The following is a 57,671-nucleotide window of genomic DNA, read 5'->3' as shown; positions in this document are numbered from 1 at the left end:
CGCCCCAGAAGTCCTGAATGTGCTCGACGTGCTTCTTGTCCTGCTCGAGCTTGCGGAGCATCGCGTCGTAGAACTTGTGCGCGTCGGCGCCCAGCGGCTTGTCGCCTTCCAGGACGATCATCGCCTGGCTGTCGGTATCGAATTCCTGAAACTTCTGGCCGATGCGCTTGATCGCCTTCAGCGCCGGCGCATCGGGGGAGTTCAGCGCCACGTTGTGGGTCTTGCCCACGTCTTCCAGCTGCGGCACCGCGATGTTGGTGATCGCGGCGAGCGCGATCCAGAACAGCAGGATCGGCAGCGCGAGCCGCCGGATGATGTGCGGCACACGGGGCCGCGTCTCTTGGTGGTTGCTCATCCCGACTTGTCCAGGCAGAAGGTGTAGGCGTCGACTTGGTTCACTGTGCGTTCGTCCTTGACCTCACCGTTGACGGTGATCCGGCAGCCGAGGGTGTTCCCGGTGCCCTGCGCGACCACGTTGCCGATCACCGCGGGCTCGGTCGAGGTGATGGTGTACGACCAGGGGAGTGGCGCGTTCTTGACTTGCTGGGGTTGCGCGTTGACGTCCAGGTAGTTGATGGTCGCCACGGCGCCCGGCGCGCCGAAGACCTCGAGGACCACCTTCTTGGGGTTGAACGGGACGATCTCGTTGGCCAGGCCGCTGTTGGCCGAGACGTTGGAGTGGGAGCCGAAGATTCCGTGCAGGCGGTAGATGGCGAACCCCGTGAGCGCGACGACGAGCACCGCGACCAGCGGAATCCATCCCCGTCTGACGAGGGCCATGATCGAAATCCCCTTCACCCGTTGGACTTTCGATGCGCGGGCGCAACGGTCACGCGGCTCCTGCGGGCGTGGCCGTCGGATATGACCCTACGGTACTGATCAGTACTGCACAAGAGACGTGACCGTACACTTTGTATCAATTTTCCTGATATTCCCCGGATCGGGTGAGTCCGGGAAGGATGAAGCCGTCGACCAGGGCTTGCACCGTGCGGCGGTCGGGCGCCCGCCCGGGCAGGATCGAGCGGTATATCAGGTATCCGGGCAGCAGGTCCCACAGCTCGTCGTTGATCGCGCTCTCGGGGATCTCGCCGCGATCCACCGCCTGCCGCAGCACGTGCTGGAGCATGGCCTTGCGCTGATCGAGGAACTGGTGCTGCAACGCGTCGCCGAGGGCGGGGTGGCGCGACGCCTCGACGAGCACCGCGCGGATGGTGCTGGCGAGCTGGTGGCCCTGCTGACAGATCTTCTCCCCGATCTGCAGCAGATCGCCGCGCAACGTGCCGGTTTCCGGTGGCACCGCGATCTGGCAGATGCCCTCGATGAAGGCGGCCAGCACCAATTCGGCTTTCGAGGGCCAGCGCCGGTACACCGTGGCCTTGCTGGCCCGGGCCTCGCTGGCCACGGCGTCCACCGTCAACCCGTCGTAGCCGTGCTCGGCCAGCAGCCGCAACGTCACCGCCAGCAGTTCGGCCTCTCGCGGCGACCACGGCGACGACACCACGTACGGGTCTGCAATCTGGGTCATAGCGCCACCTTAAATCCGCCGCGGCCAAACGGCGGAGTTGAGAGACACACGACGCGACACGCCGGGGATGCGTCGGTGGTCGGTCATACACTGGCGTCCCTATGAACGGTTCATCTTCGCGGTCCTTCGTGCACCTGCATAACCACACCGAGTACTCGATGCTGGACGGTGCCGCGAAGATCGCGCCGATGCTCGCCGAGGTCGAGCGGCTGCAGATGCCCGCGGTCGGGATGACCGACCACGGCAACATGTTTGGGGCCAGCGAGTTCTACAACGAGGCGACCAAGGCCGGGGTCAAGCCCATCATCGGCGTCGAGGCGTACATCGCGCCGGGCTCGCGCTTCGACACCCGCCGCGTCACCTGGGGCGACCCCAGCCAGAAGGCCGACGACGTCTCCGGCAGCGGCTCCTACACGCACCTGACGATGCTGGCCGAGAACGCCGCCGGCCTGCGCAACCTGTTCAAGCTGTCCTCGCTGGCCTCCTTCGAGGGTCAGTTGAGCAAATGGTCGCGGATGGACGCCGAGCTCATCGCCGAACACGCCGAGGGCATCATCATCACCACCGGCTGCCCGTCCGGGGAGGTGCAGACCCGGCTGCGCCTGGGACACGACCGCGAGGCGCTGGAGTCGGCGGCCCGCTGGCGCGAGATCGTCGGGCCGGACAACTACTTCCTCGAGCTGATGGACCACGGGCTGACCATCGAGCGGCGGGTCCGCGAGGGCCTGCTCGAGATCGGCCGCGCGCTCAACATCCGCCCGCTGGCCACCAACGACTGCCACTACGTCACCCGCGACGCCGCGCACAACCACGAGGCGCTGCTGTGCGTGCAGACCGGCAAGACGCTTTCGGATCCCAACCGGTTCAAGTTCGACGGCGACGGCTACTACCTCAAGTCGGCCGCCGAGATGCGCCAGATCTGGGACGACGAGGTGCCCGGCGCCTGCGACTCGACGCTGTTGATCGCCGAGCGGGTGCAGTCCTACGCGGAGGTGTGGACGCCGCGCGACCGGATGCCGGTCTTCCCGGTGCCCGACGGGCACGACCAGGCGTCCTGGCTGCGCCACGAGGTGGACGCCGGGCTGGCCCGGCGGTTTCCCGCGGGCCCGCCGGAGGGCTATCAGCAGCGGGCGGCCTACGAGATCGGGGTCATCTGCGACAAGGGCTTCCCGTCGTACTTCCTGATCGTCGCCGACCTGATCAACTACGCGCGCTCGGTGGGCATCCGGGTCGGGCCCGGCCGCGGCTCGGCCGCCGGATCCCTGGTGGCCTACGCGCTGGGCATCACCGACATCGACCCGATCCCGCACGGGCTGCTGTTCGAGCGGTTCCTCAACCCCGAGCGCACGTCGATGCCCGACATCGACATCGACTTCGACGACCGCCGGCGCGGCGAGATGGTGCGCTACGCCGCCGACAAGTGGGGCTCCGACCGGGTGGCCCAGGTCATCACGTTCGGCACCATCAAAACCAAAGCGGCGCTGAAGGATTCGGCGCGGATCCATTACGGCCAGCCCGGCTTCGCCATCGCCGACCGGATCACCAAGGCGCTGCCGCCGGCGATCATGGCCAAGGACATCCCGCTGTCGGGCATCACCGACCCGAACCACGAGCGGTACAAGGAGGCCGCGGAGGTCCGCGGGCTGATCGAAACCGACCCCGACGTCCGCACCATCTACCAGACCGCGCGCGGCCTGGAGGGCCTGATCCGCAACGCGGGCGTGCACGCCTGCGCGGTGATCATGAGCAGCGAGCCGCTGACGGAGGCGATCCCGCTGTGGAAGCGGCCGCAGGACGGCGCCATCATCACCGGCTGGGACTACCCGTCCTGCGAGGCCATCGGCCTGTTGAAGATGGACTTCCTGGGGCTGCGCAACCTGACGATCATCGGCGACGCGATCGAGAACATCAAGGCCAACAGGGGAATTGACCTCGACCTGGAGTCGGTGCCGCTGGACGACAAGGCCACCTACGAGCTGCTGGGCCGCGGCGACACGCTCGGGGTGTTCCAGCTCGACGGCGGGCCCATGCGCGACCTGCTGCGCCGCATGCAGCCGACCGGGTTCGAGGACATCGTCGCGGTGCTCGCGCTGTACCGGCCCGGCCCGATGGGCATGAACGCCCACAACGACTACGCCGACCGCAAGAACGGGCGCCAGGCGATCAAACCCATTCACCCCGAGCTCGAGGAACCGCTGCGCGAGATCCTCGCCGAGACCTACGGCCTGATCGTGTATCAGGAGCAGATCATGCGCATCGCGCAGAAGGTGGCCAGCTACTCGCTGGCCCGAGCGGACATTTTGCGCAAGGCGATGGGCAAGAAGAAGCGCGAGGTGCTGGAGAAGGAGTTCGAGGGTTTCTCCGACGGCATGAAGGCCAACGGCTTCTCCGCGGGTGCCATCAAGGCGTTGTGGGACACCATCCTTCCGTTCGCGGACTACGCGTTCAACAAGTCGCACGCCGCCGGCTACGGCCTGGTCTCCTATTGGACCGCCTACCTCAAGGCCAACTACGCCAGCGAGTACATGGCCGGCCTGCTGACCTCGGTCGGCGACGACAAGGACAAGGCGGCCGTCTACCTCGCCGACTGCCGCAAGCTGGGCATCACGGTGCTGCCGCCGGACGTCAACGAGTCCGGGCTGAACTTCGCGTCGGTGGGCGCCGACATCCGCTACGGGCTGGGTGCGGTGCGCAACGTCGGCGCCAACGTGGTGAGCTCGCTGATCAGTACCCGCGGCGAGAAGGGCAAGTTCACCGACTTCTCGGACTACCTCAACAAGATCGACGTCTCGGCCTGCAACAAGAAGGTCACCGAGTCGCTGATCAAGGCCGGCGCGTTCGATTCGCTGGGCCACGCCCGCAAGGGCCTGTTCCTGGTCCACACCGACGCCGTCGACTCCGTGCTGGGCACCAAGAAGGCCGAGGCGATGGGGCAGTTCGACCTATTCGGCGGCTCTGATGGGGAAGCGGCCGGCGACTCGGTCTTCACCATCAAGGTGCCCGACGACGAGTGGGAGGACAAGCACAAGCTGGCCCTCGAGCGAGAGATGCTGGGGCTGTACGTGTCCGGCCATCCGCTCAACCGGGTCGCGCACCTGCTGGCCGCGCAGGTCGACACCGCGATCCCGGCGATCCTCGACGGCGACGTCCCCAACGACACCCAGGTGCGCGTCGGCGGCATCCTGGCCTCGGTGAACCGGCGGGTCAACAAGAACGGAATGCCTTGGGCCTCGGCGCAATTGGAGGACCTCACCGGTGGCATCGAGGTGATGTTCTTCCCGCACGCGTACTCGACCTTCGGCGCCGAGATCGTCGACGACGCCGTGGTGCTGATCAACGCCAAGGTCGCGATCCGCGACGACCGGATCGCGCTGATCGCCAACGAGCTTGTGGTGCCGGACTTTTCCAACGCCCAGCCGGACCGTCCGCTGGCGGTCAGCATGCCGACGCGCCAGTGCACCCTCGACAAGGTCAGCGCGCTCAAGCAGGTGCTGGCGCGTCACCCCGGCACGTCGCAGGTGCACCTGCGGCTGATCAGCGGGGACCGGATCACCACGCTGGAGCTGGACGCCTCGCTACGGGTGACGCCGTCGCCGGCGCTGATGGGCGACCTCAAGGAGCTGCTGGGTCCGGGCTGCCTGGGTCTTTAGCGGACTTAATCGTCCGGCAACGAAAACGCGGTGCGCAGCGACGCGATGGCGGCGGGTGCACCGTCGAATTTGATGCGCCGCAGTGCTGCCCTGCGTTTGGCTTCGGTGGAGCCGAGGCGCGCGGTGGCGAGATCGGCGGCGCTCGCGGTAACCGTCACGTCGGGTTCGCCTCGAGCGGCCGTCAGATGGCCACGATCGACCGCGAATTCGAACCGCCGCCCGTCGATCTCGACGCGATAAGCCGCAGTCAGCCCCGCGGCCTTGAGCGGGTCGAAGGGGACCACGATCAACGCGAGGAATCCGGTCAGCGGCGGGACGGGGCCGCCTTCCATGGAGTCGAGCTGATCAAGGCCGAACCAGGCGAGGCTCTGCAGGATCGGTAGCACCCGCTGCCAGCCGGTGTCGCTGAGCGTGTAAACGGTGCGAGCAATCGGCGGCGGCAGCTCGGCGCGATCCACCAGCCCGGCTTTTTCCAGTTCCTTGAGTCGCTCGGCAAGCAGGTTGGTCGCGATGCCGGGCAGTTCGGCGCGCAGATCGCTGTAGCGGCGCGGTCCGGCAAGCAGCTCGCGCAGGATCAGCAACGTCCACCGCTCGCCGAGCACGTCGAGTCCCTTGGCGATGGGGCAGTTCTGGTTGTAGCTCTTGCGGGCGGACATAAAGGCCAGTCTACCTGCGGAAAACTGGTTTCTCAACATGATGGTTGAAAAAGTTATCTATACGATTTAAAGTCATGTCTTATCGACCTTGTTGAGGAAACGAAATCCAAATCTGGGAGGGAACCCGTGACGCCATCCGTTGCCAGCCCCGTCGGCGCCCACACCGTCACTCACCAAGTCAATCGCCTGGTGATCGACGCCGATGGCGGCTTCGACGATCTGTGCCGACGCTACGAGACACTCGTCCCCGATATCGGGTCAGAGGAGCTGCGGGCCCTACTGGAAAAGGGCGACCTGGACGAAGTGGTGCGCTACACCGCGGAGCACACACCGCACACGTTTGCCCGGTTTTGGTCCCTGGATCCGACACCGATGATGCGTCTGCTGGGGCACCAGACCCGCGTGATGACCTACATGATGGGCAACAACGTGGTCGTAGAGACGATGTATCGCCACAATCCCGCGGTCATGCTCTATGCCCCGCTGCGCACGGCGATCTACGAGGATTCAGCCGGCACAACCCATTTCAGCATCGACCAACCCTCGACACGGTTCGCCAGCTTTGGCGACCCCCGCATCACCGAGGTGGGCCGCCTGCTCGACGCCAAGCTCGCCGAGCTGCTGTCGCTGCTCGAGCTGCCGGTGCCCGCCGAACTCGAGCAAGGCCAGCACCATGGATGAAGCAACCGAGCGACTCGTCGATTACGACGGCGGTCAACTGTATGTGCGCGACCATCCGGGCCGCACTCCGGCGATCGTGGCAATGCACGGATTTCCCGACGACTCCCGCATCTACGACCGGCTCATCGGCCCACTCGAGCCGCAGCGGGTGGTGACATTCGACTGGATCGGCTACGGGCGATCAAGCCGGCGCGATCCGGGAGGATCGAGCGCCGTCAGCCGTCAGCACGAGCTCCTGGCCGTCTGCGACGCCCTGGAACTCGAGCAGGTGGTACTGGTCGGACATGACGCATCGGGACCGGAAGCCATCGAGTTCGCCGTGGCCCACCCGGAACGCGTCGCCCGGCTGGTGTTGCTCAACACCTACTACGGGCGACAGCAGAACCTTCGGTTACCCGAAATGATCGCTCTGCTGGCCGATCCCGCGTTGACACCCTTGACCAACGCTCTCTTCGACGATCCCAACCAACGGTTGTGGCTGCTCGCCTATACGGGCCGCCGCTTCGGCCTCGATGGGAGCCTTCCCCCCGACGGCATCGGCGTCAGGTCCATCGTGCCGCAATTTTTCGGCGACGACGGCCAACCAGATGCGCTCGCCGAGATCCGGTCATGGACCGGCGGTCTTCCCGCGGCACTGGACCGGCAGGACGCCGTGATCGCATCCGCGCGGCTGCGGGCCGTTCAAGTGCCGGTGTCGGTAATATTCGGCCGCGACGATCCGAATCTGACTCCTGATGTGGCGCAACACATTTGCGCTCAGTTCACGAACTGCGAATTGCAGCTGATCGATCGCGCATCCCACTGGCCGCAATGGGACCGGCCCGACGCGGTCGCCGATCTCATCAAGCGATCCATTGCCACCCCCGTAACACCGTCCCCCAATCGTTAAGGAGATGCAGATGAGCAGCGAACTTCTCGACGGCGTGCTGGACGCCCACGGCGGGCTGGCGAACTGGGGCCACGTCAACGCCGTCACCGCCGAGATCGCGGTCGGCGGGCCGTTTTGGGCCCTGCGAGGCTGGCCGGACTTCGCGCCCGCGCTGACGATCTCGATGGACGCCCACCGCGAACACATCACGACGACACCTTTTCCCGGGCCTGATCACTGTGCGGTGTTCGACGTGGATCCCGAACGGTTGGCCATTCGAACTACCAGCGGCAAAGTCGTTGAAGTGCGCACCGATCCGCGGTCGAGCTTCCCCCCGTTTGACCTGCAGACCACCAAGTGGGATGCGATCCAGACCGCGTACTTCACCAGCGCCGCAAACTGGAACTACTTCACGCAGCCGTTCAGCTTCACTTATCCCGGCGTGCAGGTCAGCGAAATCCAGCCGTGGCGGGAAGGCGACGAAACCTGGTGGCGCCTCGCAGTGCACTTTCCGCCGAACAACGCCAACCACAACTCCGATCAGGTCTTTTACTACGACCAGCACTTCATGCTGCGCCGGATGGACTACGCCGCCGATGCGACCGGTAATGCTCCCGTCGCGCACTACACCGACGACCACAAGACGTTCGACGGGTTCGTCTTCCCGACCCGCCGCCGCATCTACCGGCGCGGCGACGACGGCACCGCCGAGCAAAGCCTCGCGATCATCACCGTGGATGTTTCCCTCGTCCGCGTCCAGTAATTGACTGTGGCGGTTGGACTGTCGGGTCTTGGTGTGCAACTGACAACGGTTGCGGTCGATCATTTCAACTAGGGCAATTCGTGCCGCGAAGCCCTATTGTTAGCGAATCGGGTGGGTGTACTCGAGAATTAGGGGCCCGAATGGCGGCGGCAGCGTCCACGTGTGCCACCTGCGAAATCGAACTTCGCGAGGGGGCCCGTTTCTGCGACAGCTGCGGTTCGCCGATAACGCCGCAGCAATCCGCGGAGTACAAGCAGGTGACGGTGTTATTCGCCGATGTGGTGGGTTCGATGGACATCGCGGAGGCCGTCGGTGCCGAGCGCTTGCGCGAGATCATGGCGGACCTGTTCGACCGCTGCGCCGCGATAGTTGACCGTTACGCCGGGACCGTGGACAAATTCACCGGCGACGGCATCATGGCCGTTTTCGGGGCACCGATCGCGCTCGAGGATCACGCATTGTGCGCATGCCTGGCAGCCCTGGACATTCAGGAAGCGATGCAAGAGCTGGCCGTGCAGGTGGAGAGCCGGGACGGTATCCACCTTCAACTGCGAGCGGGGCTGAACTCGGGCGAGGTTATTGCCGGCGATGTCGGCTCGAGCCCATGGAATTACACCGCCGTCGGTCGTCAGGTCGGCATGGCGGAGCGGATGGAATCGGTGGCGCCGCCCGGCGGAGTCATGCTCAGCGAGTCGACCGCGCGCCTCGTCGACGACGTCGCCGTGCTTGGCACCCCCGAAAATGTTCTCCTTAAGGGTGTCGAGAACCCCGTGCTCGCGTGGCCGTTGCTGTCCATGCGCACGGGGCGCTTTCATTACAGCCGGCGGGTGTCGAAGCTGGTTGGGCGCACATGGGAGCTCGCCACCTTGACGGCGTTGCTTGATCGGGCGGCGGCGGGTCGTGGCTGTGTGGTAGGAGTGGTCGGTCCCGTCGGGATCGGCAAGAGCCGCGTTGTCGACGAGATTGTGGCCGTAGCGATACCGCGTTTGATGCGGGTTTTCTCGACGTACTGCGAATCCCACACCGGCGAAGTCCCCTTCTTGGTGGTGGAGCGGCTGCTGCGGGCGGCATTCGGGGTGGAAGACATGAGTGACCACCAGGCCAGGGCGCTTCTGCGCGAAAGAGTGCCCGCCGCCGATCACGTCGATCAGGTGCTGCTCGAGGACACACTGGGAATCCGCGACCCCGACGACGAACTGCCCGATATCGCCCCCGACGCCCGGCGGCGGCGTCTGACGGCGCTGGTCTGCGATGCGGCCCTCGCCAGCACCGCTCCCACCGTCTATGTCATCGAAGACGCTCACTGGATCGATCCGACCAGCGAATCACTGTTGGCCGACTTCATCAGCGTCGTCCCCCGGACCCATTCGTTGGTGCTGATCACCTATCGTCCCGAGTACACCGGCGCGCTGAGTCAGCTGGCCGGGGCACAGAAAATCTCCCTTGCGCCGCTTAGCTTTTCGGATACCAAAGCGTTGGTCGTCCAGCTGCTGGGTACCGACCCGTCGGTTGCCGTGCTGGCCGAGCGGATCACCGAGCGCGCGGCGGGCAACCCGTTTTTCGTCGAGGAAATCGTGCGCGACCTGACCGATCGCAATGTGCTCCAAGGCGGTCCCGGCGCGTACCTGAACGCAAGCGGATCAACCGATGTCGCTGTCCCGGCCACGCTTCAGGCGGCCATCGCCGCGCGCATCGACCGGCTGGACGGCGCGACCAAAGCGACATTGAACGCGGCGGCGGTGATCGGTGTCCGCTTCCGCGCCGACCTGCTGGCTGCGCTGGCGGATTGCTCGACGCTGGATCACCTGGTGCACGCCCAGCTGGTCGAACAGGTGACTTTTACGCCGGTCGCGGAGTACGCATTCCGCCAGCCCCTGATCCAGACGGTGGCCTATCGATCACAGCTCAAGGCTGGTCGCGCAGCGCTGCATACGCGGCTGGCGGCCGCGCTTGCGGAGCGCGATCCCGGATCGGCGGACGAGAACGCGGCGCTGATCGCTGAACATCTGGAGGCGGCCGGTGACCTGACGGCAGCGTTCGGGTGGCACATGCGGGCCGGGACGTGGTTGACGGGCCGCGACATTCGCGCCGCGCGGACGAGCTGGCAACGCGCGTGCCATGTTGCGGACCGGCTGCCGGGCGACGAGCCGGGGCGCGCCGCAATGCAAATCGCCCCGCGCGCCCTGCTTTGCCTGAGCGCCTGGCGGTTCGGCGGCCGTGTGGACGACACCATCTTCGACGAACTGCACGTGCTGGCGACCGCCGCCGATGACAAAGCCTCGCTCGCCATGGGCATGGCCGGGCAGATTATGGCACTCAACACCTACGGCCGCTACCGCCAAGCTGCGGCAATGGTGGCGGAATTTGTGAATCTTCTTGATTCGCTGGGTGATCCGGTTCTCTCCGTCACCCTGCGGCCGGGCGCCCTCACCGCGAAGTTCGGGGCCGGCGAGCTCGCCGAGGTGGTTCGTTTGGCCGACAGGATCATCGACGAAGCGCGCGCGGATCCGCGGAACGCCGAAACTATTTTCGGGTCGTCCTCGAGAATCGCCACAGTGATGCGCGCTGCTGCCCGGATGTGCTGGGGCGCACCGCATTGGCGGCAGGATGTCGACCACGCGGTCGCTATGGGTGATGAGCTGGAACCCGGTACGCGTTCGATAATGCTCCTGCACATCTACGGCATCGGGGTAGCAAACGGGCTCCTGGTTCCCGACGCGGCGATTTTGAGCGAATCGGAACAAGCCCTTCGCGCTGCCGAGGAGCGGGGAGACCAATTCGCGTTGGCGTGGGCCAGGTTTCTGCGCGGCCTCATCCTGGTGCAACTCGAGGGCGCGCACCGCACCCAAGGTTTCGATCTGCTTGCCCAATCCCAGGTGGCCGGCTCACACGATCGGCTCAACCAGGCGGCTCTGCAGCAGCTCAATGTCGAGCGCGCCAGGGAGCTAGCACGTGCCGGTGAACTCGACAATGCGATAGCGCAGCTGCGGGAGGTTGTGGAGGCGCACTCCGTAACCGACCCGACGACGTTCCGCGCGGCCGCCACTACGGCTTTCGTGGAAACGCTGCTGCAACGTGGCCGGCCAGAGGATCTGGATGAGGCTGCCGGAGCGGTCGAGCGGCTGGCCGCCGTGCCGACCGAACCCGGTTTTGTGTTGTTCGACGTTGCGCTGCTGCGGTTGCGGGCGTTGCTGGCGCGGGCTCGCGGTGAACACGCCGCGTATCACGACTTCGCCGAGCGCTATCGGGCGATGTCAACATCGTTTGGCTTCGAAGGACACATGGCGGCGGCTCGGGTTCTGCTGGAGCGCGCCGGGAGTTAGGCGGGCAACGCCAGCGCCGCCTGGTGGTCGTGGGTCGGGATGATCGTCACCGCGTGCCGCGCCAGGTGCAGTCGGTGCAGCGTGCGGAACGTCTGGTCGCGGTCGACGTCCACCAAAGCCCCTGGGTAGCTGGCCTTTTGGCGGACCTTCTCGATCTGCAGCCGGTGCCAGGCGGCGTCGCCGGCGAGCAGGATCCAGCCGCGGGCGGTGTGGGCGAGCACTCCCACGCTGCCGGGGGTGTGCCCGGCCAGGTCCACCAGGAGGACGGAGTTGTCGCCGAAGAGGTCGTGCCTTGCGGTGAAGGTCAGCACCGGCGGACCGTCCAGGTCGTATTGCGTGAGGGGCCGGTCGCGCAGGGAATCGCGCACACCGCCCACGGGTGCCACCATCCCGGCACCGATCCACTCGTTTTCCTTGCGGTGCAGGAGCACTGGGAGCTCGGGCAGGTCCAGCAGCCCCGACACGTGATCCCAGTGCGCGTGGGTGGGTAACGCGAAATCCAACCGCGGCGTTTCCGGCAGCCGCGCCAATGCCGCGACGGTGGGGATGGTGTCCGCGGGTGGTCGGACCACGCCACGCAGCACCGCGGGCAGTTGGGCGATCGCCCGTCGTTCGACGTCGGTGCAGACGGCGGGGTCGACGATGAACGTGGCTTCCGGGTGCGTGACGATGAACGACGTCAGCGAGTTCTCCACGCGCGCAGGGCGAAACGTGCCCTCGGCGATGGCGGCGGTCGGCACCGCGCGGGCAGCTGCGGCAGCCGGGTAACCGAGACGGTGACGCGGGGATCGGGCAGTCCGCCGTCGGTGATGCTGCGGATGAGCTGCCGGTCGAGCCGTCTGGGCCACACCAGGCCTCGAACGAGTCCGGCTGCGGCGCCGCAGCATTCGAGGACGGTGGGGGAGCGGACGGGGTCGGGCCGTCCGGTCTGCGTGGCGGTCATGGCAGGTCCACCCGCACGATGGCGCTGTCGGTCCAGACGCGACGGTCGCGGGCACGCCGCAGCTTTTCGCGCACGCATAGGTCCTGGTGGACGTTGGTCACGCCCGGAACTTTGATCAGCGGGACGATGTTCCACTGCCAGCCGTAGCGCCGGTGCAGCAGGCGGTTGGCCCGCTCGGCCTCGGCGCCGGACAGGATCGTCGCGCGGCCGGCCAGCCAGGACGTCGCCTGCCCGCCCGGGCGCACCCGCCCCCGATAGTCGCAGGCGGCGAGTTCGACGTCGCGGCGCGCCGCCAGCCGCCTGGTCTTGGGCCCCACCTTGGTTCGGAACACCAGCGCGTCCCCGTCCAGCCCGAACCAGATCGGGGTGTCCACGGGGGCGCCGTCGCGGCGGAAGGACCGGAGCAGGGCGTAGCGGGCGCTTCTCAGCTCGTCAAGCCTGGGATTGTGCATGCTCCCAGTCAACGACTTAGAGTTAGCTCTAAGTCAAGCATCGATTTTCCCGGGAGGCGACATGGCCCCAAGCCTGACGATCGGGGAGGTGGCACGCCGGGCGGGGGTGGCCGCCACCACGCTGCGCTACTACGAGCAGATCGGGCTGGTGTCGGCGCCGGCGCGGCTGGGCGGACAGCGCCGCTACGACGATTCGGTGCTCGCCCGGCTCGAGGTGATCCGCCTGTGCAAGTCCGCCGGGTTCGCGCTGGAGGAGATCCAGCTGCTGTTCGCCGACGACGCGCCGGGACGCCCCGCCAGCCGGGCCCTGGCCGAGGCAAAGCTGGCCGAGATCGACGCGCAGCTCGAGTCGCTGGCCCGGGCGCGGGCCGTCATCGAGTGGGGGATGCGCTGCACGTGTCCGTCGATCGACGCCTGCACCTGTGGGATTCACAGCGCGCCGGCGGTGCCGCATGCGATCTAGGGCCTGAGGAGCAGCCATGACCCAACCGCAGCCGATCGCCGTGCAGAACTTCTCCCACATCTGCATCGGCGTCTCCGACATCAAGGCCTCCGTGGCGTTCTACACCGCGGTGCTGGGCATGGACGTCGTGTTCGACGTCGAGTTGGCCGGGGCCGGACTGGACTCGGTGACCGGCGGGGCCGCGCAACAGGGTCGCATGGTCGGCGGGCTGATCGCCGCCACCATGGTCGAGCTGCTGTCGTTGGGCGCTGTGCCGGCGTCCCCGAGCGGCCCGCACCTGGGCTACACCAACATGTCGTTCCGGGTCGACGACCTCGACGCCACCTACGAAACCGTCCGGCGCCACCACCCCGACGTGCGGGCCGAGGCGCCCGTCGACATCGGCGGTGTGCGGATGTTCTTCATCTACGATCCCGACGGCACCCCCATCGAACTGCTCGAATTGCCCGGCGGCGCGACGACCACGGTGCAGCTCTGGCGCCCCGATGCCGGGTGATGTGTTCCGCGCCACAACCCGCGGACGTACGCTCACGAGGGCTGTGCTGATCCGGCGCGAAGGAGAACCGAATGACGACAACCGAACGTCCGGCCACGTTGTGCGAGGCGTTCCAGCGCACCGCGTCGATCGAACCGGACGCCGTCGCGCTGCGGACCCCCGGCGGCACCCAGACGCTGACCTGGCGCGAGCTCGCGGAGCAGGTGCGCAATGTCGCCGCCGGCCTGGCGGGTCTCCGGGTGGGACGGGGCGACACGGTGTCGCTGATGATGGCCAACCGGATCGAGTTCTACCCGTTGGAGATCGGCGCCCAACACGTTGGCGCCGTGTCGTTTTCGGTCTACAACACGCTGCCCGCCGAGCAGCTGACCTACCTGTTCGACAACGCCGGCACCAAGGTCGCGATCTGCGAGGAGCAGTACGTCGACCGCATTCGCGCCAGCGGCGCGACCGTCGAGCACATCGTCTGCATCGACGGCTCGCCGCCGGGCACCATCTCCGTCGACGAGCTGTATGCCGCCGCGCCCGACGACTTCGACTTCGAATCCACCTGGCGGGCGGTGCGACCCGACGACGTCGTCACGCTCATCTACACGTCCGGGACCACCGGAAACCCCAAGGGCGTGGAGATGACCCACGCCAACCTGCTGTTCGAGGCGTTCGCCCTCGACTCGGTTCTGCCGGCCCAGTTCGGTGACCGGGTCACGTCGTTCCTCCCGACCGCACACATCGCCGACCGGGTGCAGGGGCTGTACAGCCTGGAGGTGTTCGGCTCCCAGGTCACGGCGATCCCCGACGCGCGCGCCATCGCCGCCGCACTGCCCGACGTGCGGCCCACGGTGTGGGGCGCGGTGCCCCGGGTGTGGGAAAAGCTCAAGGCCGCAATCGAATTCGCCGTGACCCACGAGACGGACGAAGTCAAGCGGCAGGCGTTGCAGTGGGGGATGTCGGTGGCCGCCCGACGTGCTGCGGCCCTGGTGGCCGGCGAGGAGATGTCGGACGAACTGGCCGCCGAATGGGCCAAGGCCGACGAACTGGTGTTGTCCAAGCTGCGGGAGCGGCTCGGCTTCGGCGAACTGCGCTGGGCGGTATCCGGGGCGGCGCCGATTCCCATCGAGACGCTGGCCTTCTTCCTCAGCATCGGCATCCCGATCGCCGAGGTCTGGGGCATGTCGGAGCTGAGTTGCGTGGCGACCGTGAGCAATCCGAGCGACGCCCGACTCGGCACCGTTGGCAAGTTGCTGCCCGGTCTGGAGGGCAAGATCGCCGACGACGGCGAGTTGCTGATCCGCGGTCCGCTGGTGATGAAGGGCTACCGCAAGGAACCCGCCAAGACCGCCGAGGCGATCGACGAGGACGGCTGGCTGCACACCGGTGACATCTTCGAGGCCGACGCCGAGGGGTATCTGCGGGTGGTGGACCGCAAGAAGGAGCTGATCATCAACGCGGCCGGAAAGAACATGTCGCCGGCCAACATTGAGAACACCGTCCTGGCCGCCTGCCCGATGGTCGGCGTGATGATCACCATCGGTGACGGACGGCCGTACAACGCCGCCCTGATGGTGTTCGACGCCGACTCGGTCGGACCCTACGCGGCCCAGTGCGGCCTTTCGGACGCCTCGCCGGCCGCGCTGGCGAACCATCCGGACGTCATCGCCCAGATCGCAGCGGGTGTGGCCGAGGGCAACGCCAAACTGTCTCGGGTGGAACAGATCAAGCGCTTCCGGGTATTGCCTACCCTGTGGGAGCCGGGCGGGGACGAGATCACGCTCACGATGAAGCTCAAGCGCAAGCCGATCATGGCGAAGTACGCGGCGGAGATCGAGGAACTGTATTCTTCCGACCTTCATCCCGACGTCCACGAGCCCTCCGAACCCGTGACGGCGCAGCCGGCGTGAGCGGGGAGCCGGTCGTGTCGGCGCGCGAAATGGGGCGCATGGGGGTGCGAAAGCTGCTGCAGCGCACCGGAATTGTCGACGGGTCGACGTCGACGACGCCGTTACCGAGCGACCCCGACGAGGTGGTGGAGCTGTTGGCGGCGCCCTGGTTCGACGAGCGGCTGGCCAAGCTGGCGGAGGAGCTCGGGCGCGACCGCGACGACGTGCGCGCCGAGGCCGCCGGCTACCTGCGCGAGATGGCGCCGTCGCTGGACGAGCGGGCGGTCAGGGCCTGGCGCAGCTTCAGTTGCTGGCTGATGCGGGCCTACGACATCCTCGTCGACGAGGATCAGATCGCCCAGCTGCGCAAGCTGGACCGCAAAGCGACGCTGGCGTTTGCCTTTTCGCATCGCTCCTACCTGGACGGCCTGTTGCTGCCCGAGTCGATCCAGGCCAACCGCCTCTCGCCCGCGCTCACCTTCGGCGGGGCGAACCTGAACTTCTTTCCGATGGGCGCCTGGGCAAAGCGCACGGGCACGATCTTCATCCGGCGGCAGACCAAGGACATTCCGGTGTACCGGTTCGCGTTACGCGCCTACGCCGCCCAGCTGGTGCAAAACCACGTCAACCTCACCTGGTCGATCGAAGGGGGCCGGACCCGGACCGGCAAGCTGCGCCCGCCCGTGTACGGCATCCTGCGCTATATCAGCGACGCCGTCGACGAAATCGACGGCCCCGAAGTCTATTTGGTGCCGACCTCCATCGTCTACGACCAGCTGCACGAGGTGGAGGCGATGACCACCGAGGCCTACGGCGCGGCGAAACGGCCGGAGGACTTCCGCTTTCTGGTCCGGCTGGCGCGACAGCAGGGCGAGCGGCTCGGGCGCGCCTACCTTGACTTCGGCGAACCGCTGCCGTTGCGCAAGCGGCTGGAAGAGTTGCGCGCCTTGGATACCTCGGCGTCGGGCGCCGGGACCGAAATCGAGCGCATCGCACTGGATGTCGAGCACCGGATCAACCGCGCGACGCCGGTCACCCCCACCGCGGTGGTCAGCCTCGCGCTGCTGGGGGCGGACCGGTCGTTGTCCATCAGCGAGGTGCTGGCCACCGTGCGTCCACTGGCCAGCTACATCGGGGCGCGGAACTGGACGGTGGCCGGCGCCGCCGACCTGACGAACCGCTCGACGATCCGCTGGACGCTGCACCAACTCGTCGCCTCCGGCGTGGTCAGCGTCTACGACGCCGGCACCGAACCCGTCTGGGGCATCGGGGCCGACCAGCACCTGGTCGCGGCGTTCTACCGCAACACCGCCATCCACATCCTGGTCGACCGCGCGATCGCCGAGACGGCGCTGCTCGCGGCCGTCGAAGACGCCGAGAATTCGGTGGACCGCCTGGTGTTGCCGACGACCGTGCGCGACGAGGCGCTGAGCCTGCGCGAGTTGCTCAAGTTCGAGTTCTTGTTCTCGGCCCGCGCACAGTTCGAAAAGGAACTCGCCGACGAGGTGCGCCTGATCGGGCGGGTCGAAAACACCAGCAAGGCCGCGCGCGCCGCGGACGTGCGCGGGTTGCTGGAGAAGGCCGACCTGCTGCTGGCGCACCTGGTGCTGCGCCCGTTCCTGGACGCTTACCACATCGTCGCCGACCGGCTGGCCGCCTACGACGACGAATCATTCGACGAGGACACGTTTCTCACCGAATGCCTCGAGGTGGGCAAGCAGTGGGAGCTGCAGCGCAGGATGGCCAGCGCCGAATCGAGGTCGATGGAGCTGTTCAAGACCGCGCTGCGATTGGCGCGGCATCGCGAGCTGGTGGACGGGTTCGAGGACCCCCGGATCGCCCAGCGGCGACGCGAGTTCGCCGACGAGATCGCCACCGCTGTGCGGCGCGTCAACGCGATCGCTGAGCTGGCCGGGTCGCGGTAGCCGGGATCGGGGCTTCGGCGGACGCTCCCGCCCAGGCGATGTACCCGTCGGGGCGCACCAGCACCGCCGGGCCGTCGTCTGCTCGCTCGGCCTGGATCGTTCCCGGCGCCTCGACCGGCGCCGCGCCGCGTTCGCGCACCAGCACGAATCCGCCGGTGCGCTGCAGCTCGGCCAACCGTCCCTCGACCAGCGGTATCTGGGTGGCGCGGGTGCCGACCGGCCCGCGCCGGCCGTAACGCAGCGTGGTGCCTGCGAAGCTGCCGGCCACCAGGTCGCGTACCGCGGGAATACGAAGCAGTTTGGGGGCCAACAGGTTACGCAGCCAGCGGGCGGGTCGCGGGTGCAGCGTCACCGCGCGGGCTATCAACCCGGACTGGATCAGCACGCGTCTGCCGATCGGGTGGCGCTCGTCATGGTAGGAGTCCAGCAGGCCATCGTCGGCGCCGCCCAGCACTGCGTCGAGCTTCCACGCCAAGTTCGCGGCGTCCTGGATCCCGGTGTTCATGCCCTGACCACCCATGGGGGAGTGAACGTGCGCGGCGTCGCCGGCCAAGAACACCCGGCCGTGCCGGTATTGCTCGACTTGCCTTTCGTCGCAATGGAATCGGGACTTCCAGCCGATGTCGATCACACCGAAATCGGTGTGCATGGCCCGGGTGAGGACGTCGACGATCTCGCCGTCGTCGACGGGCTCGGTGTCGGGCACCTGGTGGTCGCGGTCCCACACCATGGCGCGATACCACGAGCCGCCCGCGTCGAGGCGGTCGTAGGGCGCCAGGAACCCCAGGACGTTCCCGGTGGCTCCCACCGTCAAGCCGCCGCCGGAGGGTCCGCCGGCCAGCTTGACGTCGGCCAGCACGATCGACGTCAGCACCGTCTTGCCCGGAAAGTCTGCGCCCACCAACCTTCGAACGGTGCTGTGCGCGCCGTCGGCGCCGATCACGTACCGCGACCGCCAGGTCTGCCGATGCGCGGGATCGTCGTCGCCCTTGGGACGGGCGGTCACGGTGACGCCATCGGCGTCCTGGTCCAGCGCGATCACCTCGACGCCGCGGCGCAGGTCGGCCCCCTCGGCCAGCGCGTATCGGCGCAATGCCGCATCGACGTTGCCCTGCGGGGTGACCAACACGAACGGGTACGGCGAGTCGAGATGCGTCAGGTCGATGCGGGCGCCGGCGAACAGCCGCACGCCCGGCGCGCGGTGTCCGCGCGCCAGCACCTCGTCGGCCAGCCCGCGGTTGTCGAGCACTTCCAGCGTCCGGGCCATGGTGGCGAACGCGCGGCTGGAGGGGTTTTCGCTTGGCCAGCGCTCCAGCAGGGCGACCGACCGCCCGGCGCGGGCCAGGTCACCGGCGGCGGTCAGGCCCGTTGGGCCCGCGCCAACCACCAGGACGTCGACGTGGTGCGCGGTGTTCATCGCACCGCTGCTTCCGGCTCGGGGTACCAGCGGCGGATGTCGCCGGGCGTCGACACCGCCGCGCGGTTGAAGACGAAGCGGCAGCCGGGCTGCGTCGCGTGCGCGGTGTTGACGATCGACTCGAACAGCAGGGTGTTGCTCGCGACCAGGCGGATCCCGGCCCCGATCAGCACCGCGTCGTAGCGCTTGGCTTCCAGCCATCGGCGGGCTTTTTCGGCGCCCGCCGTGCCGAAGTCGATCAGGCAGTTGTCGACCTGGTAGCCGGCCGCGCGCAACGCCGCGACGTTGTCGTTGTTGGCGGCCCGCAGTGTGTCCCTGGACAGCCCCGGGAATTGGGCGAAATCCGGCGCCGAGCAATCGATCACGTCGGGATCGAGCCCGATCTGGATGACGGTCACGGTCATGGCGGGCTCCCAAGAATCGATTTCAACAGTTGTTGAACTCAACGTAGGCCCGCGTGCTGGCGGTGTCAACAGTTGTTGAATACAATTTCGCCATGCCGGCGAAGACCCGAGACGGGCAGGCCACCCGGGCGACGATCCTGAGCGCGGCGCGGGCGCAGTTCGCCGCCCGCGGCTTCGAGCGGACCACGATCCGCTCGATCGCGTCGGAGGCCAGCGTCGATCCCGCGCTCGTCATGCACTACTTCGGCAGCAAGGCGGAGCTGTTCGCCGAGGTCTCGCGGCTCGAGGTCACCTTTCCCGACCTCTCCGGTGTCGAACCCGAGCGGCTGGCGGACGTGCTGGTGCCGCTGCTGGTCAAGGTGTGGGACCCGGCCGGGTCCTTCCTGCCGCTGCTGCGCGCGGCCGCGACCAATCGGGCCGCCGCCGACGCGCTGCTGGAAGTGTTCGCCGAGCAGGTGGCCCCGGCGCTGGCCACCGTCACGCCCGACCGCGCCGCCGAACGGGCCGCGATGGTGGGCTCGCAGGTGTTGGGCATCGCGATGGCCCGCTACGTCGTCGGGGTCCCGGCGCTGGCCGGGATGGACGACGCGACGCTGACCGCATGGCTGCGACCGGTGCTCGCGCGCTATCTGACGGGTGCCGCGCCGTAGAGTCGGTGGCATGCCACTATCAGGTGAATACGCGCCCAGCCCCTTCGATTGGTCCCGCGAACAAGCCGACAAATACGCCGAATCCGGCGGGACCGAAGGCACCGAGCTCAAGGGCAAGCCCGTCATCCTGCTGACCACGGTCGGGGCCAAGACCGGCAAGATCCGCAAGACCCCGCTGATGCGCGTCGAGCACGACGGCGAGTACGCCGTCGTCGCCTCGCTCGGCGGCGCCCCGAAGCACCCCGTCTGGTACTACAACGTCAAGAAGAACCCGCGCGTCGAGCTGCAGGACGGGCCCGTCACCCGCGATTACGACGCGCGCGAGGTGTTCGGCGACGAGAAGGCCGTCTGGTGGGAGCGCGCCGTGCAGGCGTGGCCCGACTACGCCGAGTACCAGAAGAAGACCGACCGCCAGATCCCGGTCTTCGTGCTGAGCCCGGTGAGCTAATTCCCAGTTGGATGGCATGGGACCATTGATCGGTGTCCGCTGAACTGAGCCAGACCCCGCGTGAGTCGCCGCTGTGCGCGGCCGACATCGATGCCGCGGCCCAGCGGATCGCCCCCGTGGTCACGCCCACCCCGTTGCAGCTGAGCGATCGGCTGTCGGCGGTCACCGGCGCGCAGGTCTTCCTCAAGCGCGAAGACCTGCAGGTGGTGCGCTCCTACAAGCTGCGCGGCGCGTACAACCTGCTGGTGCAGCTCTCCGAGGAGGAGCTGGCCGCCGGTGTCGTGTGCTCGTCGGCGGGCAACCACGCGCAGGGCTTCGCATACGCGTGCCGCGCCCTCGGCGTGCACGGCCGCGTCTACGTGCCGGCCAAGACGCCCAAACAGAAACGTGACCGGATCCGCTACCACGGCGGGGACTTCATCGAACTGATCGTGGGCGGGTCGACCTACGACCTGGCCGCCGAGGCGGCGCTCGACGACGTCCAACGCACCGGCGCCACGCTGGTGCCGCCCTACGACGACCCGCGGACCATGGCCGGGCAGGGCACCATCGCCCTGGAGCTCCTCGACCAACTCGAGGCGGAGCCCGACCTGGTCGTCGTGCCGGTGGGCGGCGGCGGCTGCATCTCCGGCATCACCACCTACCTGGCCGAACGGACGACGAACACCGCGGTGCTCGGCGTCGAGCCCGCCGGCGCCGCGGCCATCGTGGCCGCGCTGGCCGCCGGCGAGCCGGTGACGCTGGACCACGTCGACCAGTTCGTCGACGGTGCCGCGGTGAAGCGGGCCGGGACGCTGACCTACGCCGCGCTGGCCGCTGCCGGCGACATGGTGTCGATCACCACGGTCGACGAGGGGGCGGTGTGCACCGCGATGCTGGACCTGTATCAGAACGAGGGCATCATCGCCGAACCGGCGGGCGCGCTGGCGGTCGCGGGCCTGCTGGAGGCGAACGTCGAGCCGGGATCCACCGTTGTGTGCCTCATCTCGGGCGGCAACAACGACGTGTCGCGCTACGGCGAGGTGCTGGAGCGCTCGCTGGTGCACCTCGGCCTCAAGCACTACTTCCTGGTGGACTTCCCGCAGGAGCCGGGCGCGCTGCGCCGGTTCCTCGACGAGGTGCTCGGGCCCAATGACGACATCACCCTGTTCGAGTACGTCAAGCGCAACAACCGGGAAACCGGTGAGGCGCTGGTCGGGATCGAGCTGGGATCGGCCGCGGGCCTGGACGGGCTGATGGCGCGGATGCGGGCGACGGAAATCCACGTCGAGGCCCTCGAGCCCGGTTCGCCGGCCTACCGCTACCTCCTGTAGCCGGGGAACATGGGTCAACCCGGATTCGGTGTCGTCAGCGCCGGCACCGTGGTGTTCCTGGTCCTGCTGGCCGCGGCGGCGATCTGGGTCGGTCGGTCTGGGCTTGCGTTGCGTCGGCTCTGGTCGCGGGTGTCCGGCGCCGCGGTGTTCGCCCGCACGCTGACCTGGACACGCGACGGGATCCGCGCGCGGGGATGGCCGTTGGCGCGCCGGTTGCCCGCCGACGAGGTCGCCGGCGTCGCGCTGCTCCTGGGCTTCGTCGTGGTGGCGGCCGTGGCGGTGGGGTTCACCGAGGTGCTCGACGATGTGCTCGAGGGCGACGGCATCGTCGGGATCGACCGACCGGCGGCAGGGTGGCTCGCGACCCACCGCGATCTGTGGCTCACCACGGCGCTGCGCGTGGTCACCGCCGGAGGCGATCCGCCTTTCCTTGCCGCACTTGCCCTACCGGTTTCCGTTGTCGCCGGGTGGCGCTGCAGGTCGTGGCGGCCCGTGGTGCTCGCTTTGGTGGGAGGCGGTGGGATGGCGCTGATGCTCTTCACCGCCAAGGCGTCGGTGGGCCGGCAACGACCATCCCAGCCGTTCGCCGCGGTCGCCGCGGACGGCTATTCCTTCCCCTCCGGCCACGCCACCGGCACCGCCGCGATCATGGTCATCTCCGCCTGGATGATCACCCGCTGGCTGATCACCGGGTGGACGGGGCGGGTGATCGTCTGGGCGGTGGCGATCGGCTCGGCGCTGGTGATCGGGTACTCGCGCGTGTACCTGGGCGTGCATTACGTCAGCGACGTGCTGGCCGGCTGGCTGCTGGGCCTCGCCTGGGCCGGCATCGTCATGCTGGTCGGGTCGTGGTGGACCGACCCCCGGCGCGCCGCGTCGTCAGGTTAGGTAGGCCGGCACGGCGGTGCCGGGCGCCAGGTCGTCGGCCGGTACCGGGGTTCCGGCCGTCATGCTCAGCGGCACCACGCCGGCCCAGTGCGGCAACGCGCTGTCCTCGGGGTCGTCGACCGGGCCGCCGGCGCGCACCTTGGCCGAGACCTCGGCCAGATCCAGCGCGAGCACCCCGGTCGCGGCGAGCTCGCGCGGGTTGGGATTGCGGCAGTCGTCCGCGCGGCCGGGCCGGATGTGGTCGAGCAGGGCGCGCAGGGCGCGCAGCTTCTCGGCCGGGTCGTCGACCACCCGTGCGGAGCCCAGCACCACCACCGAGCGGAAGTTCACCGAATGGTGCATGGCGGAGCGGGCCAGCACCAGGCCGTCGACGAGCGTGGCGGTGACGCAGACGGGCAGGCCCGCGGATGCTTCGGCCGCCCTGGCGGCCAGCAGCGGGCCGCCGCCGGTGGAACCGTGCAGGTAGAGGGTCTCGCCGAGGCGGGTATGCGTCGTCGGCAACACCACCGGCCCGCCGGCGCCCTCGTAGCCCAGGTGACAGATCAGGGCCTCGTCGAGGATCGCGTGGACGGTGGGCCGGTCGTAGCGCGCGCGCTCGCGGTAGCGGGTGGGCGTGGTTCTTGCGGTTTGGCGATATGCGGTGTCCAACGGATTGCCTTCAATATTGTTCTAGTACATAATTACTATCGTGCCAGTACAATATACGGGGACGGGGGCGGAATCCATAGCCGCCAACGTCGAGGAGGCCATCTCCCACGGCGCGCTGACGCCCGGGGACGCGCTGCCGCCCATCCGCGACCTGGCGGGCCGGCTCGGCGTGAACGCCAACACCGTGGCCGCGGCCTACCGCCTGCTGCGCGATCGCGGGGCCATCGAGACCGCGGGGCGGCGCGGCACCCGGGTACGGCACCGCCCCGCGACGACGCCCCGCTCCCTGCTCGGGCTCGACGTCCCCGCCGGCGTGCGCGACCTGTCGACCGGGAACCCCGACCCAGCACTGCTGCCGATCGCCTCGGCGCGACTGCCGCACCCCAGGCCCCTGGTCTACGGCGAGCCGGCGATGTCGCCCGAGTTGGTCGAGTTCAGCCGTTCCGTGCTGTCGGACGACGGCGTCCCGGCCGAGCACCTGGCGGTGACCAGCGGCGCGCTGGACGGCATCGAGCGGGCACTCGCCGCGCACCTGCGACCGGGCGACCGGGTGGCCGTCGAGGATCCGGGCTGGGCCAACCTGCTGGATCTGCTTGCCGCCCTGGGCTTTTCGGCCGAGCCGGTCCGGGTCGACGACGACGGGCCGCTGGTCGCCGACCTCGCCCGGGCGCTCGGTCGCGGCGTGCGGGCCGCGGTCGTCACCACCCGCGCGCACAACCCGACCGGCGCGGCGCTCTCGGCGGATCGCGCCGACGCGCTGCGCGGACTGCTGGCCGCCCACGCCGACGAGGTGCTGCTCGTCGAGGACGATCACTGCGCCGGCATCGCCGGGGCGCCGCTGCACCCGCTGGCTGGCTCGACCGGCCACTGGGCCTTCGTGCGGTCGGCGTCCAAGGCCTACGGCCCCGACCTGCGGGTCGCCGTGCTCGCCGGGGACCGCCGCACCGTCGAGCGCGTGCACGGCCGGCTGCGCCTCGGCCCGGGGTGGGTGAGCCACCTGTTGCAGGATCTCGCCGTCGGCCTGTGGTCCGACGACACGGCGGCGCGCCTGGTCGGCCGGGCCGAGAAGCAATACAGCGCCAACCGGACGCAATTGCTGAGCGAGCTCGCAGCGCGCGGGGTCGCCGCCCGCGGGCGCTCCGGGCTCAACGTGTGGGTGCCGGTGCCCGACGAGACCGTCGCGATCACCCGGCTGCTCGGCGCGGGCTGGGCCGCGGCGCCGGGCGCGCGGTTCCGGATTCGCACCTCACCCGGAATGCGGGTTACCGTCGCGGATTTGGGCGCGCGCGAGGTCGAGCCGCTGGCCGACGCGATCGCCGAGGCGGTGCTGGCTACCGGCCGTCCCAGCGTGTAGGGATGCCCGCGGCCCGGGCGACCTCGCCGTAGGCGGCCGCGAGGGCGGGTAGCGACGCGTGGGCGTTGCGCCCGCTCGGATTGGGGAGCACCCACAGCTGGGTGCCGGGGTAGGGCGACGCCTGAATGCCCGGCCTCGCCAGGCGGTCGCCGAAGGCGTCGCGGTAGGCGGTAACCCCCAGGACCGCGACAACGCGGGGGGAGTACTGGCGGACGGTGTTGTCCAGCCTGCTCCGGCCGTCGATGAGTTCGGCGACGGTGAGCTCGTCCGCGCCCGCGGTTGCCCGCTCGACAAAGCTCGTGATGCCGATTCCGAGGTCCAACAAATACTCCCGGTCGGCGGGGGTAAACCCGGCCGAGGCGTCGATCAGATGATCGGTGACGCCGGCGCGGAACAGCGCCGGCCAGAACCGATTGCCCCGGGGAGCGAAATGGGCTTGCACGGCAACGCTTCTCAGGCCCGGGTTGATCCCGACGAACAGCAGCCGGACCCGGTCGGATATCAAGTCCGGCAGCGTTTCGCCGGCGAACCGCTTCAGCTGGTCGCGGGTGAACCGAGCCGTGTCGTGCGGGGCGTCATCCACAACGCAGTATTGCAGGCCCCCGCGCCGACGGGTCACAGTGCCGTGCGCACCGACGGCTCAGACCGCGAGCAACCGCTCGAAGAATTCGCGGTAGTGCATCAGCGCCACCCGCAAGTCTTCGGTGGAAGCTTCCTCGCCGCGAGCCCACTGTTCTTCGAGCCGCGAGCGGGCATGCGCGAAGCCACTGGTGAGCTGGTCGACCAGATCCGAGACCAGCACGTCGGCCTTCTGCACGCAGTCCCTGGGATCGTCGACGAACGCCGCCTGCACGCCCGCCCACCGCGCCCGCAGGTCCGCGAGTTCGTCATCGGCGAAGAGGTTTTCCTCCGTCGGGGACTCACGCTGCGCCTCGGATGTGTGGGCAACCCCCGCGTCGGTTTCGCGGTTGTGTCCCGCTTCGGCGTCGGTATTCGGGGACTCGCCCGATGTCCCCGACGGCGTGCCGGTCAGCGGTGGTGGTGGTTGCGTCGATGCCGTCGACGGGTCGCTAGACACCGGCGACGTCGTGGGCTCGTCCGCCGATGGTGTTGAGTCGGTCGGGGGCTCGTCGAACGTCGGAGTGGTCTCGGTTGGGTGCTCGTGCGTGGTCATGCGCTTCTCTCCCTTGATGTGTGGTTGTCTGCTGTCTCCTCGAGCAACTTCTCAAACAGCGCCCGGTAGTGGACGAAGGCCTCCCGCTGCTGCTCGGTGCTCACATCACCGCGCTGCTGCGCCAGGTGAATGCCATGCGCGGCGCGGTAATCGTCGACGATTTGCGGGTGATCAACCGAGATGTCGGCCGCTCGCTGATCGAAATCATCGACCGGGTAACCCCGTTCGCACATGACCTCCGTTACCAGACGATCGGCGACGCCGACCGCCGTCGCCGGATCGTCGACGAACGTGGTCTGGACCTGCTGCCAGCGGATGTTGAAATCCGATCGGGCCGCCGGCTTCAGGGAACGATGTTGAGTTTCTCTCGCTTGCGTTCCCGGGCGACCAGTTCCTTCTCGGCGGCCGCCTTGCCCCCGGCCTGCGACACCAGGCGCTCGTATTCTGAGCCATAGTGCTCCCTGAGTCGCCGCGATTTCCGGCGTCTGGCCCCCGCGGTTGCCGCGACAATGACCACGGCGACCACGACGACGACGGAGGCACCGATCAAAATCCATTGCCAGATGGGCATTTCGCGCTCCTCTCGTACTCATGTCGAATAACCCGGGCGCCGCCGGGGCAAACGCGATTCCGCGGCGACCCTGCCGGTCGGTGTCGCTAGAACCCTCGGTGTCGCTAGAAGTAATGCCGGCGGCCGGCGATGGCGTGTCCGGTATGACCGACGATCGCCAGGATGGCGCCGATGACCAGCAGGATGATTCCGATGGTCCACAGGATGGAAATCTTGAGCAGGAATCCCGCGACGAGCAGGACGATGCCGAGAATGATCATGACGAAACCTCTCTCCATGAAGGCTGTTTCCCCCGACGCTGCGTCCAGTCGACCACCCCTAAGGGCGGTAGCAATACACCCCTAGGTAGGTAATGTTCGGGGCGTGCCCATCACGGTTGCGCTCGTCGACGACTACGACGTCGTCGTCAAGGGCGTGGCCAACATGCTCGACCCCTACCGCGACCGCGTCGTGATCGCGGAGCTGGACTCCACCATGCCCGTCGAGGACACCGTCGACATCGTCTTGTACGACTCGTTTGCCCAGCCGGAATCCGACCACGAGGAGATCGCCGCCCTGGTGGCCAACCCCCGGGCGCACCGAGTTGTGGTCTACACCTGGAACTTTCATCCGGATCTCGTCGAGAGCGCGCGGCGACAGGGCGCGCACGGGTACCTGTCCAAGACGCTCCCCGCGCGCGAGCTGGTCGCCGCGCTCGAGGCCGTGCATTCCGGCGAGGAGGTCATCAGCGACGTGGCCTCGCGCGCCCGCAGCGCGCCCGGCCTGGACTGGCCCGGCCGCGGCGAGGGGCTCAGCGACCGGGAAGCCGAGATCCTGGCGCTGATCACCCAGGGAAAGAGCAATGCCGACGTCGCCCGGTTGACCTACCTGAGCCCCAACACCGTGAAGTCCTACATCCGGACGATCTACCGCAAGCTAGGCGTTGCCAGCCGCACCCAGGCGGTGCTGTGGGGCGTCGAGCACGGGTTCACGCCGGACCATCACCGCATCGAGCATTGGCGCGGCGGGCCCTAGCCGAGGGTCGCCGTCAGGTAGCCGGAATCGCTGCCGAATGCGGCCAGTTCGTCGTTGGGCAACTCGAAGCCGTTGGCGGCGTAGCACTGCTCGGTGGTGCGGACGTCCACCCGCCAACCGTGCCCGGCGAGGTATTCCGCTGCGGTGTTGCGCTCGCCGGTGTAGAACAACTCGGCCAGGTTGATGTTGGAGCCGATGCGGCGCGACCGCTCCGTCAGCCGTTGCGCCCAATCCGCGGGGACGTTGCGCAGGTCCAGGTGCTCGGTCGCGATCCGGCTGCCCGGCGCCGAGAGCGCGGCGATGTTGTCGAACAGGCGGTCCTGGGCGTCGGGCGGCAGGTAGGGCAGCAGGCCCTCGGCGCTCCAGGCGGTCGGGCGGCCCGGGTCGAACCCGGCGGCGGTCAACGCCGACGGCCAGTCGTCGCGCAGGTCGATGGCAACGGTGCGGCGCTGCGCGGCCGGTTCGGCGCCCAGGCCGGCCAGGGTGCGGGTCTTGAACTCGATGACCTCGGGTTGGTCGATCTCGTACACCACCGTGCCGTTCGGCCAGTTCAGCCGGTAGGCCCGGGTGTCCAGGCCGGAGGCCAGGATGACGGCCTGCCTGATGCCCGAGCGGGTCGCCTGGGTGAAGAAGTCGTCGAAGAAGCGGGTGCGCACGGCGATCTGCTCGTTCATCGCCCGGCGGTTCATCAGGGGATCGTCGTCGGCGGGCCCGAGCTCGCCGTCGATCAGCTTGACGAAGGTGTCGATGCCCACCGCCCGCACCAGCGGGTCGGCCCACGGGTCGTCGAGCAGGGCGTCCGGGCCCTGGGAGGCCATCGCGCGCGATGCGGCGACGGCCGTCGCGGTCGCGCCGACGCTGGACGCCAGATCCCAGGTGTCGTTTTCGGTGCGGGTCATCCGCCAACCTCTTTCCACGCGGTCGTTACTTAGGTCGTTTAAGTGATGCTTCCACTGTACCCGCGTTGCGGAGTCGGCCACGTTTCCGAGGCCAAAGCCTGGGTACCGATACAGCGGTGAACACCTCGAACGACGACATCAGGATCAGGTTCGCGACCGACGACGAATTGCCCTCGGTCTACGCCAATCAGGCTCAGGCGTACGGAGTTTCGGTCGACCCGGCGGACGTCGAGGCGTGGCGGCGCCGGGTCCGGCCCGACGACATCCTGGTGGCCGAGGACGTTTCCGATCCCCAGCGGCCACTGCTGGTCGGGACGTCGCTGTACTACCGGTTGCGGCTCACCGTGCCCGGCGGCGCCAGCCTCGACGCTGCGTGGTTGGCCATGATCGCGGTGCCGGCCACGCATCAGGGCAGGGGAATCTGGCAGCAGATCAGCATCCAGGGCTTCGGCATACTGCAGGAGCGCGGCTATCCCATCCTGTGCGGGGTGCCCACCCAGCCAACGGTTTACGAGATACTGGGCGCCGGAGTGGCCAGCCACGCCCGGACGTACAACATCGAGCCGCGCTTCACCGAGTTGCGCACCAAACCGAACCAGAATCGGGCGCGGGTGGTCGACGCCTCCGGGGTGTGGGAGCACCTGGCCGCCGTCTACGACCGGTGGTGTGCCATCACGCCCGGGGCGCTGAGCCGCGACACCGGCTGGTGGGCCGACTTTTTGGAGGACCGGCCCACGCAGCGCGACGACGGATCGACCCTGCATTTCGTGATTCATCCCGACGGCTTCCTGACGTACCGGGTGATCGGAGCCTCGCCGCACGCGTATCGCCGGCCGTTCGGCACCCTCGTCGTGCAGGACTTCTGCGCCGTCACCGACGAAGCGCACGACGAGCTGCTCGGGACGCTGGTGAGCTTGAAGATGTTCGACAACATCGTCATCGAGGTCCCCGTCGACGACCCGCTTCCGCTCAAGCTCAAGGACCAGCTTGCCGCTCAAACGACGCGCGTGAGCGACTTCCTGTGGATGCGGATCATGAACGTGCCCGACGCGCTCGGCGCCCGCACCTACTGGGCCGACGCCGACGTGGTCCTGGAAGTCACGGATCCGCTGGGGGTGGCGGGCGGGCGCTTCCGGCTGCAGACCCGCGACGGCGTCGGGGCGTGCACGCCGCACGACGGGCCCGCCGACGTCAAACTCGCCCTGGGCGACCTGGCGTCCATTTACATGGGCGCCCATCGCCCCTGGGAACTGCACCGGGCGAGCCGGATCACCGAGCTGCGCAGCGGTGCGCTGGGCGACCTGGATGCCGCCTTCAACACCCGGAGGGTGCCCTATTGCGGCACGCTGTTCTGAGCCGGCGAGCGCACTGACTTCTCGCGCACTGCCAGGATGGCGAACGAATGCCCGGGCAGCTTGGCGCTGTCGGCGTCGAGCTTCGGTTCGCCCCAGGCGAGGACGAGCTCGCCGGTCACCGGCACGGTCACCGGCTCGGCGCCCAGGTTGCAGGCGATGCGCAATCCGCCGCGGTGCAACGTGATCCAGCGCTCGGCTTCGTCGTATTCGACGACGAGGTGCTCCAGCCAGGGGTCGGCCAGGTCGGCGTCGTCGCGCCGCAGCGTGATCAGATCCCGATAGGTGTCCAGCAGGCGGGCGTGCTCCCCGCCGCCGGCCTCGTCCCAGTCCAGCTTGGAGCGCCGGAACGTCTCCGGGTCCTGCGGGTCGGGGATGGCCCCGTTCTTTGCGGCATCCCAGCCGTGTTCGGCGAACTCGGCCTTGCGGCCCTCGGCCGTGGCCCGCGCCAGCTCCGGTTCGGGATGCGAGCTGAAGAATTGGAACGGTGTGGACGCGCCCCATTCCTCGCCCATGAAAAGCATTGCGGTGTAGGGCGATCCGAGGACGAGGGCGGCCTTGACCGCCAGCTGGCCGGGGCTCAGGTTCTGCGAGGGGCGATCGCCGAGCGCCCGGTTGCCGACCTGATCATGCGTGCAGGTGTAGGTGACCAGCCGGGTGGCCGGGATGGTCGCGGTGTCCAGCGGTCGCCCGTGGCGGCGGTGCCGGAACGACGAGTAGGTGCCGGCGTGGAAGTAGCCGCGTCGCAACGTCTCCGCCAGCGTGGCCAGCGACCCGAAATCGGCGTAGTAGCCCTGCCGCTCGCCGGACACGGCGGTGTGGATGGCGTGGTGGATGTCGTCGGCCCACTGCGCGGTCAGCCCGTAGCCGTTGCGTTCGCGCGGGGTGATCAACCGCGGGTCGTTGAGGTCGCTTTCGGCGACCAGCGACAGCGGGCGGCCCAGTTGGCTTGACAGCGCGTCGGTTTCGGTGGCGAGTTCCTCGAGGATGTGGATGGCCGTGGTGTCCACCAGCGCGTGGACCGCGTCGAGTCGCAGGCCGTCGGCGTGGAAGTCGCGCATCCAGCGCAGCGCGCAGCCGATGATGTAGCGGCGCACCTCGTCGGAGTCGGCGTCGGCGATGTTGATGCCCTCGCCCCACGGGTTGCTCGCCGACGACAGGTAGGGACCGAAGCGCGGCAGGTAGTTTCCCGACGGGCCGAGATGGTTGAACACCGCGTCGATCAGCACCCCCAGGCCGCGCGCGTGGCAGGCGTCGACGAACCGGACCAGGCCGTCGGGTCCGCCGTAGGGTTCGTGCACGCTGTACCACAGCACGCCGTCGTATCCCCAGCCGTGGGTGCCGGCGAAGGAGTTGACCGGCATCAGCTCGACGAAGTCGACGCCGAGATCGACCAGGTGGCCCAGCTTTTCGACGGCCGAATCGAGCGTGCCGCCGGCGGTGAACGTGCCGACGTGCATTTCGTAGATCACCGCCCCTTCGACCGACCGGCCCGGCCAGTCGCCGTCGGTCCAGGCGTCGGGAGGGTCCCACAGCTGCGAGCGGGCGTGCACCCCGTCGGGCTGGCGGGGCGAGCGGGGGTCGGGCAGCACGGTGGGGTCGTCGTCGAGCAGGTATCCGTACCGCGCCCCCGGCGGCGCGTCGACGTCCGCGTGCCACCAGCCGTCGTGGGATCGCGTCATGGGGTGCACGGCGCCGTCCAGGTCGAGTCGCACTTGCGCGGGTTTGGGCGCCCAGACCCGGAATTCAGTCATGCCGGCGCTCCAGCAGGACGACGGGCAGGTCGGAGAACAGTTGGGCCGCGGAGGTCGCCCCGCTGGCCACGGCGCCGGACAGGGCGTCGGTCCAGGTGCCCTCGGGCAACGGCACCACGGTGTTGCCCCAGCCCTTTTCGGCCAGCCGCACGGTCCAGCGGGTCACCGTGACCAGCACGTCGTCCCCGCGGCGGAACGCCACCACGTGCTCGGCGGCCTCGCCGGCGGCGAGCACCGGATGGTAGCCGCCGCGCAGGAACGTCTCCGGGCGGGCGCGGCGCACCCGAAGCGCCGCGGTGACCACGCGAATCTTGGGATGCTGCAGGTCTTTCAGCGCGGCCCGGCGGGCGGCGTAGTCGACGGGGCGACGGTTGTCGGGGTCGACCAGGCTGTCGTCCCACAACTCGGTGCCCTGGTAGACGTCCGGCGTCCCGGGCACGGTGAGCGCGAGCAGCTTCTGGCCGAGCGCGTCGCTGGCGGCGTGCGGATTGAGTTGGACCACAAGCTCGGTCAGCTGGCCGGCCACCGGGCCGTCGAGGATGGTGTCCAGCCACCGGTGCACCGCGCCCTCGAAGGCGGCGTCCGGGTCGCTCCACGAGGTGTGCCAGGCCGCCTCCCGGATGGCCTTCTCGGCATAGGCGTGCAACCGGGCGCGCAGCTCCGCGGTCACCTGCCCGTTCACCGGCCACACCCCGAAGATGTTCTGCCACAGGAACTGTCCGGTCGCGGGATCGGGCGAGGGGGCCCGGACCTCCCAGCGGGCCACGAACTCGGTCCACAGCGACGGCACCTGGGACAGCACGCCGATGCGGGCCCGCACGTCCTCGCCGCGCTTGGTGTCATGGGTGGTCAGCGTCGTCATCGTGTGCGGCCACAGCCGAGCGCGGTCGGCGGCGCTGTGGTGAAACTCCGCGAGGCCGACGCCGAAGCGGTGCGGTTCGCCGCCCACCTCGTTGAGCGAGACGAGCCGGGCGTCGCGGTAGAACAGGCAGTCCTCGACGGCCTTGGCGGTCACCGCGCCGCAGAGCTGCTGCAGCCGGGTCGCGGGCTCGCCGCCCTCGGCCAGCGCCGCCGCCAGCACCTGCAGCGCGGGCCCCAATTGTGGTGACTGCGCCTGTGTTTCGGCCAACGCGGTGGGCAGCAGCGCGACCAGGCCGGGGTAGTCGCTGCGGTAGACGCCGATGTGGGTGAGCAGGGCGGCGATCGCCTCGGGCAGCAGCGGGTGATCGGTGCCCGCCGTGGCCGCGACCGCCCGGCGCAGCCGGGCCAGCTCGCTGGCCAGGGTCTCGGTGGCGGCGCGGACCTTGAGCTCGGCGAGCAGCCCGGGCATGGCGCCGTAATCCAGGCCCGCGGAGTCGACGAGCGCGGTGAGCGCCTCCTCGCCGGCGGGGTCGACGAAGACGCCGCCCACCTGCCGGAGCACGTCGTAGCCGGTGGTGCCGGCCACCGGCAGCGTCGGCTCGAGTGCCTCGTCGACGGCGAGGATCTTCTCGATGACGATCCACGCGTCGGACCCGAGCAGCTCGCGCAGCCGGGCCAAATACCCGCAGGGGTCGGACAATCCGTCGGGATGGTCGATGCGCACGCCGTCGACGAGCCCCTCGTCGAACCAGCGGGCGATTTCGGCGTGGCTGGCGTCGAACACCGCGCGGTCTTCCTGCCGCAGCCCGGCCAGCGAGGTGATCGAGAAGAAGCGCCGGTAGCCGCAGGCCCCGTTTCGCCAGCCCACCAACCGGTAGTGCTGGCGGTCATGGACCTGCGGGCCGCTGCCCTCCCCGGTGCCCGGGGCGATGGGCAGGGCGAGGTCGCCGAGGCGCAGCCGGTCGCCGTCGACCTTCACCTCGGCCGCGTCGTCGTCGGAACCCAGTATTGGCAGCACAATTCGGCCGTCCTCGTCGAGGTCCCAGTCGACGTCGAAGAACGCGGCGTACCGCGAGTCCCGGCCGTGCCGCAACACGTCCCACCACCACGCGTTCTGCTCGGGGTCGTCGATGCCGAGGTGATTGGGGACGATGTCGACGATCAGGCCCATGCCGCGCGAACGGGCCGCCGCCGACAGCCGCGCCAGGCCGTCGGCGCCGCCCAGCTCCGGGGCGACCGTGGTGGGATCGGTGACGTCGTAGCCGTGGTTCGACCCCCGGGCGGCGGTCAGCACGGGGGACAGGTACAGATGGCTCACCCCGAGGTCGTCGAGGTAATCCAGCAGGGCCTCGGCGTCGGCGAAGGTGAACCCGAACCCGCTGGACTCACCCCGCAGCTGCAGCCGGTAGGTGGACAGGACGGGAAAGGGCATGCGTCACAAGGTCTTACGAAGGATCAGCAGCGAACGTGAGGGCAGCGGGACCTTCTCCTCGGCGCTGACCACCTGGTCCGCCTCACCGGCGGGATGATTGGTGTCCAGCTCCACGGTCCACTCCTGGGCGTAGTCGTCGGGCGGCATCACGAACTCGACCTCGTCCTCACCGGCGTTGAAGCACAACAGGAACGAGTCGTCGACCACCCGCTCGCCTCGCGCGTTCGGCGCGGTGATGGCGTCGCCGTTGAGGAACACCGCGACACACTTGTGGATGCTCTCGCCCCAGTCCTCGTGCGTCATCTCGCGGCTGCTCGGATTCAGCCAGGCGATGTCGCGGACCTCGTCGCCGCTTCGGATCGGCTCGCCCTCGAAGAACCGGCGCCGGCGAAACACCGGATGGTTCTTGCGCAGGGTGGTCACCTTGCGCGCGAACGCCAGCAGGTCGGCGTTCTTTTCGACCAATGACCAGTCCATCCAGGACAATTCGGAGTCCTGGCAGTAGACGTTGTTGTTGCCGTTCTGGGTGCGGCCGAACTCGTCGCCGTGCGCGATCATCGGCGTGCCCTGGCTGACCAGCAGCGTCGCCCAGAAGTTGCGCATCTGGCGGGCGCGCAGTGCCAGGATGTCGGGGTCGTCGGTGGGGCCCTCGACGCCGCAGTTCCACGACCGGTTGTGGCTTTCGCCGTCGCGGTTGTCCTCGCCGTTGGCCATGTTGTGCTTCTCGTTGTAGGAAACCAGGTCGTGCAGCGTGAACCCGTCGTGGGCGGTGACGAAGTTGATGCTGGCGCTGGGGCGCCGGCCGGTCACCTCATAGAGGTCCGACGACCCGGTCAGCCGGGAGGCGAACTCGCCCAGGGTCGCGGGCTCCCCCCGCCAGTAGTCGCGCACAGTATCGCGATACTTCCCGTTCCACTCCGTCCACAAACCCGGGAAGTTTCCCACCTGGTAGCCGCCCTCGCCGACGTCCCACGGCTCGGCGATCAATTTGACCTGGCTGACGATCGGATCCTGCTGCACCAGGTCGAAAAACGCGCTCAGCCGGTCGACGTCGTGCAGCTCGCGGGCCAGCGTGGCGGCCAGGTCGAAGCGGAACCCGTCGACGTGCATCTCGAGCACCCAGTAACGCAGCGAGTCCATGATCAGCTGCAGCACGTGCGGGTGGCGGGGGTTGAGGCTGTTGCCGGTGCCGGTGTAGTCCTTGTACAACCGCAGGTCCGTGTCGACGAGCCGGTAATAGGCCGCGTTGTCGATGCCGCGGAAGTTGATCGTCGGACCGAGGTGATTGCCCTCGGCGGTGTGGTTGTACACCACGTCGAGGATGACCTCGATGCCCGCCTCGTGGAAACTGCGCACCATCGATTTGAACTCGGCGACGCTGGCCGTGCGGTTGGCCGCGTACTGGTTGTGCGGGGCGAAAAAGCCAAAGGTGTTGTAGCCCCAGTAGTTTCGCAGCCCGAGGTCCAGCAGTCGCGAGTCATGCATGAACTGGTGAACGGGCATCAGCTCGATGGCGGTGACGTTGAGCGACTTCAGGTGGTCGATGACCACCGGGTGGGCAAGCCCGGCGTAGGTGCCGCGAAGCTGCTCGGGGATGCCCGGATGGGTCTGCGTCATGCCCTTGACGTGGGCCTCGTAGATGACGGTCTCGTGGTACGGGGTGAGCGGGGCCCGGTCGGAGCCCCAGTCGAAGAACGGGTTGCTCACCACGCTGGTCATGGTGTGGCCGAGCGAGTCCACCATGGGCGGAGTCCCGGGGTCGAGCCCGTCGGCGTTCGGGCCGTCCGGGTCGACCGCCTTGAGGTCGTAGGAGAACAGCGCCTGGCCGAAGTCGAAATCGCCGTGGAAGGCCTTGCCGTACGGGTCCAACAGCAGCTTGCTGGGGTCACACCGGTGCCCGGCCGCCGGGTCGAAGGGGCCGTGGACCCGAAAGCCGTAACGCTGACCCGGGACGATGTTGGGCAGGTAGGCGTGCCAGACGAATCCGTCGACCTCATCCAGCGGGATGCGCGATTCGCTCCCGGCGTCGTCGATCAGACACAACTCGACCTTGTCGGCGATCTCGGAGAACAGCGAAAAGTTGGTGCCCGCGCCGTCATAGGAGGCGCCGAGCGGATAGGGGTTTCCCGGCCAAACCGTGGCCAGTCTGGGCTGGGTGCTGCCGGCATCCTGCGCGGCGGCGCCTTTCGCAACGCCCTTCCCCGAGGCTGGGTTGTTCGTTGGCATCATCCGACCTTATCCGCGCCCGCGTGCGGCGGCCTGTCACCACCAACCGGTGCTGGCCCCGATCTGGCGGCCCAGCTCGTTGCTCATGCTCCGCACGTAGGTGGGCGACAGGTGGTGCGCACCGTGGTAGATCAGCACGTTTCCCTCGACGGGGCGGCAGACGTCGGCGCGGCAGATCGCGTCCGACATGTCGAGGACCTTCAGCAACGGAAATTGTGTGACGAAGTCGAGCGTCTGGTTGCGATCGGCCAGCACGTCGGAGCGCTTGACCGCGCACGACTCGGGGCTGCCGCCCTTCTTCGCCAGGCAGTCCGCGGGGTCGAACGGCTTGCCGTTCTTGACCAGCCACGGGGTGTCTCGCATGCCGAGGATGGGAATGTTGTTGTCCGACAACGTTTGCCAGATGCCGATATAGGTCGCCGGCATCACGTCGCCGCTCTTGATGTTCCACGGACGGGTCGTCGTGGTGAACACGTAGTCGGGCCGGTCGGTGACCAGCTTGGCCATTGTCCGCTGGACCCACTCGCGGCACTGCATGTACGGGGCGTTGTTGCCCATGATCAGCGGGACTTCCTCGGTGGACAACGGGCAGCCCATCTTCAGGTAGGTGACCACCTTGAAGTGGTGCTGCTGGCCGAGCAGGTCGAGCGCGGGCAGCCAGTGCTCCGCGTGCGACCCGCCGGCCAGCGCGATGCTGCGGGTGGCCGCGACGTCGCCGTAGGTGCAGTTGACCAGCGCGGGGTTGACGAAGTCACTGATGCAGCCGTCCCGGGTCGAGATCGGCAGGTCGTCCTTGACCTCCAGCACGCTGGGCCGCATCGGCAGCGCCGGGACCCGCACGTGCTCGGTGAGGGCCCGCGCGCCCGGGTAGTCCTGCGGGTTGAGGACGCTGAGCTCCTTGCCCGCGGCGCGCAACACCGTGACGTGCTGACGCCAGGTGAACGACGTCGCGGTGAGCGTGACGGCGAGCAGCACCACCATCGACCCCAGCGCCATCGTCGGTCTGCGCAGGCGCGGCGACCAGGGGAGCGCGGGGGTCTTCGACCAGCCGGGTGGTCAGGTAGGCCAGCACCCCGGAGACCAGCAGCACCGCCGCGCCGTCGACGAAGCCGGCGTGGCGGTGGCCGCTGTAGGACAGCCAGAAGATGAGCAGCGGCCAGTGCCACAGGTACAGCGAGTAGGCCATCGCGCCCAGCGCCACCAGCGGCCCCGCCGCCAGCATCCGGTTCGGCAGCGGCAGCCGATCGCCGGCGCCGGCCGGCAGGTTGGCCCCGGCCAGGATCATCAGCATGGTGGCCCCGACGGGGACCAGCGCCCACGGGCCGGGAAATTCCTTGACGCCGTCGATCAGGGCCCCGCACGACACGATCGCCGCCAGCGCGGCGGCGGCGAGGGCGGTGCGCAGCCACATCGGCCAGCGCACGTGGGGCACGACGGCGCCGACGAGCGCGCCCAGCAGCAACTCCCAGGCCCGCGCGAAGCTGTTGTAGTAGGCGAGCGCCTGGTTGTCCTGATGGGCGATGGCGGCGTAGATGAACGAGGCCACCGTCAGCGCGCCGAGCAGCACCAGGAACACCGTGCGCAGGTGCGCCGCGAGCGGACGGCGCAGCAGGACGGCGCACCCGGCGACCAGCAGCAGGAAGGCGACGTAGAACTGGCCCTGTACCGACATGGACCAGATGTGCTGCAGCGGGGTGACGGCCTCGCCCGCCCGCAGGTAGTCCGCCGCGGAGTTGGCCAGCTCCCAGTTCTGGTAGTAGCCGAGGCTGGCCAGGCTCTGGTCGGCGAACGTCTCCCAGCGGGTTTCGGGCTGCACCAGGACCGTCAGCAGCCCGCAGCCAGCCAGGACCACCACCAGGGCGGGAAGCAGCCGGCGGACCAGCCGGACCACCTCGGCCGCCGGCGACAGCGCGAGGTCCGGGTTGAGGGCGGTGCGCAGGATCTTCCCGCCGAAGAAGAACCCGGACAGCGCGAGAAAGACGTCGACGCCGCCCGACACCCGCCCGAACCAGACGTGGAACGCGGCGACGAGCGCGATCGCGATGCCGCGCAGGCCGTCGAGGTCGTAGCGGTAGAACCCGGTCGCGCGCGCCGGCACCGGTGCGGCGGCAACCGGTGGACGGGGCGGCGACAGGGTCTGCATGGTCAACCGCCAACTTATCCGAAAACCGCCACCCGCTCCTGACGGCCGGCCTGGCGGCGAGCCTGCTCAAGGGAGCAAGTGGCGGGTGTTCGGCGGGGCGAAACGGCCCCGGCTGACGGCTACCGCGTGATGCCGTAGGGCGACTGCTGCACCGGCGCCTGCTGCGGCTGCTGCAGCAGGGGCAGCTGCTGCACCGGAGCCTGCTGCACCGGCGCCTGCTGCAGCGGTGCCTGCTGGGTCGGGACCTGCTGCACCGGCGCCTGTTGCAGTGGCGGCTGCTGGGTCGGGACCTGCTGGACCGGCGCTTGCTGCAGTGGCGCCTGTTGGGTGGGCACCTGCTGCAGCGGAGCCTGCTGGAACGGGGTCTGCTGGACGCCGAGAACCCGGACCAGGTACGGAGTCATCCCGTTGGCACGCACCGGCGACACCTGGACCACGTCGCCCACCTCGAGCATCTGGTTGTTGCCGAGGTACATCGCGACGCTCTGGGTGCCCTCGGGACCGTAGAAGATCAGGTCACCGCGTTGTGCCTGCTGCGGCAGCACCTTCTGGCCCAGCCGGTACATCTCACCGGAGGAACGCGGCAGCTTGATGCCCGCGCCGGCGTAGGCGTACTGCATCAGGCCCGAGGCGTCGAAACCGACGGTCATGGCCCCGGTGCCCTTGCCGCGAGTGGGGCCGGTGACGCCGCCGCCCGCCCAGGAAAACGGCACGCCGCGCTGCGAAAGACCGCGCATGACGACGATGTCGGTGGCCTGCTGGTAGTCCATCGGCCGGGTGCCGGGGTCGGCGGTCGCGATGCTGGCGGTGGCCAACGGGGCCACCAGCATCGCGAGACCGACCGCGAAAGCGAACATGCGTTTCATGGTGTTCCCACCTTCTTGGGTCATGGGCCTCGTCGCGGTGACTTCGCGCGTCGGCCGCTAGTGCAGGCGGAGAAGGCCCCCCCGTCGGGGCCCGACGCCGCTGCATGACGCTTGGCGATGAACCCGGCCGGCTCGCCGCCCAGTTTCACACCAGTCACTAGAGACACTTTTACAACAGAAGTGGTCGGCGGAAAATGCCTGGTCGGCCGTACGAGGGATTTTTTGTCGTAACGTGACCGGACGGTGACTGGCCGTCCCAATTGTGGGTGCCCAGTTGTGATTTGGGTCTCAGCCGGGCGCCCGCGCCGTCAGAGCCAGTAGCGCTCGCTGAAGGTGGTCAGGATGAAGCCGGCCGCGGAGGCGACCATGAGCAGGACGAGAGCCAGGACCGGCCAGAAGGACATGTACCAGCCCTTCAGGAGCGAAACGAACGGGCCGATTCCGGCCGCGGCGATCGCCGCGCCGATGCCGCCCCACACCACCGGGTGAATGTAGTAGTCGATCCCGAACGGGACCGGACCGCAGTCCTCGCCCTGGCAGACCTTCCCGAGGTAGCCGAAGAGCCGCGCCGGCCAGTCGGTCGCCGTGGCCAGGACCAACAGCAGCACCAGCAGCGTGACCGTACAGATGACGTCCCAGGCCGCGATCCGCAGGCGAAGCACCCGCGGCGCCTGGTGGTCGGGGCGCTCGGGCGCCGGCGCGGCGGCGATCTGGTCCCCCGGGTTGGGGTCGTCGGTCTGGTGCGGCGAAGCCATGGCCATAGATGGTCCCCGATGGCCGCGAATTGTGCGAACCGGCTGCCTCTACGCTCGATCTCTATGCCTGCGGCGAGGACCGGGCTCACGCCCGAGGAGATCAGCGCGATCGACGCGGCGCACCTGTGGCACCCCTACAGCACCATCGGCCGGGAAGCGGTGGCGCCCGTCGTGGCTGTCGGCGCGCGAGGCGCCTGGCTGACGCTGATCCGCGACGGCGAGCCCATCGAGGCGCTCGACGCGATGAGCTCGTGGTGGACCGCGATCCACGGGCACGGCCACCCCGACCTGGACGCCGCGCTGGCCGCGCAGCTGGCCACCATGAACCACGTCATGTTCGGCGGGCTGACCCACGAGCCCGCGGCCCGGCTGGCGCGGCTGCTGGTGGAGATCACGCCGGCGGGCTTGGAGACGGTCTTCTTCAGCGACTCCGGGTCGGTGTCGGTGGAGGTCGCGGTCAAGATGGCGCTGCAGTACTGGCGCAGCCGCGGCCGGCCCACCAAGCACCGGCTGATGACATGGCGGGGCGGCTACCACGGCGACACCTTCACCCCGATGAGCATCTGTGACCCCGACGGCGGCATGCACTCGCTGTGGACCGACATCCTGGCCCGGCAGGTGTTCGCCCCGCAGGTGCCGCGCGACTACGACCCCGCCTACAGCGCGGCGTTCGAGGCCCAACTGGCCCAACACGCCCCCGAACTGGCGGCCGTCGTCGTGGAACCCGTCGTGCAGGGGGCGGGCGGGATGCGCTTCCACGACCCGGCCTACCTGCGGGACCTGCGCGAGGCCTGCAGCAAGCACGAGGTGCTGCTGATCTTCGACGAGATCGCGACCGGCTTCGGGCGCACCGGTGAGCTGTTCGCCGCCGACCACGCCGGGGTGAGCCCGGACATCATGTGCGTGGGCAAGGCGCTGACCGGCGGGTACCTCAGCCTGGCCGCCACCCTGTGCAGCACCGACATCGCGCACACCATCAGCGCGGGGGAGGCCGGCGCGCTGATGCACGGGCCCACGTTCATGGCTAACCCGCTGGCCTGCGCGGTGTCGGTGGCCAGCGTCGAGCTGCTGCTCGCCCAGGACTGGCGGTCCAGGGTGGGCGAGATATCCGCGGGGCTGGTGGACGGGCTGCGACCGGCCCGGGCGCTGCCCGGCGTGGCCGACGTGCGGGTGTGCGGCGCCATCGGAGTCATCGAATGCGACCGGCCGGTCGACCTGGCCGTCGCCACCCCGGCGGCGCTGGACCACGGCGTGTGGCTGCGCCCGTTCCGGAACCTGATCTACGCGATGCCGCCGTACGTCTGCTCCGGCCGGGAGATCGCGCAGATCACGTCGGCGATGGTCGAGGTTGCGCGCCTGGTCGGCCGAAACGGCCAAGGTCGCTCAGCAAATTCTCAGTAGATTCTTCGATGCCGGTTAGCTCGGCTCAAAGGGTCCTCAAAGTCGCTGGCCGCAGGATCTACCTCATGATGAGTCAGTCGCTCTGCGCCAAGTTGATCGAACGCTACGTACGCACCTGCGGGCTGCAGTTCCTCAAGGGCGAGCACGACGGCGAATACTTCTGTGTCGCCAACGCCGACGCCAGGCGGCTGCACATCCACCTCGAGATCGCACCGTCGTTCGGCGACATGCTGGTCATCGGGGTCGCTCCCGCGGGCTCCTTCCGCGCCGCCGACCGCCCCTGGCTCACCCGGTTAGCCGACACGTGGAACAAGCAGAACCGCAAAGTCACCGCGATCGTGCACGGTTGCGCCGATCCGCAACGTGTCGGCCTGGTCGCCCGCAGGTCCCGGTGGATCCAGGAGAGCATCTCCTTCGAGGATTTCGCTTCGTTCGTCGACCGCACCATCGCCGACGCCGTCGATCTGTTTGCTGAGGCGACGGTGGTCGTCGAGTTGTCCGCGACGGCGCAGCCGATGTTGCGCGACGCCAGCTGAGATCCTGACGCTCCCGAGTCCATGCCGCCGCAATTCCGCCGGCGGCGGGGCCGACCGTCGGCGATGAAGTAGCGGCTTATCGAAGCCGCCCGGGACGGTTTCCGGAGTGACTCCAACCGCGCGGGCTGGCGGGGTGTAGGTATGCGGCGGCCCCGAGGAGGGCCCCAAAACATGCGGAAAGTTTTATTTCTTGGCGATCACTGGAACCTGCCCCGCGCCGTTGTACTTGTGTGTAATCTCCGTGACGGGCGTCACCCAGCCATGCTTCTTGCTTCACCGCTGGGTCGCCGGTGACCGGCTGGAGGATAGATATGTCGTATGTGATGGCGACACCGGAGTTGATGGCGGCGGCGGCAAACGATGTGGCTGCTATCGGTTCGACGCTCCGTGCGGCACACCTGACGGCGGCGGCGCCGACCGTCGGGGTGATACCCGCCGCCGCCGACGAGGTGTCGGCGGCCGTCGCCCAGGTGTTCTCCCAGGCCGCCCAGAGCTTCCAGGGGCTGGTCGGGAAGGCGTCGGCGTTCGGCCAGCAATTCGCGCAGCAGTTGACGGCGGGCGGGGGCGCCTATGCGGCCGCCGAGGCCGTCAACGCCGCGTCCGTGGCCGCCGATTCGAACTCGATTATTCAAGAGCTCATCGACGCGCCGGCCGGGTTCCTCGCAGCGTTCAACAGCCTCTACAACAGCACGACGGGTGTGCTGAAATTCTTCTTGAGCTTCTTTGAGCTACCCGTGTATATCGCATACGAAGCACTGGTTTTGACGTATTTGACGCTGGCGGGATTGATCGCGTTGGAGCAAACCCTGGCGAAATTCCTTACCGGCGCACCGATTCCGATTCCGTAAACTGCGGGCACTATTGCCCGCGACCTAGACGGTCACCCGCGGGAGTTCGACCGTGGCCGCGTCGTCGTCGCGATGCTCGTCGTGCAGCAGCAGGGACCGCACCAGCCCGCGCGGCCCCTCGGAGCGAAGCATGTAGCTGGCGGGGCGCGGGCGGACCGTCTGGGGCCACCAGAACCACCGCCCGAGCAGCGCGGCGATCGACGGCGTCATGAACGAGCGCACGACCAACGTGTCGAACAACAGGCCCAGGCCGATAGTGGTACCCAGCTGGCCGATGACCAGCAAATCGCTGAAGATCATCGAGGCCATGGTGAAGGCGAACACCAGCCCGGCGTTCGTCACGACCTTCCCGGTGCCACCCATGGCGCGGATGATGCCGGTGTTTATGCCGGCGGCTATTTCCTCTTTCATCCGGGCCACCAGGAGCAAGTTGTAGTCGGATCCCACCGCCAGCAGGACGATCACCGACATCGGCAGCACCATCCAGTGCAGCTTGATGCCCAGAACGTACTGCCACACCAAAACCGACAGCCCGAACGATGCGCCCAAGGAAAGCACCACCGTCCCCACGATCACCAGGGCGGCCACAAAACTTCGCGTAAGCGCGAGCATGATGACGAAAATCAGGCACAGCGCACCGACGAGCGCGATCCACAGATCGTATTTCGAGCCGTCGTCGAAGTCCTTGTAGGTCGCCGCGGCGCCGGCAATGGAAATCTTGGCGCTCTCCAGCGGAGTCGTCTTGAGCGCCTCTTCGGCCGCCGTCCTGATCGGATCGATCCGCGCTATGCCCTCGGGCGTCGCGGGATCGCCTCGGTGCGAAATGATGAACCGGGCCGCTTTCCCGTCCGGGGACACGAAGGAACTCATCGCACGCTGGAAGTCGGCGTTTTGGAAGACATCCGGGGGCAGGAAGAAGGAGTCGTCGTTCTTGGCGGCGTCGAACGCCTGCCCCATGGTGGTTGCGTTCCGACTCGCCTCGTCCAGCTGACCGAAAAGCCCGGACGTGGTGCTGTGGTTCGTCAACAGCGTCACGCGCGTGGCCTCCGCGATCGCGATCAGTGGCGGCGTCAGCAGGAGCAGCTGCGCCGCCAGCTCGTCCGCCTTCTCCGCATCTTTGACGACCATGTGCAATCTGTCGCTGAGCGCGTCGACGCTGTCGAACAGCTGAAATATCGACCGCAACGCAAAGCAGATGGGGATGTCGTAGCAGTGCTTTTCCCAGTAGAAATAACTTCGAATCGGGCGGAAGAAGTCGTCGAAGTCCGCCACGTGGCCTTCCAGCTCGTCCACGATGGATTCCATCTCTTTCGCCACCCCGACCGTTTCGTGGGCGACGGCGGTGAGCTGCTTCTGCAATTCGTACAGGTGCTTCAATATCGCGATCTGTTTGGCGAGCGAGTCGGCCTCCGTGAGCATGTCGTTCATCCGGGCCTTCATGAATTGCATGTTCTGCATCAGGGACGAGTTTTGAAGGCTGATCAGGAACGGTATCGAGGTGTGCTCGATCGGCGTTCCCTCGGGGCGGGTTATGCCCTGCACGCGGGAAATCCCCGGAACCCGGAAAATCGCCTTGGCTATCTTGTGCAGCACCAGAAAGTCCGCCGGATTGCGCATATCGTGGTCGGCTTGGATCGTCAGAATGTCGGGCAACATTCGCGATTGCGAGAAATGGCGATCGGCGGCCGCAAACCCCAGATTGGCGGGAAGGTCTTTGGGTAGATAGGGCCGGTCGTCGTAGCTTGTTTGGTAGCCCGGAAGCGTCACCAGGCCGACCAGTGCGACCGCCAATGTCGTGACGAGAATGGGCGCGGGCCAGCGGACAATCGCGGTGCCGAACCCCCGCCATCGTTTTTGCGCCAGCTTGCGCTTGGGGTCACACAGCCCGAACCGGCTTCCCATGGTCAGAACCGCCGGGACCAGCGTGACCGCGACGGCGACCGCGACGAGCATGCCCACCGCACAGGGCACGCCGATCGTCTGGAAAATCGGCATCCGCGTGAAGCTCAGGCACAGCATTGCCCCGGCGATCGTCAAACCGGAACCCAGGACGACGGGAGCGACGCCGCGGTAGGTGGTGTAGTACGCGGTTTCGGGATCCTCGCCGGCCTGACGCGCCTCCTGATAACGACCGAAGAAGAAAATGCCGTAGTCGGTTCCGGCCGCCATCGACAGCGTCACCAGCAGATTGATGGCGAACGTCGAGAGCACGACCATGTTGTGATCGCCGAGAAACGCGATGATCCCTCGGGCCGAGCCGACTTCGACGCCCACCCCGATCACCACCAGGATCACGGTGGTGACCGACCGGTAGACCAGCAGCAGCACCACGAAGATGATCGCGCCGGCTATCAGCGTCATCTTCAGCAGCGAGTCGTTGCCGCTGCGCACCATGTCCGGGATGAGCGCCGCCGGGCCGGTGAGATGGGCCTCGACACCGGGCGGGGGCGGCGTCTGCTTGATGATCTGGCGGACCGCAGTCACGGATTCCTGCGCCAAGGTGGTGCCCTGATTGCCGGCCAGATTCAGCTGCACGTACGCGGCCTTGCCGTCGGCACTTTCCACGCCCGTCGCGGTGAGGCGATCTCCCCACAGGTCCTGCACGTGTTCGACGTGCCGGGGGTCGTTCCTCAACTGGCGGACCAGTTCCCGGTAGTAGGTGCGCGCGTCGTTGCCGAGCGGCTGCTGCCCCTCCAGCACGATCATCGCGAAGCTGTCCGAATCGGACTCCTTGAAGGCCTGGCCCATGCTCGTCATGGCCCGCACCGAGGGCGCGTCCTGCGGTGCCAGGGGTACCGAGTGCTCTTCGCCGACCCGCTCCAGGGGAGGCACCCCGAACGTCACCAGCGCCGTCAAGGCCACCCACGCCAGGATGACGACGAGGGAAATCCGGCGGATCGTCCGCGCAAAGAACGGTGGCCGTTGGCCTTCGGTGCTCATGTGGCCTTCACCGCGCCGCCGGTGAACGCGCCCGGACCGGGCACGTCGACGCGGCAGCAGCTGCTTCCGCTATCGCCTTGTGCCACGGTGCTCCCCACGGTTGCCGGTCTTGTCCTGAACTGAAAATGCGCCACGTGATCGCCGCTATCTCAGCAGTAGGGCACGCACCAACGGACGGGGTCCAGCGGGCCGCAGCATGGTGCTCGCGGGCCGGGGGCGAACCTTTTGCGGCCACCAGAACCAGCGACCCAGCAGCGCGGCGATGGACGGCGTCATGAACGCGCGCACCACCAGCGTGTCGAACAGCAACCCCAGGCCGATCGTCGTGCCCACCTGACCGATGGTGCGCAGGTCGCTGACGAGCATGGAGCCCATGGTGAACGCGAACACCAGGCCCGCGTTCGTCACGACCTTGCCGGTGCCGCCCATGGCGCGAATGATGCCGGTGTTTATGCCCGCGCCGATTTCCTCTTTCATCCGGGCCACCAGCAGCAAGTTATAGTCGGAGCCCACCGCCAAAAGGACGATCACCGACATCACCAGCACTGACCAATGTATTTGTATGCCCAGCAAATTCTGCCAGGCGAATACGGAGAGCCCGAAGGAAGCGCCGAGCGACAGCAATACCGTGCCGACGATGACCAGGGCGGCGATGAAACTCCGCGTCATGATCAGCATGACGATGAAAATCAGGCAGAGCGCGGCGATTCCCGCGATCATGAGGTCGATTGTCGATGCCCGCACCTGGTCGCGCACCGACGCCGCCGTGCCGGAGAGGTAAATCTTCGAGTCTTCCAGCGGGGTTCCCTTGAGCGCCTCCTCGGCGGCGCTCTTGATCGCGTCCACCCGCGACAGGCCGTCGGACGACGACGGGTCGCCCTTCTGCAGGATCAGCATGCGGACGTCCTTGCCGTCCGGCGACACGAAGATGTTCATGATTCGCTGGAAGTCTTTGTTCTTCAACGTTTCCGGCGGCAAGTAGAAGGAATCGTCGTTCTGCGCGGTGTCGAACGCCCTGCCCATGGCGGTCGAGTTGTTGCTGTTGTCGCCCATGTTGCCGAGGACGCCGGACATGGTGCTGTGCATGGTGAGCAGCATGGTCCGCGACTCCTGCATGATCGCGATCGTCTGCGGTAGCTGGGCCAGGATCTGCGGCAGCAGCGCGTCGACCTGATCGAGGTCTGCCACCAGCAGGATCAGCTTGTCGCTCACCGCGTCGACGCCGTCGAGCGAATCAAAGATGCTTCTGATCGCGAAGCAAATCGGAATGTCGTAACAGTGCTTTTCCCAATAGAAGTAACTGCGGAGCGGCCTGAAGAAATCTTCGAAATCGGCGATGTGATCCCGCAACTCGCTGGTGAGGGCCTGCATTTCGTGCGTGTTGGCGACCACGTCATGCGTGGTGGCGACCAATTGCTTCATCACCTCATACATGCGCTGCGTAACGTTGATCGCCTCGGTTATCAGGTCGGCCTGCTTGAGCAGGTCGTTCATGCGCGCCCTCTGGAATGTGAGGAATTGCTGCTGGCCGGCCGCCTGCATGCTGAGCAAATACGGGATCGTCGTGTGCTTGATCGGGGTTCCCTCGGGCCGGGTCACGGCCTGCACCGACGAAATGCCGGGCACGGCGAGGACGGCCTTGGCCAGTTTGTCCAGCACCAGAAAATCGGCCGAATCGCGCAGGTCGTGATTGGCCTCGACCAACAGAATTTCGGGTGCCATCATTGCCGACGGGGGGAAATGCCGGGCCGCGGCCTCGTAGCCCAAATTGCCGGGAATGTCCTTGGGGATGAATTTCTGGTCGTTGTAGCTGGGGTTGTAGCCCGGCAGCGTCAGCAGCCCGATCAGCGTGACCGCCAACGCCGCCGCGAGAATGGGCGCGGGCCATCGGACGATCGCCGTGCCCACCCGTCGCCACACGCGGAAGCTGATTTTCCGTTTGGGTTCGAACAAACCGAAACGGCTGCCGACCGTGAGGACCGCCGGGATCAGCGTGACCGCGACCGCGACGGCGACCAGCACGGCCACCGCGCACGGGACGGCGAGTACATAGAAGGAGGGCAGCCGGGTGAAGACCAGGCAGTAAAGCGCCCCGGCGATCGTCAAACCCGAGGCCACGACGACCTTGGCGACCCCGTGGTAGGTGGTGTAAAAAGCCGTTTCTCGGTCGTCGCCGGCCTGACGGGCCTCCTGATACCGGCCGATAAAAAATATCCCGTAGTCGGTTCCGGCCGCGATCACGAGGGATACCAGCAGGTTGACCGCGAGGGTGCTCAGCCCGATGATTCCGTGATAGCCAATAAAAGCGACAATTCCGCGGGCAACCATTAATTCGATGCCCACCACCACCAACAAAAGAACCACGGTGATGACCGAACGATAGACGATAAGCAGCGTAAAGAAGATCACCGCAATGCTTACCAGAGTAATTGTGGCGACCGTTCTGTCACCACTGTGGCTCATATCCGAAACGATCGCCGCCGGTCCGGTGACGAACGCTTTGACTCCCTGCGGCGCCGGCGTCCGTGCGACGATATGCTGAACGGCTTCGATCGACTCGTTGCCGGCAGAGATAATCACCAGAACATACGCGGCCTTACCATCGGCGCTTTGCGCCGCCTGCCTGGTTAATTCATCACCCCAGAAATCGTTGACATGTATCACATGCTTCGGGTCGTCTTTTAGCTGGGAAATCAACCGATCGTAATATCGGTGGGCGTCGTCGCCGAGGGGTTGCTGACCCTCCAACACGATGGTCGCGACACTCGTCGAACCCGATTGGCCGGATTGGTCGGCTGCCTTGAAGTCCTCATTCAGCCGCTGGGAGGCGGTGGCGGACGGCGCATCGGTGAGAGTCGGGGAAACCGAATGTTGGTTCTCGACCTGCTCCAGCGGGGGAACGAAAACATTCAACGCCGCGATGATCGCCAGCCACCCCAGGATGATCAGGACCGAAAAACGCCGGATCGTCCGCGCTATCGATGGCCGACGGTGCTGCAGCTGATGGTTGGTCATGAGCCCTTGAGCATGCAGGACGTAAAGGCGCTGACCTCGTTGGTGACCTTCTCGGATTTCACCACTCCGTCGAGGAGGATGCGGCAGCCGATGCTGTCGGTATCACCCTGCGCCGCAACGCTTCCGATGCCCGTCGCCGCGGTGACCGCGAACTCCAGCGACCACGGCAGGGTGGCGGCGTCGACGTGCTGGGGCGAACCGGTGTCGTCGTAATAGCTGATCAGTGCCACGGTCCCCGGGGGGCCGAAGACCTCGTACCTCAGGTGCTGGGGATTGTAGGGTTTGTTGTCGACTCTGGTGTCGGCATACGAGAGGCGCTTCTCGGAGCCGAAGAGGCCGTGCAGGCGCGACACGGTGAATCCTCCGACGGCGATCACCATCAGGATGACCAGCGGGATCCAAAGCCGCCGCAGGCCCCGGAAGATCGCGGGCCCCGTGTTGCGGCGACTCTTTTTGGGTGCGCCTAAAACCGGGGGTGTCGACGGAGGCGGGCCGGCATCCTGACCGCTCTCGACGGCGATATCGGACCGCACCGGCTCAACATCGCGCACACTGCCCCAGACCACCGCACCACCCTAACCGACACGCGTCCAATTACGGATGCAAACCTAATGGAGTCCAACAGCGCCTGACCAGGATTTAAGGAACTTCTCAGCATGGCGTCCCGGGGCGGGCGCGGGGAGCGATTCCTTACTCGATCTCGCCGGTCAGGCCGAAGTCGGCCAGCGTGCGCGCGGCCAGTTCGCGCAGGGCGGGCTTGGTGTTCTCGGCGCCCGGGTGATAGGCCACCACGGTCAGGTAAACCTTGCCGATCCCCGGCGTGCGGCACGACACCACCTGCATGTGGCCGCCCGTCCGCTCCAGCTGCTGGCGCGTTGCGTTTTGCCTGGTCCCGCGCGCCCAGGCGTGCTCGCATTGGGTGCCGTCGGCGCAGCTCACCACCGAACCGGCGTCGCCCAGATTGGAGTAGATCACCGGCATGTCGGGATCGTTGAGCTGCGCCTCGACACCCCGTTTCCACGTCCGCTTCGGGGTGAAGGGGGACAGGGCCGCCAATTGTGAAGATTCGTCCGGCGCGCTCTGCAGGGTCCTCAGCGCCTGCTTGATGGCGGCCCGGGTGTCGCGCAGATCGGTCGTCAGCCCGGCCGGGTCCAGGCTGACCCGGGCAAACGACACCGCGAGCGCGCGGGTGTCGCCCTCGGCGCGGTCGGTCATGACGATTTGTAGCGTCACGGCGCCGTCGGAGGCCCGCCGGCGCCCCAGGTGCTCCGCCAGTTTCGCGGCCACCACGGCGGCCAGCGTCGTGCTCGTTCCGCCGAGCGACTCTGCACGGGCATCCCATTGATCCAGGTCGACGAGGATCGCGATGCCCGGCACGATGACGGGGTCCGCGCCGTCGTCGACACGGCGGGCGAGGGGTTTCGGTTGGTCGGGTTCGCGGCGCTGACGGCGGATCAGTTGCGCCAACGCAACGAACGCCCGGGCAACGTCGGGTGCGTCTCGAGCCGTCTGGCGCAGGTCCTGAGCTGCCGCGCGCAGTCGGGTCCGCGAGCGCGGCGGCGGGTAGCCGAGATCGCGGTTGGCGCCCAGGATCGCATCGGCGACTGCGACGAGACCCCCGACGCCGTCAATTATGTAGTGGGAGATCACCCAGGTGACCGCGGTCGAGCCGTCGGTCAGGGGCAGGACGCTGATGTGCCAGCCGGGCCCCGCTTCGGGGTCGACCGGAACCTGTGAGCGTTCGTCGGCCCAGTCGCTGAGGTCGGAGCGGGGCCGGGCTTGGTCAGCGAAATGGATCTCCGACGGCCCCCGATCGACGACCCACCGATGCCGGCCGAACGGCAGCGGCGATCGCTCGATGAGCCGTCCGGACAAGCCGTAGCCGAGATTGTGGTGAAAGCGTTTCAGCCCGTCGAAGTCGATCGGATGCTCGTAGACCCACACGACCTGCATGACTTCGGTCTGGCCGATGGCGCGCTGTCCGGCGACGAATCCTTGGTCCACCAATGCCAGCAGATTGTCCGGCGGCGCCTCGCCGTCGGACGCGCGGTTGTTCGAGGATGCGCGCGCGCGGCGGATCCGGGTCGGCACTGATTAGCCTCCTATAACGGAAGATTCGCCCGTCACGCCTGGCGGGCGTTCGTGCGGTCGAACCGATTCATCACAGCAGATTAGCCTCGCGCGCATCCGAGCGGCCGAGCATTTGGCGAACACATATTTGTGTCCGGCGCAGCAAAGCCGGTGAAATGCAGTCTGCGGGAGGCCAAATCGCCGTCGTGGGCCGCCGCATCGGCGGGCTTTTCAAAACTTTCGGATTGGCGGTCGATAGCGCCGGCATCGGGGTTATGCTGCTGGGCGGCTGAGCTGGGCACCGGGTCTGCCGCTTTCATTTCGCTTCAATGCGCACGGGAAGTGAAGGACCAGGATCACGCATGAAATATGTGCTGGCGTTCTACGGAACCCGCGGCGATGTCGAGCCCGGCGTCGCCGTCGGGCGGGAGCTGCGCCGGCGCGGGCATGACGTGTGCATGGCGGTCCCGCCCGACCTGGTGGGTTTCGCCGAGGCGGCTGGGCTCACGGCGGTCGACTACGGGCCGGACATCCAGACGTGGCTGGAATCGACGCGCAACTTCTGGGCGTATTTCTTCCGGAACTTCTGGCGGATTCGGGAGGTGCGCGCCCATCTGCGTGAATCTCGGGAACCCGGCACGCGGCATTGGGCCGAGATGAGCAAGATGCTGACCTCGCTGACCGACGGCGCCGACCTGCTGTTGACCGGCATGAGTTACCAGGAGCTCGCCGCCAACGTCGCCGAGTATCGCGACATCCCGCTGGCCACGCTGCTTTGGTTCCCGATACGGGTCAACGGCCGCCTCGTTCCGACGCTGCCGCCCGCGGTCATCCGCGCGGCGATGAGGGTTTACGAGTGGCTGGTTTGGCGCGGGGTGAAAAAGGTCGAGGACACGCAGCGCCGCGAATTGGGCCTGCCCAAGGTCACCGGCCCCGCGCCGGGGCGGATCGCCGAGCGGGGATCGCTGGAGATCCAGGCGTATGACGAAGTGTGCTTCCCCGGGTTGGCGGCCGAATGGGCGAAATTCGACCGTCGGCGGCCGTTTGTCGGCACGCTGACGCTGGAATCGCCGACGGATGCCGACGATGAGGTCGCGTCGTGGATTGCCGAGGGGGCGCCGCCGATTTTCTTCGGGTTCGGCAGCATTCCGGTCGAGGCCGCCGCCGACACGATCGCCATGATCGGCAGGGCATGCGCGCGGTTGGGCGAACGGGCGCTGGTATGCGCCGCCGCCACCGATTTCGGCAACGTCCCCCATTTCGAACACGTCAAAGTGGTGGGCGCGATGAATTACGCGGCAATCTTTCCGGCCTGTCGCGCGGTCGTTCACCACGGCGGTGCGGGCACCACGGCCGCGGGCCTGCGCGCCGGAGTCCCGACGCTGATCCTGTGGATGGCGGACGTCCAGCTGATCTGGGGAGCCGCGGTGAAACGGCTCAAGGTCGGCACGGCCCGGCGCTTTTCGACCGCGACCGAGAAATCGTTGGTCGAGGACCTGCGGACCATCCTCGCCCCGCAATACGTCGCCCGCGCCCGCGAGGTCGCCACGCAGATGACCAAACCAGCCGAAAGCGTCGCGGCCGCGGCGAATTTCGTGGAAGACTTCGCCCGCCTCAACCGAGTTGGCTGAATCAGGCTCGCGCAGCGGCGGTTTCAGCGGCCGGTCCGGTGGCGAAATGCGCCTGGTTCACGTGTTCGGCCACCCGCAAGGCGTTGGCCGCCACCGTCAGGCTGGGGTTCAAGCCGGCGCTGGACGGGAAGAACGAGGCGTCGACGACGTAGAGGTTGTCCACTTCGTGCGCCCGGTTCTGGGGGTCGAGAACGCTGGTTGTGGGATCGGTGCCGAAGCGGCACGTGCCGCAGACGTGGCCCAGGGTCGAGTTGTTTGCGCCGGTTCGCAGTGTGAGGGTGCGAAACGGCCCTAACACCTCTTTTATCCGCCGAATGAACACCTTGCGGCGTTCGACCTCGCTCGGGTGCAACCGATATCGAAGTCGCAGCCGCTGGCGCCCATCCTCGCCGGGTCGATCACTCGGCAGGACGCGGTTATCCAGATACGGCAGGTCCTCCATGATCGGGGCCAGCACCAGACCCCCGTTGAAGAAGCGATCGTAGATCGGCCGCAGCGCCGGGCTGATCAGGCGCAGTGCCTTCGGCTGCCAGCCGGGCTGGTTGGTGAACATGTCCATGGACGCCAAATTCGCCATCGCGCCCGCCGACTGCACCGTGCCGTATTTCTGGCCGTCGGAGAAATAGAAGTCGTTGAACCCGATTTCCTTGTTCTCCGCCGTGATCTTGCAGCCGGGTTGCGGCCAGACCTCGATCCAATCCATCAGATGACGCATCAGGTTGCGCCCCACCACATCTGAGCCGTTGGCCAGGCCGCGCGGCCAGTCGCCGGAGCGGGAGTTGAGCAACAACAGCGGGGTGGCCAGCGCGCCGGCGCCCAGCACCACCACCTTGCCTCGCAGCGCCAGCATGTCGGAGCGGCGCTGGGCGATCACGTGCTGCACCCGGGTGCGGTCGGCCTCCAGGCGCACCACCCGGCACTCGTCGAGGAGGTGCGCCCCGTGCTCGGACACGGCGGGCAGCACGCCGTTGCGGCCCGCGTCGTTCTTGCAGGACCGCTCGCAGAGATGGGCCTGACAGGTCGGACAGCCCTGCGTGTAGTCGCAGGCCATCGGCAGGTGGTAGGGGTGCAGTCCGCGGCCGCTCAGATAGTCGACCAGCGGCTGGTTGTCGGCCGAAAATGGCGGGGCCGCAGGCAATCCGACGCCGGCGGCCTCGGGGCGCAGGGGGTCGGCGTCGCCGCGCACATTGAGGAGTCTTTCTGCCTCGGCGTACCACGGGCTGAGCTGGTCGTAGGTGATCGGCCACGCCTCGGGCACGGTGGAATCCCCGGGGTCGCGGAAGTTTTGCCGCGGGGTGAAGTCCTGGGCGAAGAACCGCTCGCAGACCATGCCGTACAGCGCCGAGGAGCCGCCGGTGCCGCTGCCGATGAACGGCACGAACCGCTTCGGGCGCCGCCCGCTGATGTCTTCGATCTCGTCGGTGGAGCGCCCGGCCCGGGCCAGGGCGTCGTAATAGGTTTCTGCCGAACGGGAGGCGCGCGGCTCGGCCAGTTCGGGCATGGCCGCGCGGATCGTTCCCGGCGTTCCCGGCAACGTCGAGCGGCCCTTTTCGACGAACAGCACCCGCCGGCCCGCGCGCGCCAGTGAATAGCCGAACATCCCGCCGCCCATGCCGGTGCCGACGACGATCACGTCCCACACCACGCGTTCGGCCTCGCGCGCACTCAATTCGCCGACAGCCAAATTCAACTCCTCAGCCGGTCATGGCTCAACGCTTGGCCCGGTCCCGGCGAAGCGAGATCGTAGCATCGCACATTACGGACGGGAGGGGTGAGAATCGCCCACTCGTCGGGCCGAGTTGCGCGCGGAGGCTTTCACGACAGGCCTAGGATGGTGGTGAATTCATCGTCGTGGCGGTCGCGTTGAAAGCGTGTTGTTTCCACGGCGCGAAGGGCGAGCTTACGGCGCAGGTGTTCGTCGGATTCCAGCGTCATCAGGTTGGCGGCGAGTGCGTTCGCGTCGCCGGCCGGGCTCAGCAGTCCGTTGACTCCCGGATCGACGATCTCTGGTGTGCCGCCCGCGTTCGTCCCGCACACCGGCAGTCCCGCTCGCATCGCCTCCACGGTCACTCGCCCGAACGCCTCGCATTGGCTGCACATCAGGCCGACGTGGGCGCCGGACCAGTAGGGTCCGACATCGCCGGTGCGCCCGTGGATGTCGACCAGGTCCTCGACGCCCAGGCGTCGGGCGAGCTCGCGAAGCGGCTTCTGGTTGCCGGCGCCGACCAGGGTCAACTCGATGTCGACGCCGGCCCCCCGGGCGATGGCCACCGCCTCGACCGCAATGCGTTGTCCCTTCGCTTCGGAGAAGTAACCGATCAACACCGCCCGCATGCGTTCGCCCGCCTGCCGCTCCGGCGGTGTGCCGAGCGGGGTGTCGACGACCGGGTAGACCACGTGCGTCGTCATCGTTGGATCCACCGCGAGCAGAGCGTTCTCGACCGCGTGCGAATTGCAGATCACCGCCTCCGACAGCCGGCCGATGAGGCGGATCGTTCTTCGGTAGCCCAACAGGAACCACAGCCGATGGTCGTCTTTTCCGAACTCGCGGACCAGCCAGTAATGCGGGATGCCGAGCAGTTTGGCGGCGATCGCGTGCGCGGGAATGACCATCGTGTTGGTGAGCACCATCGCCGGGCGCTGCCGGACAAGTAGGAACAGCGCCTGCAATATGCCGACGAGCAGAATCGCGAGGTACGGAATCGTGCCGATGAGCGCCTCGACGCGTGGCGCGCGCGACCGGACGAGAAAGGCCCAGCCGGGTATCCAGGTGATCTTGGTCCGGATATCGTTCCGCGCGCATTCCGCCACCAGGCTGCCCTTCCACGGGCAGACGGCGACGACGTCGACGTCGGGCCGCTTTTCGTGGATGGCCAGGACCATATCGCGAAAGTCGAGCGCACCCCCTCCGCCGAAACTGCCCACGTTGGAGATCACCATCACGCGGGGAACAGGGCCGGGCTTGCGTGACGCCGTGATCGCGCGAAGCCGAGTTCCCACGCGGCGCAAGGCATCGGCGGCGACCATTGCGAGAGTGTATGTCGGCGCGTTTTGGCGCTATCGACATCGGCCGAACTGACCCCCGGGTCGACTGCTAGCATCCCGTCCGTGTCAGGACGCGGCGCACCGGTGCGGATCGGCGTCCTGGGGGCGGCGCGCATCACGCCGACGGCGCTCATCAAACCCGCTCGGGACAGTGCCGAGGTCGTGGTGGCCGCGGTGGCCGCGCGCGACGTGTCCCGGGCGCGGGCCTTTGCCGCCAAGTACGGCATCGCCCGGGTGCACGACAGCTACGAAGCGCTGCTCGCCGATCCCGACGTCGACGCCGTCTACAACCCGCTGCCAATCGGCTTGCACGGCAGGTGGACTCGGGCGGCGCTTGACGCCGGTAAGCACGTGTTGTGCGAAAAGCCGTTCACCGCCAACGCCGCCGAGGCCCGCGAGGTCGCCGAGCTTGCCGCCAAGTCGGATCGGGTGGTGATGGAGGCATTTCACTACCGCTATCACCCGTGCGCGGCGCGCGTGGAGGAGATCATTGCCTCGGGGGAGCTGGGCAAGCTGGAGCGCGTCGAGGCCGACTGGTGCTTCTGGATGCCGAAGCTCTCCCACAACCGCTATAACTACGCCCTGGCCGGTGGCGCGCTGATGGACCTCGGCTGCTACGCCGTGGACATGGTGCGCAGGTACGGCGGCTCGACTCCGGAAGTCGTTGCGGCACAGGCGAAACTGCGCGGTTCCAACGTGGACCGAGCGATGACGGCCGAGCTGAGGTTTGCCGGCGGTCAGACCGGCCGGATCCACTGCTCGATGTGGTCGGCCGCCCCACCGCGGTTGACCGTGAAGGTGGTCGGCGACCGCGGCGAGCTGAGGCTCCACCCGCTGATCCCGTTCCAGCGGTTCTCGGTCCGGTCGGCCGCCGGAAAGCGGGTGGAGAACTTCACCGCCGGGCGCTCTACCTACGGGCATCAGCTTGACGCGTTCGGCGCGGCCGCGCTGCGCGGTGAACCGGTGAAGACGACCCCGGAAGAAGCGATCGAGAACATGACCGTCATCGACGCGATGTACCGCGCCGCCGGCCTTCCGCTCCGTCAACCCGCCGCTTGAGCCAACGGACCCCGCCAGGGAAGCAAACCTGACCCCTAGTCGCTCCTGTCGCATCAGTCACACAACGAGAGCACTGCCCTGCTGCGGGGGTCCGGGGTATGCAAATCACACCCGATTCAAACTTTCGGAATCGGATTCCAAACCGTATTAGACACGCGTAACCTACGCCTAAAATCACCCGCGTCCCGTAGCCGTCCCGTCCCCACCGAGGGGGAACCGAACCCGTGTCTTCCTATGTGATCGCAACATCGGGAGCTTTGGCATCCGCGTCGGCGGATTTGGCCGGGATCGGGCGGACGATCGGCGCGGCCTACGCCGCGGCAGCGCCCTCGACGACGTCGGTGGTGGCCGCGGCCCAGGACGAGGTGTCCGCGGTAATCGCGAAATTGTTCGGCGCCTATGCGCAGGAACAGCAGGCGCTGAGTGCGCAGGCGGAGGCGTTTCACGCCGGCTTCGTGCAGGCGCTGAACGGCGCGGCGGGCGCCTACGCGGCCGCGGAGGCCGCCAATGCTTCACCGCTGGATTCCGCGCTGGCCGCGATCAATGGGCCGGTCCAGGCCCTGACGGGCCGTCCGCTGATCGGCGACGGCGCCGACGCCACCACGCCGGGCGCCAACGGCGGCGACGGCGGGATCTTGTGGGGCAACGGCGGCAACGGCGCCGCCGGGGCGGCGGGCACCGGGCAAAGCGGCGGTAACGGCGGATCGGCGGGCTTCTTCGGCCACGGCGGGAACGGCGGGGCCGGGGCGTCGGCTACCGCGGCCGGTGTGAACGGGGGCAACGGCGGGGCCGGCGGTAGGAACGGACTGTTCGGCGGCGGGCCCGCCGGGAACGGCGGCAACGGCGGGGCCGGCGGCTCGGCCACGATGGCGGGCCAGCAGGGTGGTGCCGGCGGCGCCGGCGGGGCCGGCGGCGCGAGCGAGTCCCTGTTCGGCGGATCCGGCGGCAACGGCGGTGCCGGAGGTCAGGGCGGGTACAGCACCGCCGGCGCCACCGGCGCCCCCGGCCAGCCGGGCTCGAGTTACGCCGGCGGTTCCGGCGGTGCGGGTGGCGCCGGCGGCAGCGCCGTCGGCTTCTTGAGCACCGGCGGGCACGGCGGTCAGGGCGGATCCGGCGGCAACGGCGGTTCCGGCGGTGCGGGCGGGATGGGCGACTTCAGCGTCGGGGAGGGCGGCGGCACCGGCGGCGCGGGCGGCGCGGGCGGGCTCGGCGGTGCGGCCGGAGCGGGTGGCGCCGGCGGCCCCGCCGGCCTCTTCGGCCCCCCGGGTGCCGGCGGACCCGCCGGGCCCCCCGGTGCGTCCGGCGCCGGGGCCGGCGGTCCCGCCGTGCCCGGTG

Annotated in this window: 46 protein-coding genes and 2 pseudogenes (1 of these 48 running past the window's edge); 22 read left to right on the top strand and 26 right to left on the bottom strand. The window is 68.0% G+C overall.

Features of this window, described 5'->3' with window-relative positions; all coding sequences use genetic code 11:
- The 3 genes from A9X00_RS27985 to A9X00_RS27975 form a co-directional block, all read right to left on the bottom strand.
- A protein-coding gene (locus tag A9X00_RS27985; protein ID WP_067161239.1) for an RND family transporter crosses the window boundary here: on the bottom strand, positions 1–355 show its 5' portion. It extends 2,582 nt beyond the left edge of the window; 355 of the gene's 2,937 nt are visible here — the first part of the coding sequence; the start codon lies at positions 353–355; the stop codon falls past the left edge of the window.
- Positions 352–780 carry an MmpS family transport accessory protein gene (locus A9X00_RS27980; RefSeq protein WP_369830801.1) on the bottom strand — a complete coding sequence of 143 codons (429 nt, stop codon included), beginning with the start codon at positions 778–780 and terminating at the stop codon, positions 352–354. The genes A9X00_RS27985 and A9X00_RS27980 overlap by 4 nt, the downstream gene beginning before the upstream one ends.
- A 136-nt stretch (positions 781–916) precedes the next feature.
- Positions 917–1,525 carry a TetR/AcrR family transcriptional regulator gene (locus A9X00_RS27975; protein WP_067161238.1) on the bottom strand — a complete coding sequence of 203 codons (609 nt, stop codon included), beginning with the start codon at positions 1,523–1,525 and terminating at the stop codon, positions 917–919.
- Between the two features lie 101 nt (positions 1,526–1,626).
- On the opposite strand from A9X00_RS27975, the gene dnaE reads away from it, so the two are divergent.
- Positions 1,627–5,175, top strand: coding sequence for a DNA polymerase III subunit alpha (dnaE, locus tag A9X00_RS27970; RefSeq protein ID WP_067161237.1), 3,549 nt, complete (start codon positions 1,627–1,629; stop codon positions 5,173–5,175).
- Positions 5,176–5,180: 5 nt separating this feature from the next.
- Here the strand turns inward: dnaE and A9X00_RS27965 are convergent, their stop codons facing one another.
- Complete coding sequence (locus A9X00_RS27965; RefSeq protein WP_067161234.1) at positions 5,181–5,831, bottom strand: helix-turn-helix domain-containing protein; 651 nt, start codon at positions 5,829–5,831, stop codon at positions 5,181–5,183.
- Between the two features lie 126 nt (positions 5,832–5,957).
- Between A9X00_RS27965 and A9X00_RS27960 the strand changes: the two genes are divergently transcribed.
- From A9X00_RS27960 to A9X00_RS27945, 4 genes are all read left to right on the top strand, one after another.
- Positions 5,958–6,512, top strand: coding sequence for a DUF302 domain-containing protein (locus tag A9X00_RS27960; protein ID WP_082975570.1), 555 nt, complete (start codon positions 5,958–5,960; stop codon positions 6,510–6,512).
- Positions 6,505–7,401 carry an alpha/beta fold hydrolase gene (locus A9X00_RS27955; RefSeq protein WP_067161231.1) on the top strand — a complete coding sequence of 299 codons (897 nt, stop codon included), beginning with the start codon at positions 6,505–6,507 and terminating at the stop codon, positions 7,399–7,401. Before A9X00_RS27960 ends, A9X00_RS27955 begins: the two co-directional genes overlap by 8 nt.
- 10 nt (positions 7,402–7,411) lie before the next feature.
- Positions 7,412–8,143 carry a hypothetical protein gene (locus A9X00_RS27950; RefSeq protein WP_067161286.1) on the top strand — a complete coding sequence of 244 codons (732 nt, stop codon included), beginning with the start codon at positions 7,412–7,414 and terminating at the stop codon, positions 8,141–8,143.
- Positions 8,144–8,283: 140 nt separating this feature from the next.
- On the top strand, positions 8,284–11,466 hold the full coding sequence (locus A9X00_RS27945; protein WP_067161228.1) for an adenylate/guanylate cyclase domain-containing protein: 3,183 nt from the start codon (positions 8,284–8,286) through the stop codon (positions 11,464–11,466).
- Here A9X00_RS27945 and A9X00_RS27940 read toward each other — a convergent pair.
- Both A9X00_RS27940 and A9X00_RS27935 read right to left on the bottom strand, forming a co-directional pair.
- Positions 11,463–12,206, bottom strand: coding sequence for an MBL fold metallo-hydrolase (locus A9X00_RS27940; RefSeq protein ID WP_232006966.1), 744 nt, complete (start codon positions 12,204–12,206; stop codon positions 11,463–11,465). The genes A9X00_RS27945 and A9X00_RS27940 overlap by 4 nt on opposite strands.
- Before the next feature lie 199 nt (positions 12,207–12,405).
- On the bottom strand, positions 12,406–12,861 hold the full coding sequence (locus A9X00_RS27935; protein WP_067161227.1) for a PPOX class F420-dependent oxidoreductase: 456 nt from the start codon (positions 12,859–12,861) through the stop codon (positions 12,406–12,408).
- Positions 12,862–12,922: 61 nt separating this feature from the next.
- Between A9X00_RS27935 and A9X00_RS27930 the strand changes: the two genes are divergently transcribed.
- The 4 genes from A9X00_RS27930 to A9X00_RS27915 all read left to right on the top strand — a co-directional run bounded on the left by A9X00_RS27930 (position 12,923) and on the right by A9X00_RS27915 (position 17,622).
- Complete coding sequence (locus tag A9X00_RS27930; RefSeq protein ID WP_067161226.1) at positions 12,923–13,324, top strand: MerR family transcriptional regulator; 402 nt, start codon at positions 12,923–12,925, stop codon at positions 13,322–13,324.
- Between the two features lie 16 nt (positions 13,325–13,340).
- Positions 13,341–13,820, top strand: a complete 480-nt coding sequence (locus tag A9X00_RS27925; protein ID WP_067161221.1) for a VOC family protein — start codon at positions 13,341–13,343, stop codon at positions 13,818–13,820.
- 71 nt (positions 13,821–13,891) lie between these two features.
- A complete protein-coding gene (gene fadD11 / locus A9X00_RS27920; RefSeq protein WP_067161219.1) occupies positions 13,892–15,718 on the top strand; it encodes a fatty acid--CoA ligase FadD11 in 1,827 nt (608 codons plus the stop codon).
- Between the two features lie 14 nt (positions 15,719–15,732).
- Complete coding sequence (locus tag A9X00_RS27915; protein WP_156772331.1) at positions 15,733–17,622, top strand: lysophospholipid acyltransferase; 1,890 nt, start codon at positions 15,733–15,735, stop codon at positions 17,620–17,622.
- Here A9X00_RS27915 and A9X00_RS27910 read toward each other — a convergent pair.
- Both A9X00_RS27910 and A9X00_RS27905 read right to left on the bottom strand, forming a co-directional pair.
- Complete coding sequence (locus tag A9X00_RS27910; protein ID WP_067161215.1) at positions 17,588–19,039, bottom strand: FAD-dependent oxidoreductase; 1,452 nt, start codon at positions 19,037–19,039, stop codon at positions 17,588–17,590. The genes A9X00_RS27915 and A9X00_RS27910 overlap by 35 nt on opposite strands.
- On the bottom strand, positions 19,036–19,443 hold the full coding sequence (locus A9X00_RS27905; RefSeq protein WP_067161212.1) for a hypothetical protein: 408 nt from the start codon (positions 19,441–19,443) through the stop codon (positions 19,036–19,038). Before A9X00_RS27905 ends, A9X00_RS27910 begins: the two co-directional genes overlap by 4 nt.
- Positions 19,444–19,535: 92 nt before the next feature.
- On the opposite strand from A9X00_RS27905, the gene A9X00_RS27900 reads away from it, so the two are divergent.
- From A9X00_RS27900 to A9X00_RS27885, 4 genes are read left to right on the top strand one after another with little or no spacing between them, the layout of a single operon-like run.
- The gene (locus A9X00_RS27900; RefSeq protein WP_067161280.1) at positions 19,536–20,093 is read left to right on the top strand and encodes a TetR family transcriptional regulator; all 558 of its coding nucleotides are present in this window, start codon (positions 19,536–19,538) and stop codon (positions 20,091–20,093) included.
- Positions 20,094–20,103: 10 nt separating this feature from the next.
- A complete protein-coding gene (locus A9X00_RS27895; protein WP_067161209.1) occupies positions 20,104–20,541 on the top strand; it encodes a nitroreductase family deazaflavin-dependent oxidoreductase in 438 nt (145 codons plus the stop codon).
- Positions 20,542–20,573: 32 nt separating this feature from the next.
- Positions 20,574–21,854 carry a threonine ammonia-lyase gene (gene ilvA, locus A9X00_RS27890; protein WP_067161204.1) on the top strand — a complete coding sequence of 427 codons (1,281 nt, stop codon included), beginning with the start codon at positions 20,574–20,576 and terminating at the stop codon, positions 21,852–21,854.
- Between the two features lie 9 nt (positions 21,855–21,863).
- Positions 21,864–22,742 (top strand): phosphatase PAP2 family protein, encoded by an 879-nt coding sequence (locus A9X00_RS27885; RefSeq protein ID WP_067161194.1) that lies wholly within the window; start codon positions 21,864–21,866, stop codon positions 22,740–22,742.
- On the opposite strand, the gene A9X00_RS27880 is transcribed toward A9X00_RS27885, so the two are convergent.
- The gene (locus A9X00_RS27880) at positions 22,734–23,390 is read right to left on the bottom strand and encodes a pyridoxamine 5'-phosphate oxidase family protein (RefSeq protein WP_067161192.1); all 657 of its coding nucleotides are present in this window, start codon (positions 23,388–23,390) and stop codon (positions 22,734–22,736) included. The two genes, A9X00_RS27885 and A9X00_RS27880, sit on opposite strands and share 9 nt — an antisense overlap.
- A gap of 40 nt (positions 23,391–23,430) precedes the next feature.
- On the opposite strand from A9X00_RS27880, the gene A9X00_RS27875 reads away from it, so the two are divergent.
- On the top strand, positions 23,431–24,744 hold the full coding sequence (locus A9X00_RS27875; RefSeq protein ID WP_067161190.1) for an aminotransferase class I/II-fold pyridoxal phosphate-dependent enzyme: 1,314 nt from the start codon (positions 23,431–23,433) through the stop codon (positions 24,742–24,744).
- Here the strand turns inward: A9X00_RS27875 and A9X00_RS27870 are convergent.
- The 4 genes and pseudogenes from A9X00_RS27870 to A9X00_RS31565 form a co-directional block, all read right to left on the bottom strand.
- On the bottom strand, positions 24,722–25,327 hold the full coding sequence (locus tag A9X00_RS27870; RefSeq protein WP_082975568.1) for a mismatch-specific DNA-glycosylase: 606 nt from the start codon (positions 25,325–25,327) through the stop codon (positions 24,722–24,724). The genes A9X00_RS27875 and A9X00_RS27870 overlap by 23 nt on opposite strands.
- Positions 25,328–25,384: 57 nt before the next feature.
- Positions 25,385–25,918, bottom strand: coding sequence for a hypothetical protein (locus A9X00_RS27865; RefSeq protein ID WP_067161188.1), 534 nt, complete (start codon positions 25,916–25,918; stop codon positions 25,385–25,387).
- Positions 25,915–26,489 (bottom strand): annotated as a pseudogene (locus A9X00_RS27860) (hypothetical protein). The gene A9X00_RS27865 and the pseudogene A9X00_RS27860 overlap by 4 nt, the downstream one beginning before the upstream one ends.
- Positions 26,490–26,593: 104 nt before the next feature.
- Positions 26,594–26,749, bottom strand: a complete 156-nt coding sequence (locus tag A9X00_RS31565; RefSeq protein WP_197515292.1) for a DUF6131 family protein — start codon at positions 26,747–26,749, stop codon at positions 26,594–26,596.
- A 163-nt stretch (positions 26,750–26,912) separates the two neighbouring features.
- Between A9X00_RS31565 and A9X00_RS27855 the strand changes: the two genes are divergently transcribed.
- Positions 26,913–27,503 (top strand): response regulator transcription factor, encoded by a 591-nt coding sequence (locus tag A9X00_RS27855; protein WP_082975573.1) that lies wholly within the window; start codon positions 26,913–26,915, stop codon positions 27,501–27,503.
- Here A9X00_RS27855 and A9X00_RS27850 read toward each other — a convergent pair.
- Positions 27,500–28,402, bottom strand: coding sequence for a class I SAM-dependent methyltransferase (locus tag A9X00_RS27850; protein WP_067161183.1), 903 nt, complete (start codon positions 28,400–28,402; stop codon positions 27,500–27,502). The genes A9X00_RS27855 and A9X00_RS27850 overlap by 4 nt on opposite strands.
- A 116-nt stretch (positions 28,403–28,518) precedes the next feature.
- Here A9X00_RS27850 and A9X00_RS27845 point away from each other — a divergent pair, with 116 nt between their 5' ends.
- Positions 28,519–29,757, top strand: coding sequence for a GNAT family N-acetyltransferase (locus A9X00_RS27845; RefSeq protein WP_067161180.1), 1,239 nt, complete (start codon positions 28,519–28,521; stop codon positions 29,755–29,757).
- Here the strand turns inward: A9X00_RS27845 and treZ are convergent.
- From treZ to A9X00_RS27815, 6 genes and pseudogenes are all read right to left on the bottom strand, one after another.
- Positions 29,736–31,508, bottom strand: a complete 1,773-nt coding sequence (gene treZ, locus A9X00_RS27840) for a malto-oligosyltrehalose trehalohydrolase (protein WP_067161177.1) — start codon at positions 31,506–31,508, stop codon at positions 29,736–29,738. The genes A9X00_RS27845 and treZ overlap by 22 nt on opposite strands.
- Positions 31,501–33,801, bottom strand: coding sequence for a malto-oligosyltrehalose synthase (gene treY, locus A9X00_RS27835; protein ID WP_067161174.1), 2,301 nt, complete (start codon positions 33,799–33,801; stop codon positions 31,501–31,503). Before treY ends, treZ begins: the two co-directional genes overlap by 8 nt.
- Positions 33,802–33,804: 3 nt before the next feature.
- Positions 33,805–36,027, bottom strand: a complete 2,223-nt coding sequence (glgX, locus tag A9X00_RS27830) for a glycogen debranching protein GlgX (protein WP_067161278.1) — start codon at positions 36,025–36,027, stop codon at positions 33,805–33,807.
- A gap of 36 nt (positions 36,028–36,063) precedes the next feature.
- Positions 36,064–38,170 (bottom strand): annotated as a pseudogene (locus tag A9X00_RS27825) (acyltransferase family protein).
- Between the two features lie 119 nt (positions 38,171–38,289).
- Positions 38,290–39,036, bottom strand: a complete 747-nt coding sequence (ripD, locus tag A9X00_RS27820) for an NlpC/P60 family peptidoglycan-binding protein RipD (RefSeq protein ID WP_067161275.1) — start codon at positions 39,034–39,036, stop codon at positions 38,290–38,292.
- 308 nt (positions 39,037–39,344) lie between these two features.
- Positions 39,345–39,791 (bottom strand): hypothetical protein, encoded by a 447-nt coding sequence (locus A9X00_RS27815; RefSeq protein WP_067161272.1) that lies wholly within the window; start codon positions 39,789–39,791, stop codon positions 39,345–39,347.
- A gap of 63 nt (positions 39,792–39,854) precedes the next feature.
- Here A9X00_RS27815 and A9X00_RS27810 point away from each other — a divergent pair, with 63 nt between their 5' ends.
- The 3 genes from A9X00_RS27810 to A9X00_RS27800 all read left to right on the top strand — a co-directional run bounded on the left by A9X00_RS27810 (position 39,855) and on the right by A9X00_RS27800 (position 42,576).
- Positions 39,855–41,192 carry an adenosylmethionine--8-amino-7-oxononanoate transaminase gene (locus A9X00_RS27810; RefSeq protein WP_067161171.1) on the top strand — a complete coding sequence of 446 codons (1,338 nt, stop codon included), beginning with the start codon at positions 39,855–39,857 and terminating at the stop codon, positions 41,190–41,192.
- Between the two features lie 68 nt (positions 41,193–41,260).
- Positions 41,261–41,728, top strand: a complete 468-nt coding sequence (locus tag A9X00_RS27805; RefSeq protein WP_232006964.1) for a hypothetical protein — start codon at positions 41,261–41,263, stop codon at positions 41,726–41,728.
- 311 nt (positions 41,729–42,039) lie between these two features.
- Positions 42,040–42,576: a PE family protein gene (locus tag A9X00_RS27800; RefSeq protein ID WP_067161165.1), complete on the top strand. Its 537-nt coding sequence runs from the start codon at positions 42,040–42,042 to the stop codon at positions 42,574–42,576.
- Between the two features lie 24 nt (positions 42,577–42,600).
- Here the strand turns inward: A9X00_RS27800 and A9X00_RS27795 are convergent, their stop codons facing one another.
- From A9X00_RS27795 to A9X00_RS27780, 4 genes are all read right to left on the bottom strand, one after another.
- A complete protein-coding gene (locus A9X00_RS27795) occupies positions 42,601–45,516 on the bottom strand; it encodes an RND family transporter (protein ID WP_067161162.1) in 2,916 nt (971 codons plus the stop codon).
- Between the two features lie 144 nt (positions 45,517–45,660).
- Positions 45,661–48,531 (bottom strand): RND family transporter, encoded by a 2,871-nt coding sequence (locus A9X00_RS27790; RefSeq protein ID WP_067161160.1) that lies wholly within the window; start codon positions 48,529–48,531, stop codon positions 45,661–45,663.
- Entirely contained in the window at positions 48,528–48,944 is a 417-nt protein-coding gene (locus A9X00_RS27785; protein WP_067161270.1) for an MmpS family protein, read from the bottom strand. Before A9X00_RS27785 ends, A9X00_RS27790 begins: the two co-directional genes overlap by 4 nt.
- A 277-nt stretch (positions 48,945–49,221) precedes the next feature.
- Positions 49,222–50,622: a hypothetical protein gene (locus A9X00_RS27780; RefSeq protein ID WP_067161157.1), complete on the bottom strand. Its 1,401-nt coding sequence runs from the start codon at positions 50,620–50,622 to the stop codon at positions 49,222–49,224.
- Between the two features lie 341 nt (positions 50,623–50,963).
- Between A9X00_RS27780 and A9X00_RS27775 the strand changes: the two genes are divergently transcribed.
- On the top strand, positions 50,964–52,232 hold the full coding sequence (locus A9X00_RS27775; RefSeq protein WP_067161154.1) for a glycosyltransferase: 1,269 nt from the start codon (positions 50,964–50,966) through the stop codon (positions 52,230–52,232).
- 1 nt (position 52,233) lies between these two features.
- Here the strand turns inward: A9X00_RS27775 and A9X00_RS27770 are convergent, their stop codons facing one another.
- Together A9X00_RS27770 and A9X00_RS27765 are read right to left on the bottom strand one after the other, a co-directional pair.
- Positions 52,234–53,916 carry a GMC oxidoreductase gene (locus A9X00_RS27770; protein WP_067161268.1) on the bottom strand — a complete coding sequence of 561 codons (1,683 nt, stop codon included), beginning with the start codon at positions 53,914–53,916 and terminating at the stop codon, positions 52,234–52,236.
- Between the two features lie 131 nt (positions 53,917–54,047).
- Complete coding sequence (locus tag A9X00_RS27765) at positions 54,048–55,259, bottom strand: glycosyltransferase family 4 protein (protein WP_067161151.1); 1,212 nt, start codon at positions 55,257–55,259, stop codon at positions 54,048–54,050.
- Positions 55,260–55,340: 81 nt separating this feature from the next.
- Between A9X00_RS27765 and A9X00_RS27760 the strand changes: the two genes are divergently transcribed.
- Both A9X00_RS27760 and A9X00_RS27755 read left to right on the top strand, forming a co-directional pair.
- Positions 55,341–56,336 carry a Gfo/Idh/MocA family protein gene (locus A9X00_RS27760; RefSeq protein WP_067161147.1) on the top strand — a complete coding sequence of 332 codons (996 nt, stop codon included), beginning with the start codon at positions 55,341–55,343 and terminating at the stop codon, positions 56,334–56,336.
- A gap of 257 nt (positions 56,337–56,593) precedes the next feature.
- The coding region (locus A9X00_RS27755; protein WP_232006963.1) for a PE family protein at positions 56,594–57,671 on the top strand (1,078 nt) is incomplete at its 3' end.

The sequence above is a fragment of the Mycobacterium sp. 1245805.9 genome (assembly GCF_001672915.1).
Taxonomy (GTDB): domain Bacteria; phylum Actinomycetota; class Actinomycetes; order Mycobacteriales; family Mycobacteriaceae; genus Mycobacterium.
The sequence above is the reverse complement of the archived record's forward strand: the minus strand, read 5'-3'. Positions and strand labels throughout refer to the sequence as shown.

What these genes read in the sequence shown, in the direction of transcription:
- A9X00_RS27805 (WP_232006964.1), top strand. Translation starts at nt 41,261, where the DNA reads ATGAGTCAGTCGCTCTGCGCCAAGTTGATCGAACGCTACGTACGCACC.
- ripD (WP_067161275.1), bottom strand. Translation starts at nt 39,036, where the DNA reads ATGAAACGCATGTTCGCTTTCGCGGTCGGTCTCGCGATGCTGGTGGCC.
- A9X00_RS27815 (WP_067161272.1), bottom strand. Translation starts at nt 39,791, where the DNA reads ATGGCTTCGCCGCACCAGACCGACGACCCCAACCCGGGGGACCAGATC.
- A9X00_RS27945 (WP_067161228.1), top strand. Translation starts at nt 8,284, where the DNA reads ATGGCGGCGGCAGCGTCCACGTGTGCCACCTGCGAAATCGAACTTCGC.
- A9X00_RS27955 (WP_067161231.1), top strand. Translation starts at nt 6,505, where the DNA reads ATGGATGAAGCAACCGAGCGACTCGTCGATTACGACGGCGGTCAACTG.
- A9X00_RS27775 (WP_067161154.1), top strand. Translation starts at nt 50,964, where the DNA reads ATGAAATATGTGCTGGCGTTCTACGGAACCCGCGGCGATGTCGAGCCC.
- fadD11 (WP_067161219.1), top strand. Translation starts at nt 13,892, where the DNA reads ATGACGACAACCGAACGTCCGGCCACGTTGTGCGAGGCGTTCCAGCGC.
- A9X00_RS27900 (WP_067161280.1), top strand. Translation starts at nt 19,536, where the DNA reads ATGCCGGCGAAGACCCGAGACGGGCAGGCCACCCGGGCGACGATCCTG.
- A9X00_RS27885 (WP_067161194.1), top strand. Translation starts at nt 21,864, where the DNA reads ATGGGTCAACCCGGATTCGGTGTCGTCAGCGCCGGCACCGTGGTGTTC.
- treZ (WP_067161177.1), bottom strand. Translation starts at nt 31,508, where the DNA reads ATGACTGAATTCCGGGTCTGGGCGCCCAAACCCGCGCAAGTGCGACTC.
- A9X00_RS27980 (WP_369830801.1), bottom strand. Translation starts at nt 780, where the DNA reads ATGGCCCTCGTCAGACGGGGATGGATTCCGCTGGTCGCGGTGCTCGTC.
- A9X00_RS27950 (WP_067161286.1), top strand. Translation starts at nt 7,412, where the DNA reads ATGAGCAGCGAACTTCTCGACGGCGTGCTGGACGCCCACGGCGGGCTG.
- A9X00_RS27795 (WP_067161162.1), bottom strand. Translation starts at nt 45,516, where the DNA reads ATGAGCACCGAAGGCCAACGGCCACCGTTCTTTGCGCGGACGATCCGC.
- A9X00_RS27865 (WP_067161188.1), bottom strand. Translation starts at nt 25,918, where the DNA reads ATGACCACGCACGAGCACCCAACCGAGACCACTCCGACGTTCGACGAG.
- treY (WP_067161174.1), bottom strand. Translation starts at nt 33,801, where the DNA reads ATGCCCTTTCCCGTCCTGTCCACCTACCGGCTGCAGCTGCGGGGTGAG.
- A9X00_RS31565 (WP_197515292.1), bottom strand. Translation starts at nt 26,749, where the DNA reads ATGATCATTCTCGGCATCGTCCTGCTCGTCGCGGGATTCCTGCTCAAG.
- glgX (WP_067161278.1), bottom strand. Translation starts at nt 36,027, where the DNA reads ATGCCAACGAACAACCCAGCCTCGGGGAAGGGCGTTGCGAAAGGCGCC.
- A9X00_RS27905 (WP_067161212.1), bottom strand. Translation starts at nt 19,443, where the DNA reads ATGACCGTGACCGTCATCCAGATCGGGCTCGATCCCGACGTGATCGAT.
- A9X00_RS27810 (WP_067161171.1), top strand. Translation starts at nt 39,855, where the DNA reads ATGCCTGCGGCGAGGACCGGGCTCACGCCCGAGGAGATCAGCGCGATC.
- A9X00_RS27910 (WP_067161215.1), bottom strand. Translation starts at nt 19,039, where the DNA reads ATGAACACCGCGCACCACGTCGACGTCCTGGTGGTTGGCGCGGGCCCA.
- A9X00_RS27975 (WP_067161238.1), bottom strand. Translation starts at nt 1,525, where the DNA reads ATGACCCAGATTGCAGACCCGTACGTGGTGTCGTCGCCGTGGTCGCCG.
- A9X00_RS27855 (WP_082975573.1), top strand. Translation starts at nt 26,913, where the DNA reads ATGCTCGACCCCTACCGCGACCGCGTCGTGATCGCGGAGCTGGACTCC.
- A9X00_RS27850 (WP_067161183.1), bottom strand. Translation starts at nt 28,402, where the DNA reads ATGACCCGCACCGAAAACGACACCTGGGATCTGGCGTCCAGCGTCGGC.
- A9X00_RS27895 (WP_067161209.1), top strand. Translation starts at nt 20,104, where the DNA reads ATGCCACTATCAGGTGAATACGCGCCCAGCCCCTTCGATTGGTCCCGC.
- dnaE (WP_067161237.1), top strand. Translation starts at nt 1,627, where the DNA reads ATGAACGGTTCATCTTCGCGGTCCTTCGTGCACCTGCATAACCACACC.
- A9X00_RS27800 (WP_067161165.1), top strand. Translation starts at nt 42,040, where the DNA reads ATGTCGTATGTGATGGCGACACCGGAGTTGATGGCGGCGGCGGCAAAC.
- A9X00_RS27930 (WP_067161226.1), top strand. Translation starts at nt 12,923, where the DNA reads ATGGCCCCAAGCCTGACGATCGGGGAGGTGGCACGCCGGGCGGGGGTG.
- A9X00_RS27935 (WP_067161227.1), bottom strand. Translation starts at nt 12,861, where the DNA reads ATGCACAATCCCAGGCTTGACGAGCTGAGAAGCGCCCGCTACGCCCTG.
- A9X00_RS27765 (WP_067161151.1), bottom strand. Translation starts at nt 55,259, where the DNA reads ATGGTCGCCGCCGATGCCTTGCGCCGCGTGGGAACTCGGCTTCGCGCG.
- A9X00_RS27790 (WP_067161160.1), bottom strand. Translation starts at nt 48,531, where the DNA reads ATGACCAACCATCAGCTGCAGCACCGTCGGCCATCGATAGCGCGGACG.
- A9X00_RS27965 (WP_067161234.1), bottom strand. Translation starts at nt 5,831, where the DNA reads ATGTCCGCCCGCAAGAGCTACAACCAGAACTGCCCCATCGCCAAGGGA.
- A9X00_RS27925 (WP_067161221.1), top strand. Translation starts at nt 13,341, where the DNA reads ATGACCCAACCGCAGCCGATCGCCGTGCAGAACTTCTCCCACATCTGC.